This window comes from Nostoc sp., assembly GCF_036917975.1.
Lineage (GTDB): Bacteria > Cyanobacteriota > Cyanobacteriia > Cyanobacteriales > Nostocaceae > Nostoc.
Genome location: NZ_JBALEJ010000066.1, coordinates 1 through 57671, shown reverse-complemented (window position 1 = coordinate 57671; position 57671 = coordinate 1). Strand labels below are relative to the sequence as shown.

The 57671-nt window shown below is 42.6% G+C and carries 54 protein-coding genes, 2 pseudogenes and 1 riboswitch (1 of these 57 running past the window's edge); of the genes and pseudogenes, 30 read left to right on the top strand and 26 right to left on the bottom strand.

The window, feature by feature from the left end; all coding sequences use genetic code 11:
• Together V7K76_RS25070 and V7K76_RS25065 are read left to right on the top strand one after the other, a co-directional pair.
• Positions 1 to 12 carry the 3' portion of an ROK family protein gene (locus tag V7K76_RS25070; protein ID WP_334780458.1) on the top strand. Its footprint begins 882 nt before the window's first position, so 12 of the gene's 894 nt are visible here — the last part of the coding sequence; its start codon lies off the left edge, out of view; it ends in the stop codon at positions 10 to 12.
• A gap of 3 nt (positions 13 to 15) precedes the next feature.
• Positions 16 to 552, top strand: a complete 537-nt coding sequence (locus tag V7K76_RS25065) for a type I restriction endonuclease subunit R (RefSeq protein ID WP_334953566.1) — start codon at positions 16 to 18, stop codon at positions 550 to 552.
• Positions 553 to 972: 420 nt separating this feature from the next.
• Here V7K76_RS25065 and V7K76_RS25060 read toward each other — a convergent pair whose 3' ends face one another.
• The 3 genes from V7K76_RS25060 to V7K76_RS25050 all read right to left on the bottom strand — a co-directional run bounded on the left by V7K76_RS25060 (position 973) and on the right by V7K76_RS25050 (position 4000).
• The gene (locus tag V7K76_RS25060; protein WP_334953564.1) at positions 973 to 1536 is read right to left on the bottom strand and encodes a Uma2 family endonuclease; all 564 of its coding nucleotides are present in this window, start codon (positions 1534 to 1536) and stop codon (positions 973 to 975) included.
• A gap of 205 nt (positions 1537 to 1741) precedes the next feature.
• Positions 1742 to 2164, bottom strand: coding sequence for a hypothetical protein (locus V7K76_RS25055; protein WP_094347562.1), 423 nt, complete (start codon positions 2162 to 2164; stop codon positions 1742 to 1744).
• A 198-nt stretch (positions 2165 to 2362) separates the two neighbouring features.
• A complete protein-coding gene (locus V7K76_RS25050) occupies positions 2363 to 4000 on the bottom strand; it encodes a CTP synthase (protein ID WP_334953562.1) in 1638 nt (545 codons plus the stop codon).
• Between the two features lie 84 nt (positions 4001 to 4084).
• Here V7K76_RS25050 and V7K76_RS25045 point away from each other — a divergent pair, with 84 nt between their 5' ends.
• The 3 genes from V7K76_RS25045 to V7K76_RS25035 all read left to right on the top strand — a co-directional run bounded on the left by V7K76_RS25045 (position 4085) and on the right by V7K76_RS25035 (position 6695).
• Positions 4085 to 5839, top strand: a complete 1755-nt coding sequence (locus V7K76_RS25045; RefSeq protein WP_334780464.1) for an N-acetylmuramoyl-L-alanine amidase — start codon at positions 4085 to 4087, stop codon at positions 5837 to 5839.
• Positions 5840 to 5939: 100 nt separating this feature from the next.
• Positions 5940 to 6131, top strand: a complete 192-nt coding sequence (locus V7K76_RS25040; protein ID WP_334780465.1) for a hypothetical protein — start codon at positions 5940 to 5942, stop codon at positions 6129 to 6131.
• A gap of 42 nt (positions 6132 to 6173) precedes the next feature.
• Positions 6174 to 6695 (top strand): DUF2283 domain-containing protein, encoded by a 522-nt coding sequence (locus V7K76_RS25035; protein ID WP_334780466.1) that lies wholly within the window; start codon positions 6174 to 6176, stop codon positions 6693 to 6695.
• 6 nt (positions 6696 to 6701) lie between these two features.
• Here V7K76_RS25035 and V7K76_RS25030 read toward each other — a convergent pair whose 3' ends face one another.
• From V7K76_RS25030 to V7K76_RS25020, 3 genes are all read right to left on the bottom strand, one after another.
• Complete coding sequence (locus V7K76_RS25030) at positions 6702 to 7910, bottom strand: hypothetical protein (RefSeq protein WP_334780467.1); 1209 nt, start codon at positions 7908 to 7910, stop codon at positions 6702 to 6704.
• 93 nt (positions 7911 to 8003) lie between these two features.
• Complete coding sequence (locus V7K76_RS25025; RefSeq protein WP_334780468.1) at positions 8004 to 9419, bottom strand: dynamin family protein; 1416 nt, start codon at positions 9417 to 9419, stop codon at positions 8004 to 8006.
• A 31-nt stretch (positions 9420 to 9450) separates the two neighbouring features.
• Positions 9451 to 10461 (bottom strand): hypothetical protein, encoded by a 1011-nt coding sequence (locus V7K76_RS25020; protein WP_334780469.1) that lies wholly within the window; start codon positions 10459 to 10461, stop codon positions 9451 to 9453.
• A 73-nt stretch (positions 10462 to 10534) separates the two neighbouring features.
• Between V7K76_RS25020 and V7K76_RS25015 the strand changes: the two genes are divergently transcribed.
• Positions 10535 to 10660: a hypothetical protein gene (locus tag V7K76_RS25015; protein WP_334780470.1), complete on the top strand. Its 126-nt coding sequence runs from the start codon at positions 10535 to 10537 to the stop codon at positions 10658 to 10660.
• Between the two features lie 190 nt (positions 10661 to 10850).
• Here V7K76_RS25015 and V7K76_RS25010 read toward each other — a convergent pair whose 3' ends face one another.
• Positions 10851 to 11630, bottom strand: a complete 780-nt coding sequence (locus tag V7K76_RS25010) for a Uma2 family endonuclease (protein WP_334953557.1) — start codon at positions 11628 to 11630, stop codon at positions 10851 to 10853.
• Between the two features lie 163 nt (positions 11631 to 11793).
• On the opposite strand from V7K76_RS25010, the gene V7K76_RS25005 reads away from it, so the two are divergent.
• Positions 11794 to 12171, top strand: coding sequence for a hypothetical protein (locus V7K76_RS25005; RefSeq protein WP_334780472.1), 378 nt, complete (start codon positions 11794 to 11796; stop codon positions 12169 to 12171).
• Between the two features lie 140 nt (positions 12172 to 12311).
• On the opposite strand, the gene V7K76_RS25000 is transcribed toward V7K76_RS25005, so the two are convergent.
• A complete protein-coding gene (locus V7K76_RS25000) occupies positions 12312 to 12821 on the bottom strand; it encodes a pentapeptide repeat-containing protein (RefSeq protein WP_334780473.1) in 510 nt (169 codons plus the stop codon).
• Positions 12822 to 12908: 87 nt separating this feature from the next.
• Between V7K76_RS25000 and V7K76_RS24995 the strand changes: the two genes are divergently transcribed.
• On the top strand, positions 12909 to 13424 hold the full coding sequence (locus V7K76_RS24995) for a hypothetical protein (RefSeq protein WP_334780474.1): 516 nt from the start codon (positions 12909 to 12911) through the stop codon (positions 13422 to 13424).
• 86 nt (positions 13425 to 13510) lie between these two features.
• On the top strand, positions 13511 to 13999 hold the full coding sequence (locus tag V7K76_RS24990; RefSeq protein ID WP_334780475.1) for a YraN family protein: 489 nt from the start codon (positions 13511 to 13513) through the stop codon (positions 13997 to 13999).
• A gap of 69 nt (positions 14000 to 14068) precedes the next feature.
• On the opposite strand, the gene V7K76_RS24985 is transcribed toward V7K76_RS24990, so the two are convergent.
• A complete protein-coding gene (locus V7K76_RS24985; RefSeq protein ID WP_012412259.1) occupies positions 14069 to 14458 on the bottom strand; it encodes a hypothetical protein in 390 nt (129 codons plus the stop codon).
• Between the two features lie 245 nt (positions 14459 to 14703).
• Here V7K76_RS24985 and queA point away from each other — a divergent pair, with 245 nt between their 5' ends.
• The 3 genes from queA to V7K76_RS24970 all read left to right on the top strand — a co-directional run bounded on the left by queA (position 14704) and on the right by V7K76_RS24970 (position 18395).
• Complete coding sequence (gene queA / locus V7K76_RS24980) at positions 14704 to 15936, top strand: tRNA preQ1(34) S-adenosylmethionine ribosyltransferase-isomerase QueA (RefSeq protein ID WP_334780572.1); 1233 nt, start codon at positions 14704 to 14706, stop codon at positions 15934 to 15936.
• A gap of 140 nt (positions 15937 to 16076) precedes the next feature.
• On the top strand, positions 16077 to 17180 hold the full coding sequence (locus tag V7K76_RS24975) for a tetratricopeptide repeat protein (RefSeq protein ID WP_334780476.1): 1104 nt from the start codon (positions 16077 to 16079) through the stop codon (positions 17178 to 17180).
• Between the two features lie 372 nt (positions 17181 to 17552).
• The gene (locus V7K76_RS24970; protein WP_334780477.1) at positions 17553 to 18395 is read left to right on the top strand and encodes a methyltransferase domain-containing protein; all 843 of its coding nucleotides are present in this window, start codon (positions 17553 to 17555) and stop codon (positions 18393 to 18395) included.
• Between the two features lie 370 nt (positions 18396 to 18765).
• On the opposite strand, the gene V7K76_RS24965 is transcribed toward V7K76_RS24970, so the two are convergent.
• The 4 genes and pseudogenes from V7K76_RS24965 to V7K76_RS24950 form a co-directional block, all read right to left on the bottom strand.
• Positions 18766 to 20289, bottom strand: a complete 1524-nt coding sequence (locus tag V7K76_RS24965) for a trehalase family glycosidase (RefSeq protein ID WP_334780478.1) — start codon at positions 20287 to 20289, stop codon at positions 18766 to 18768.
• 55 nt (positions 20290 to 20344) lie between these two features.
• On the bottom strand, positions 20345 to 23143 hold the full coding sequence (gene treY / locus V7K76_RS24960; protein ID WP_334780479.1) for a malto-oligosyltrehalose synthase: 2799 nt from the start codon (positions 23141 to 23143) through the stop codon (positions 20345 to 20347).
• A 473-nt stretch (positions 23144 to 23616) separates the two neighbouring features.
• A complete protein-coding gene (gene treZ, locus V7K76_RS24955; protein WP_334780480.1) occupies positions 23617 to 25464 on the bottom strand; it encodes a malto-oligosyltrehalose trehalohydrolase in 1848 nt (615 codons plus the stop codon).
• A 426-nt stretch (positions 25465 to 25890) separates the two neighbouring features.
• Positions 25891 to 26238: pseudogene (locus V7K76_RS24950) on the bottom strand (thiol-disulfide oxidoreductase DCC family protein); the annotation flags it as partial.
• A 73-nt stretch (positions 26239 to 26311) separates the two neighbouring features.
• Here V7K76_RS24950 and V7K76_RS24945 point away from each other — a divergent pair.
• Positions 26312 to 28132, top strand: coding sequence for a tetratricopeptide repeat protein (locus tag V7K76_RS24945; protein ID WP_334780481.1), 1821 nt, complete (start codon positions 26312 to 26314; stop codon positions 28130 to 28132).
• 277 nt (positions 28133 to 28409) lie between these two features.
• Here the strand turns inward: V7K76_RS24945 and V7K76_RS24940 are convergent, their stop codons facing one another.
• The 3 genes from V7K76_RS24940 to V7K76_RS24930 form a co-directional block, all read right to left on the bottom strand.
• The gene (locus tag V7K76_RS24940) at positions 28410 to 28961 is read right to left on the bottom strand and encodes a GNAT family N-acetyltransferase (protein ID WP_334780482.1); all 552 of its coding nucleotides are present in this window, start codon (positions 28959 to 28961) and stop codon (positions 28410 to 28412) included.
• A 38-nt stretch (positions 28962 to 28999) separates the two neighbouring features.
• Positions 29000 to 29084: riboswitch (ZMP/ZTP riboswitch) on the bottom strand.
• A gap of 95 nt (positions 29085 to 29179) precedes the next feature.
• Positions 29180 to 29380 carry a hypothetical protein gene (locus V7K76_RS24935; RefSeq protein WP_334953546.1) on the bottom strand — a complete coding sequence of 67 codons (201 nt, stop codon included), beginning with the start codon at positions 29378 to 29380 and terminating at the stop codon, positions 29180 to 29182.
• Between the two features lie 250 nt (positions 29381 to 29630).
• Complete coding sequence (locus tag V7K76_RS24930; protein ID WP_334780573.1) at positions 29631 to 30842, bottom strand: FAD-dependent oxidoreductase; 1212 nt, start codon at positions 30840 to 30842, stop codon at positions 29631 to 29633.
• Between the two features lie 271 nt (positions 30843 to 31113).
• Between V7K76_RS24930 and V7K76_RS24925 the strand changes: the two genes are divergently transcribed.
• Both V7K76_RS24925 and V7K76_RS24920 read left to right on the top strand, forming a co-directional pair.
• Positions 31114 to 31764, top strand: a complete 651-nt coding sequence (locus tag V7K76_RS24925; protein WP_335030151.1) for a pentapeptide repeat-containing protein — start codon at positions 31114 to 31116, stop codon at positions 31762 to 31764.
• Between the two features lie 273 nt (positions 31765 to 32037).
• Positions 32038 to 33513 (top strand): pentapeptide repeat-containing protein, encoded by a 1476-nt coding sequence (locus V7K76_RS24920; RefSeq protein WP_334780485.1) that lies wholly within the window; start codon positions 32038 to 32040, stop codon positions 33511 to 33513.
• A 1051-nt stretch (positions 33514 to 34564) separates the two neighbouring features.
• Here the strand turns inward: V7K76_RS24920 and V7K76_RS24915 are convergent.
• Positions 34565 to 36685 (bottom strand): hypothetical protein, encoded by a 2121-nt coding sequence (locus tag V7K76_RS24915; protein ID WP_334780486.1) that lies wholly within the window; start codon positions 36683 to 36685, stop codon positions 34565 to 34567.
• An 818-nt stretch (positions 36686 to 37503) separates the two neighbouring features.
• On the opposite strand from V7K76_RS24915, the gene V7K76_RS24910 reads away from it, so the two are divergent.
• The 3 genes and pseudogenes from V7K76_RS24910 (at position 37504) to xisF (ending at position 41263) form a co-directional block, all read left to right on the top strand.
• A complete protein-coding gene (locus V7K76_RS24910; RefSeq protein ID WP_334780487.1) occupies positions 37504 to 38730 on the top strand; it encodes a pentapeptide repeat-containing protein in 1227 nt (408 codons plus the stop codon).
• A 108-nt stretch (positions 38731 to 38838) separates the two neighbouring features.
• Positions 38839 to 39765, top strand: a pseudogene (locus tag V7K76_RS24905) (YifB family Mg chelatase-like AAA ATPase); the annotation flags it as partial.
• 16 nt (positions 39766 to 39781) lie between these two features.
• Positions 39782 to 41263: a fdxN element excision recombinase XisF gene (gene xisF, locus V7K76_RS24900; protein WP_335030150.1), complete on the top strand. Its 1482-nt coding sequence runs from the start codon at positions 39782 to 39784 to the stop codon at positions 41261 to 41263.
• 311 nt (positions 41264 to 41574) lie between these two features.
• On the opposite strand, the gene V7K76_RS24895 is transcribed toward xisF, so the two are convergent.
• The 4 genes from V7K76_RS24895 to V7K76_RS24880 form a co-directional block, all read right to left on the bottom strand.
• Entirely contained in the window at positions 41575 to 42405 is an 831-nt protein-coding gene (locus tag V7K76_RS24895) for a DUF3800 domain-containing protein (RefSeq protein ID WP_335030148.1), read from the bottom strand.
• 108 nt (positions 42406 to 42513) lie between these two features.
• Entirely contained in the window at positions 42514 to 42777 is a 264-nt protein-coding gene (locus V7K76_RS24890) for a hypothetical protein (RefSeq protein ID WP_335030147.1), read from the bottom strand.
• A gap of 108 nt (positions 42778 to 42885) precedes the next feature.
• Positions 42886 to 44331 carry a pentapeptide repeat-containing protein gene (locus tag V7K76_RS24885; RefSeq protein WP_335030146.1) on the bottom strand — a complete coding sequence of 482 codons (1446 nt, stop codon included), beginning with the start codon at positions 44329 to 44331 and terminating at the stop codon, positions 42886 to 42888.
• 108 nt (positions 44332 to 44439) lie between these two features.
• Entirely contained in the window at positions 44440 to 44769 is a 330-nt protein-coding gene (locus V7K76_RS24880) for a hypothetical protein (RefSeq protein WP_335030145.1), read from the bottom strand.
• Positions 44770 to 44938: 169 nt separating this feature from the next.
• Here V7K76_RS24880 and V7K76_RS24875 point away from each other — a divergent pair, with 169 nt between their 5' ends.
• Positions 44939 to 47326, top strand: a complete 2388-nt coding sequence (locus V7K76_RS24875) for an NACHT domain-containing NTPase (RefSeq protein WP_335030144.1) — start codon at positions 44939 to 44941, stop codon at positions 47324 to 47326.
• Here V7K76_RS24875 and V7K76_RS24870 read toward each other — a convergent pair.
• On the bottom strand, positions 47323 to 47499 hold the full coding sequence (locus tag V7K76_RS24870) for a hypothetical protein (RefSeq protein WP_335030142.1): 177 nt from the start codon (positions 47497 to 47499) through the stop codon (positions 47323 to 47325). The genes V7K76_RS24875 and V7K76_RS24870 overlap by 4 nt on opposite strands.
• Before the next feature lie 255 nt (positions 47500 to 47754).
• On the opposite strand from V7K76_RS24870, the gene V7K76_RS24865 reads away from it, so the two are divergent.
• From V7K76_RS24865 to V7K76_RS24855, 3 genes are all read left to right on the top strand, one after another.
• Entirely contained in the window at positions 47755 to 48240 is a 486-nt protein-coding gene (locus V7K76_RS24865; RefSeq protein ID WP_335030140.1) for a hypothetical protein, read from the top strand.
• Positions 48241 to 48425: 185 nt separating this feature from the next.
• On the top strand, positions 48426 to 49127 hold the full coding sequence (locus V7K76_RS24860) for a DUF433 domain-containing protein (RefSeq protein WP_335030139.1): 702 nt from the start codon (positions 48426 to 48428) through the stop codon (positions 49125 to 49127).
• The gene (locus tag V7K76_RS24855; protein WP_335030138.1) at positions 49124 to 49558 is read left to right on the top strand and encodes a hypothetical protein; all 435 of its coding nucleotides are present in this window, start codon (positions 49124 to 49126) and stop codon (positions 49556 to 49558) included. Before V7K76_RS24860 ends, V7K76_RS24855 begins: the two co-directional genes overlap by 4 nt.
• A gap of 2 nt (positions 49559 to 49560) precedes the next feature.
• Here the strand turns inward: V7K76_RS24855 and V7K76_RS24850 are convergent, their stop codons facing one another.
• Positions 49561 to 49689, bottom strand: a complete 129-nt coding sequence (locus V7K76_RS24850; RefSeq protein WP_335030137.1) for a hypothetical protein — start codon at positions 49687 to 49689, stop codon at positions 49561 to 49563.
• Between the two features lie 349 nt (positions 49690 to 50038).
• On the opposite strand from V7K76_RS24850, the gene V7K76_RS24845 reads away from it, so the two are divergent.
• The 5 genes from V7K76_RS24845 to V7K76_RS24825 all read left to right on the top strand — a co-directional run bounded on the left by V7K76_RS24845 (position 50039) and on the right by V7K76_RS24825 (position 53259).
• Entirely contained in the window at positions 50039 to 50665 is a 627-nt protein-coding gene (locus tag V7K76_RS24845) for a hypothetical protein (RefSeq protein ID WP_335030135.1), read from the top strand.
• Complete coding sequence (locus tag V7K76_RS24840) at positions 50652 to 51047, top strand: type II toxin-antitoxin system death-on-curing family toxin (RefSeq protein WP_335030134.1); 396 nt, start codon at positions 50652 to 50654, stop codon at positions 51045 to 51047. Before V7K76_RS24845 ends, V7K76_RS24840 begins: the two co-directional genes overlap by 14 nt.
• A gap of 360 nt (positions 51048 to 51407) precedes the next feature.
• Positions 51408 to 52169, top strand: a complete 762-nt coding sequence (locus tag V7K76_RS24835; RefSeq protein ID WP_335030133.1) for a TIGR04255 family protein — start codon at positions 51408 to 51410, stop codon at positions 52167 to 52169.
• Positions 52159 to 52791 carry a hypothetical protein gene (locus V7K76_RS24830; protein WP_335030132.1) on the top strand — a complete coding sequence of 211 codons (633 nt, stop codon included), beginning with the start codon at positions 52159 to 52161 and terminating at the stop codon, positions 52789 to 52791. The genes V7K76_RS24835 and V7K76_RS24830 overlap by 11 nt, the downstream gene beginning before the upstream one ends.
• Positions 52792 to 52800: 9 nt before the next feature.
• Positions 52801 to 53259 carry a hypothetical protein gene (locus V7K76_RS24825; protein WP_335030130.1) on the top strand — a complete coding sequence of 153 codons (459 nt, stop codon included), beginning with the start codon at positions 52801 to 52803 and terminating at the stop codon, positions 53257 to 53259.
• A 98-nt stretch (positions 53260 to 53357) separates the two neighbouring features.
• Here V7K76_RS24825 and V7K76_RS24820 read toward each other — a convergent pair whose 3' ends face one another.
• Complete coding sequence (locus V7K76_RS24820; RefSeq protein WP_335030129.1) at positions 53358 to 53558, bottom strand: hypothetical protein; 201 nt, start codon at positions 53556 to 53558, stop codon at positions 53358 to 53360.
• 5 nt (positions 53559 to 53563) lie between these two features.
• The gene (locus V7K76_RS24815) at positions 53564 to 53737 is read right to left on the bottom strand and encodes a hypothetical protein (protein WP_335030127.1); all 174 of its coding nucleotides are present in this window, start codon (positions 53735 to 53737) and stop codon (positions 53564 to 53566) included.
• A 98-nt stretch (positions 53738 to 53835) separates the two neighbouring features.
• On the opposite strand from V7K76_RS24815, the gene V7K76_RS24810 reads away from it, so the two are divergent.
• From V7K76_RS24810 to V7K76_RS24800, 3 genes are read left to right on the top strand one after another with little or no spacing between them, the layout of a single operon-like run.
• Positions 53836 to 54060: a DNA-binding domain-containing protein gene (locus V7K76_RS24810; protein WP_335030126.1), complete on the top strand. Its 225-nt coding sequence runs from the start codon at positions 53836 to 53838 to the stop codon at positions 54058 to 54060.
• Positions 54061 to 54115: 55 nt separating this feature from the next.
• Positions 54116 to 54613 carry a hypothetical protein gene (locus tag V7K76_RS24805; RefSeq protein WP_335030125.1) on the top strand — a complete coding sequence of 166 codons (498 nt, stop codon included), beginning with the start codon at positions 54116 to 54118 and terminating at the stop codon, positions 54611 to 54613.
• A 19-nt stretch (positions 54614 to 54632) separates the two neighbouring features.
• A complete protein-coding gene (locus tag V7K76_RS24800; protein ID WP_335030124.1) occupies positions 54633 to 55604 on the top strand; it encodes a GUN4 domain-containing protein in 972 nt (323 codons plus the stop codon).
• 389 nt (positions 55605 to 55993) lie between these two features.
• Here V7K76_RS24800 and V7K76_RS24795 read toward each other — a convergent pair.
• Positions 55994 to 57671: pentapeptide repeat-containing protein (locus V7K76_RS24795; protein ID WP_335030123.1), on the bottom strand; the 1678-nt coding region annotated here is incomplete at its 5' end.

The window sequence follows — 57671 nt, the reverse complement described above, 5'->3', positions numbered from 1 at the left end:
TCGGAATGTTAGATTATGGTTCAAACAATCCCAGCGAGAGATATAAGTCTTTACGAATTAGAAGAAAAATTTGGTTTGCAACTTGCCACAGACAGCAACTTTTTTGCAGAATGGACAGAAATACCAACTCTGGCAGATGGTGAAAAGCAAGCGACGGCGCGAGTGAAAAGCAACTATTTAAACTTGAATAAGCACCGTCTGATGTCAGAAGAGGCGGTAAAGATGGTAGTGCTGTATCCTTTACTCGATTTAGCTGGGTTTTATCAACCTCCTTTTGAGATTGAAACCGAGACTTCTGTGGAGATTTCTGCCGAAGACGAAAGCTTTCTCGTTAAAGGAAACATTGATGTTCTTGTCATCCAAAAACATTTTTGGGTATTTGTCATCGAATCTAAAAGCAGTAAATTTGATGTGATGACAGCCCTACCTCAAGCACTCGCTTATATGCTTGATCGTCCAAATCCTGCACAACCGACTTTTGGTTTACTAATCAACGGGAGAGAATTTGTTTTTGTCAAATTGATTCAACAAGAACATCCTTGGTATGCCTGATCTGATGCGCTATCAATTGAACGTGATTCAGAACTACACCAAGTACTCACTATATTGAAGCGCCTTGGACAATTAATTGTGCTTTTACCACCTGAGAACTAGTACCACAAGGCGGAATTCAAAATTCAAAATTAATATAGGAATCTGATTTGATTACTGAGCTTACTTGCGTAGGGAGGGAACAGGGAACGGGGAACAAGGAAGAAGGGAATAGACGTGTACTGAGTTTTTCAAAAATCAAATACGAGTCCTATACAGTGTAAGCATTTCATTGATTTTGAATGGGTGAACTCATTCTTAACTTTTCTTCCTTTGCGCTCTTTGCGTCCTTCTCTAACGAGACGCTGCGCGAATGCGGTTCGTTCTTTTATGCCTCAAATTTAATGGGACAGACCACTGGAATTGAGGCTTATGATCTACCTATACTTGCAACTCAAATCCAGGTAATATATCTTCTCCAGAAAGAATCGCCGGCATTTGCATAACTTCTACAGCTTTTTCGAGTCGGTAAATTTCCACTTGCTTATCTTGAGGATTAATTAGCCAACCCAAACGCAAACCATTTTCTATGTATTCCCGCATTTTCGCTTGGATAGGTGCAAGACGGTCTGTCTCAGAACGCAGTTCAATTGCAAAATCGGGTACAAGTGGCGGAAATTTTTTTCGCTGTTCTAGTGTTAAAGCTTCCCACCGTTCCAACTTTACCCAAGCTGCATCAGGGGAACGTTTTGCACCATTTGGAAGTATAAAGATAGTTGAAGAACTAAAAACTTTCCCTAACTTAGCTTGACGATTCCAGATTTCTAAATCGGTAATTAGTCCAGCCTCTTGATTTCCGCTTTCTCCTCCTACTGGTGGCATAATAATTAATTCTCCGGCTGCATTCATTTCCAGGCTTAAATCGCTATTGGCAACACACAATTGATAAAACTGCTCATCGGTTAAATGAGCAATCGGTTCTAGATTAAGCACAACAGTATTCATTGAATCTTTCCTCGTGCCTTTATTGCTAAGGGAACTCCAAGAAATAAATTATCCAATATTGTGGGGTGGGCATCCTGCCCGCCCAGTCTATAGGGCGGGCGAGACGCCCACCCCACAAGAGTTAATTGGATATTTTTTTATTTGGAAGTCCCTAACTTCGTTATCTTTAGTTAAAAGTTTAGCAAGAGTAAGTTCTTCGTTCACACTAAGATAAAGAATATCCAGTTGCTTTTTTAACGTATTTCACAACTTTTTCATAAGATTCAGGATTACTCACAGGGTTGATGATGATGGGAATAGTGCCATCTGGCAACCAAAAAGTTATCCTACCGTTCGGTTCATGACAAAATGAACTGATACAGTTGAGATTAATTACATATTCATTTTTTTCGTAATTTATTCTTACCCAGTGGGCGTGATCTAATTCTAATCCTGTCACACATTCTAAATAATCAAAAATCTTTTGATAATCTTCCAAATTACTTTGGGGGTTAATCACTATGGGAATGGCACTATCGGGTAGCCAAAAAGTTACCCTGCCATTCAGTTCATAACAAAAAGCATGGACACGCTCAAAATTCACCACATATTCTTTCCTCTCGTAAAGGATTTTCACCCAGTACGCCACAACATCTCCTCAAGTCCGAAATTTACGAATGATGCACCCTGGATGTCCAAATCGACTAAAGCTCTAAGTTAATGTTGCAATTTTGAATTTTGTTAGCGCAGCGTTAGCGAGTCTTCTCCCAAAGGGAGACGCTAAGAGCGATAGCGCAGCGTTAGCGAGTCATCGAGCGTCACGAGCGTCATTTTGAATTTTGAATTTTTATGACACCTCCAATGGTGTTGGTGTACCAGATGTAGAAAGAGAAAGAGCGATCGCTGTTTGAATAAACCCTTTAAATAAAGGATGAGGGGTACTGGGGCGCGATTGAAATTCTGGATGAAATTGACAAGCAAGAAAGAATGGGTGTTTGGGTAATTCCACAATTTCAACTAAGCGTCCATCAGGAGAAGTACCACTAATCACATAACCAGACTTTAACAACAAATCGCGGTAATCGTTGTTGAACTCATAGCGATGTCGATGTCGTTCATAAATTACATCTTCTTGATAGAGCTTGAAAGCTAAAGTATCATGGAGAACACGACAAGGGTATAGTCCTAAGCGCATTGTACCCCCTAAATCCACTACTTCTTGCTGTCCTGGCAATAAATTAATTACGGGATCAATTGTATAGGGGTCAAATTCAGCACTGTTTGCACCTGTTAATTCCCCTACGTTTCTGGCCCATTCAATCACAGAACATTGCATACCCAGGCATAAACCCAAAAAGGGGATTTGGCGATCGCGCGCGTATTTAATGGCGGCAATTTTGCCATCCACTCCCCGAACCCCGAAACCTCCTGGTACAACGATGCCATCGACACCCTGAAGATGAGTTTCAGCTGATTCAGTTTCCAAATCTTCTGAGTTTATCCAACGCAGACGCAGTTTGCCATAAGTGGAGATTGCAGCATGGTTTAGCGCTTCCACTACCGATAGGTAGGCATCACTTAACTGTACATATTTCCCAACAATGGCAATTTCTACCTCATGCTTGGGACTATGTAAGCGTTGTACCAGGGTTTTCCACTGTGTCAAATTTGGTTTACGTTGTTCCATTTGCAGCAAGTTCAGCACTTGTTCTGCCATTCCTTCCCGTTCCAGATTTAGGGGTACTTCATAGATACTTTTGGCATCTTGGGAAGTGATGACGCATTCTTCCGGGACATCGCAAGATCCCGACAATTTCTGTTTTAATCCCTTGGGTAAAGGGCGATCGCTCCGACAAACTAAAATATCTGGTTGAATACCAATGGATCTCAGTTCCTTAACTGAATGTTGTGTCGGCTTAGTTTTCATTTCACCCGCCGAGGCAATCCACGGCACCAGCGTTACGTGCATATACAGCACATTCTGCCGTCCCACCTCTTTACGGAACTGGCGAATTGCTTCCAAAAACGGCAGTGATTCAATATCCCCTACCGTACCGCCGATTTCTGTAATTACTACAGAGGGATTTGTACTTTTAGCAACTCGCAGAATCCGATCTTTAATTTCATTGGTAATATGAGGAATTACCTGGACAGTACCGCCATTGTAGTCTCCGCGCCGCTCTTTATTGATGACTGCCTGGTAAATCGAGCCAGTAGTCACACAATTTAAGCGCGACATCGAAGTATCGGTAAAGCGTTCATAATGCCCCAAGTCCAAATCTGTCTCCGCCCCATCTTGGGTAACGAATACTTCCCCATGCTGAAAGGGACTCATCGTGCCAGGATCGATATTAATATAAGGGTCGAGTTTGAGAATCGACACCGAATATTCGCGCGACTTGAGCAAACGCCCTAGACTTGCTGCTACAATGCCCTTACCAATACTGGAAACTACGCCTCCAGTAACAAAGATAAACTTAGTCATAGTAGTTTGAATTTCTAACAACTTCTAAAAATACATCCCGTCATTGTGCCACAGTTATTGTGGTGTAATCTTCTGTGATTTGCTGTGAAAAACCTTCTAGGATTAGTAATATTAGGCTTTATTCTCTCCTCCTCAATAGCATTGGCACAGCCATCTCTTATAGTTATTTTTCCCCAGACAAACTACCAGACAAGTGCCCAAAAAATCTTCTTTCTGGGCACTGCACCACCAGATGGTCAGGTTTTGATCAATAGTAAGCCAATTACCCGCAGCAAAGCTGGTCATTTTTCCCCTAGTTTCCCCTTACAGTTGGGGGAGAATCTTTTTACTGTGCGTCGCCAGAATCAAGAACTTAAGATTAAGGTGATCAGGCTTAACGCTAGCCCGGAACTACCACAGGGGGTAGCCTTTGCGAAAGATTCCCTGACTCCCGCAGTTGACATTGCCAGATTACCAGGAGAAGTAATTTGTTTTAGCGCCATCGCACCCCCTAACGCTAATGTCTCTGTAACCCTGGTCAATCAAACTATTACCCTTTCACCCCAACCCGAACAGGCACAACTACCAAGTAATTTGGCAGCTTTGACAGGGCAAAATCAGCCTCATGCCCAGTCTAGCGTAGGCAACTATCAAGGTTGCACCACAGTGGCAACAGCCGCCGATCTGGGAAAACCTCAATTTCAACTGATCCTTGATGGCAAGACGATAACTCAACCCGGATCTGGTAAGATTGAAATCCTCTCAAGATCGCAGTTGCCAATTTCTGAAGTTACAGTAGAGTCAGGCGTTGCTCGTACTGGCCCTAGCACAGATTATTCTCGACTTACACCACTGCCCAAAGGCACACGCGCAACGGTTACAGGTAGGGAAGGCGAATGGTTGCGCCTAGATTATGGCGCTTGGATTAATAGTAAAGAAACCCGCATTTTACCTGGTGCAGTTCCGCCACAAACAATAATTCGCAGTGTCGGATACCGTCAACTCCCTAGTGCGACAGAGATAGTTTTCCCTTTGCAAGTTCCCGTACCCGTGAGCGTACAACAAAGTGAGCAAACTCTCGCTCTCACTCTCTACAATACCACTGCCCAAACAGACATAATTCGCCTGGATGACAACCCCCTAATTTATCGCCTAGACTGGCAACAGGAAGCTCCAGGACAAGTAAAATACACCTTTAACCTCAAAAAAGCTCAACAGTGGGGATATAAGCTGAGATACGACGGTACAACCCTGGTTTTGGCTTTGCGTCATCCACCTAAAATTGGGAATACAAGACGCAAGCCTTTAGCTAATTTCAAGATTGTACTAGATCCAGGGCATGGAGGTAAAGAAACTGGTGCCAGTGGCCCAACTGGATATTTAGAAAAAGATGTGAATTTGGTGGTATCTAAGTTGCTGCGCGACGATTTGGTGAAGCGAGGAGCAACAGTAGTGATGACGCGAGAAGACGATCGCGAAGTTTCTTTAGTAGAACGTCAGGCAATTATCAGTCGAGAAGAACCTGCGATCGCACTTTCCATACATCACAATTCTCTACCCGATGATGGCGATGCCGAAAAAACCAAGGGATTCGCCGCTTTTTGGTATCAACCCCAAGCCCATAACCTCGCAATGTTTTTACATAACTATGTAGTCAAGAAACTCGGTAGACCTTCCTATGGTGTGTTTTGGGATAACCTAGCGCTGACACGTCCAACAGCTGCGCCATCGGTGTTACTGGAATTGGGTTTTATGAGCAATCCCGATGAATTTGAGCAGGTGGTGAACCCCGAGGAACAGAAGAAGATAGCCGATGCGATCGCTCAGGGGATTACTGAGTGGTTTCGGAGTGTGCAGTAAATTTGGAGGTACTTTACCCTCATTGTATTTGGTGGAGTGCGATCGCTAGAGGATCTCGAAAAAGCCAAGCTGGAATATGAATTGATGGAGGTAATTTGCAATGGCGAAGAAGAAATCAGCGATTCTTGAAGCCGTTCACGAAACGGCTACGGGGCTGCACAAGGCTGGACTGATGGATCAAACTACATTGCGAGAATTCGACAGTCTGTGTTTGTCTGAGATTGAACCGCTAGAACCTAAGCAAATTAAGGAAATACGCCAATCATTGCCGAAAGCGAGACAGAGATTGTAGTGATTACTGTGTATACATTTTATTTTTGAGGAAAGTGACGCGATGAAAATTAGCTATGACCAAGAAACTGACTCTCTTTATATTCGCCTAGTCGATGGATATCATGAATGTCGTACTTTGCAATTAAATGATGAAATAGCACTAAATATTGGTGCGGGTGAAGTTTTAGTTGGTGTAGAAATTCTTGATGCAAAAAAGGTTATTGGATCGGGTCAGTTGCCACAAGTTGTTCTAGAGAATATCCCATTTCAGATTGTATCAACGGCATCTTTAGAGCAAGCACACACTCCGCCCGATTCTCCTGTGGAGGATGAGACGCTAGCAGAACTACCTGAAGATTTTGCTGCTAAGATCGCTGAAATAAAACAACGTGGCGATCGCTTTCAATCTGTAATCCGACGAGGTTCTACAGGTCAAGATTTGCTCAAATTTGCTGGTACTTGGCATGGAGACGACCTAGAGGAGTGTCTAGCATTTCTTGATGCAACCCGCTCACAAGCGAAAGCCAAGGCTATGTACTTCTGTTACTCAGCATTGGCTTCAGGTGATTCTTTAGGCTTTTAATTGATTCTATCGATTCCTTGGTTTCCAACTATCAAGAATTTCTCGAATAGAGACTAATTCGTTAAGATATTCATTCACTTCGATTCTTTTACTTTCGAGAATAGCAATAACCTCAGAAGCTTCTACTTCCCTTGTTGCCCGTTGCTTGAGTAAAGAGTCAAATTCAGCTTGAAACATATTGATGTAGTCATTGATTTGCTTTTCGCCTTTACGAAAATCATCTGATACTTGTTTTTCAATAACACGCTGAAGCAACTGTAGGTTTCTCTGCACTTGTAAGTCAATATTTTGCTGAATTCCTTGAGAAGTCAGTTGTAAATCAATTTCATAGTAAGATACTGTTTCCTGATACGAAACATCTACTTCATAGACTTTATCTGATTTACAGCATCGGCTATTCTTCCTTGATTCTTTCTTACTTCTAGCAAATACTTTTTGCTGATGTTGAATTTGAGCATCAATACCAGAAAATTCAAAGTCAGGAAATTGGATTGTATTATTACCTATTTCTACTTGCAAATTCTTTTTAATAAGCTCAGATAGTTCATCAGAAATAGCCTGTATTTCTCGTTGGATTTTTTTAACTAAACCTTCACGAATTATTGTTCCCTCTCTAACTAGTCTATCCTGAGTATCCAACCAAAAAGTTTGTATTACAGGAGTGCAGTACTCATTAATAGTTTTAGCAATTTTCTCAGCATCTTTTTTGTTTTTGACCTTGATTTTATAGGGATCAGAACTGGAAGAGTCTTCAAGTAAAGAACTGAACTTATCCAATATATATGTGGGAAGATTTGGAGTCTTTTCGTCCTTTGAAACCTTTTTGGATTGATTTTTAGCTACTCTATCAATTTCTGAGGCTATGCGTTTTTTGGCACTTTCGGCAAATTTATTAATCCCTTGGCTGAACGTATTAATTAATATTTGCTTTTGTGCTTCTACGGACTTTTTTACAGTCGCCACCTGATTTTTCGCTAAATCAGAATGTTTTTTGTACTTTTCTACTTTTTGTAGCAGTTCCTCAAATTTTAACTGCCAGCATCCGATATCTGTAATAAATATCTTATCAATAGCTTTGCCTGCTTCGTTCAATTCATTTAAAACATCACTCAATAAATTCCATCCTGAATTTTGAGTAATAGTTTGAATTACTGTCTCTTGAATTTTCGGAATACCACTATCATTTAAAGCTTGTGGTGCAATTTCTTCCGGCAAGGGAATGATACGCCTTCCTTCTTCATCTCTTTGGGCATATCTAGCACTAAAAAAATCTTCAAAGTCTTTAATATGACTATCAGTTGCCTTACCTTATTGAATAAGCTTGGATAACAACCCTTGCCATCCACTAACTGAATCAATTCTTGGTTCTGGTATACCAAATTCAACTAAATTTATTCTTAAAGACTCTATAACCTCTGCAATAGGTCTATCTCTGTCTGCTTTTCTATCTACTTTATTAAGAACAAAGTAAAGCTTACCTGTATTCTCTGCTAAAAATTCCTTACGCTGCTCAATTAAGTCTTTAAGCAATTCTAAGTTTATTTTGTCCCTAAATGCTGTGTAATCCAGAATGAATAATATGGCATCACAGGTTCGGAGAGCTTCTAAAGCAGTCTGCTTTAAAGAAGTGGTGTCAAACGAGACAGACTCCCACTCATTGGGTCCAGGAGTATCAACTAATGTGAAACCTTTCAGTGATGGCATTGTACTAATCGCTTCAATGGGATGTTCTAATTCAAAGCGTGTAGTATTATTTTGATTATTTTCATGTCTAATCTCACGGGTACGTTCTAAAAATCTTTGCCGAATTTTGCTTGCTTCACCTTCTATTAAAACTATAGGTTTTTGTTTACCTGCTTGATATTCTAAAAGTCTGGGTGTTTTTCCGGCATCAATTGGACGGATATCTGTTCGACAAACTGTGCAAGCTTCTGATTCACTTGCTAACACATCTGCACCAATTATGGCATTCAAGAAGGTACTCTTACCTGCTTTCATTGCTGCAATCACAGCAACCTGATATTTTTGTTCTGCTAAGGCTTTTAAAGCTTTGGTAATATTATCTTCAACGCTTTGTAATCCTTTGGTACTATCTCCTTCTTTGAACCTTGCAGCCCGAAGTTCTTTCAAGTACTTTAAGAGTTGATTACCAGTATCACGAACTCTGTTATAGGTTTCTTGAAATTCTTGTTCAGACATATTTTTAGCTTCTAATTTCATTGTAATTCCCTCCTCGTTTATATTTGACTGATTTGAAACATCTACTGGCTCCCAAATTATTTTGCGTTGTTCAGCAGCTATAAAATTACGTGCATAATAGTCACTGGGTACACAAATTAACTCTTCATTTATTTTGCAGAGAACATTATTTGTAAGTTCTACTCCGTTGACAAATGCCTTCAAAGCATCTTCTGTTGGCTCTCTATCAATATCCCACATCAGAGAAATCAGACTATGCTGTAATCTAACTGCTAAACGCAAACAATCTTTTTCAACTTCATCTAAAGCGTGCTGGTGAGTTAAATCACGAATCTGCTTTTTGCTTTTACCAGCTAGTTCATTGTATTTTTTCTCCAAGTTGGTATATTTACCAGCTAGTTCATTTGCAACAGTCCTATGATGTTTAGCAGCTTGTCTATCACTTTCCCCAACAGCATGAGTAGTAAAAGCACCAACAACTGCTCCAACAGCTAATCCAAGAGCGCCGAAAATAAAAGGAAGCATAAAAACTATGTAATCCTCTAAAATTTAATTCCTATTGTTCTGTGAAAAGATGAGGCAGTTGAGAACTACCAAGCAACTTACTATCTGCTGATGTTAATCCTAGAGATTTAGCAATAGCGACTGATTCATGTAACCGTTGCATAGCCCCTTCTATCCCCGGTGCAATTGGACGATTTGTAATTTCTTGATTAATTGCTTCCGCTTCAGATAAAAACTCTAGATTTTTATGGTGTTCATAAATCAGTTCGTTCTCAATTGCTTGTAATCTTTCTAATTCTTGCTGAGTTAAAGATTCATAATAGATTTTCACCGTTTTTTTATGGTCATCGAGGATTTTGAAAAACTCGTAAACCATACCCGCAGTTCCAACAACGGCTAAAACTGGTGCTGCTGCGGTTAAAGCGATCGCAATTGGTGGACAAGCTGCTGCTACTGTTGTGGTTACAAACGCTGTCACACCCCCAACTGTGCCGCCTTTTACGGTATCTTTCAATGTTTCTATAGCGGCTTCTTGTGCAGAAATTTCACCCCGAACTACCCGTAAGGCGTTGGTTAGTAACGAAAATGGTGCTGTCGTCGCTACACCAATTGCTGCTCCCAGGGGCGCGACTTTAACACCTGCTTTAACTGCACCTGTTAGATTATCAAAATGCCATTTAGCATCTAGTCTCATTTGCTCCTGCGAAGTCATGGGTTTATCGCCACGGGCTAAATTATCTTTGGCGTTTTCCCACTTGATATTTTTGGGATCATTTGAGCCGCCTTTGCTATGCGGTTTGATATGACTAGCGTGCTTATCTGATAGGTATTTTTGGGTATTAACATCAGTGGATTTGCTATCAATCCCTGCTCTTTGAGATGGAGGGATTTTATCTAACATTTCTTGGGCTTGCATTCTGGTTCTTATTCGATCACCAGGTCGAATCCCACCTTTATATAATCTACGGGCTGCACTTAAGGATAAATCTTGTAATTGGGCATGTTGAACGTTAATGTTAGCAGCAGCGTTAAAAGCGGAATTACGCTCTTGTTCGTCAGACATGGGTAAACCAATTTAGTGTAATGTATTACGTTTCTTTGCTTTATACCAAAGCATGGTATGAACTTATTTTCTTATGGTTCCCATTTTGGCATCAGATGCGATCGCCCTACTGCCAAACCCAAAAGATGGAGCAATAGACATCTCCGAAAAAGAATGTAGAGACGTAGCACTGCTACGTCTCTACAAGGGTTCTGGGTAACACATCTTTAATTTCTGGAGATGTCTAATGCAGAAGATAGCAAAAACAGCCTCAAGTTATTGAAAGGTGCGTTGGCGTAGCCCGTCGTAGACATCGCTGATTTACCTACTACGGTGAAGCTAGTTGAAGTCTGTAGTAAGCTTTTGCCCGTGCTTACTAAGTTTTTCGGCTGACCATAACTTAGTAAATATTACTCTACATCTGGGTCGATACCCATTGCCCTGAGCCGTTCTGCTAATTGTGCAGCTTTTCGTTCTGCTTTTTCGGCTCTTTGCCTTTGCAACTCGGCTTCTTCTTGACCAATCAGTAACAGATTCCCTTCTAAATCCCACCAGCGCAACCACAATTGTTCAGGATTATTCAAGTAGCTTCCTTGCCATAACCCTAGTTCCACCCCTAAAGGAGGAATTGAGTAGTGACCTCGCTCATTAGGCTGCATTTTGTGGTAAGAAAAATCTACCAGGTGATAAACTTCCAGTTTGTCATTACTGATTTCATAAATCGCATAGTAGGGAATTCGGATTACTCTTTCATATACCCAGAATTTACCCGGTTTTGCGCCTTCCCGACTACCAGCTAGAGGTAAAGGGGTGACATCTCGTTCTTCATCGCCATTACCACTAGCTAGTTCTATAGCAATCAATGGCGGTATGTATTCCCGCCACAAAACATAGGAGCGACGGTTTTTGCCATCTAGCCTTGGTGGTACACCAGGGACATAAAACCAATCGGGTGCTGCTGCTCCTTTTTCTGGTGGTTCAGTCTCTCGCCAGTAAATACCACAATCTTGACCAATGCAATACTGTCCATCTGGATGTAGGCGTTGCAAAACTTGAGCAATTGAGTCTGTCAAAATGACGGTTTGGGGATGCTCTTGAAAATTTTTTACAAACGTACCATCCGACTCTGGTAGTTGAGTGTGATCGGGAAACTGGGGCGGTATGCCAATATCGGCAAGTGTTTCACTCATACTTTGAAAAGTATTGCAGCTATCTATTTAATGTTTGACGCTTCCCATAAAGTGTTACGAGCTAGTATAACACCTTGCTCTGTCTTGATTTCAGTGCTTTTACCCTGCCAGAACCCCTTTGATTGCGGATAGAAATATATGAAATCTTATATTTTGAAACTGTATGTATTTTAAGATCGACGGTATGGTAGGAGCGATCGCTATTTTATTGAGTAATGGTAGTGCAATCGCCCAAGATACACAAAGATATATCACTGTAGGGCACGATCAATTAGGAAACAGTGTAGCTCTGGATACAAAAACTATTAAGGGCACTACATATAAGCTTTATGGAATCTATGGAGATGGCATCTTTGAAACTACCTTTGATGCTTCGTGCAAAGAATCGCGGCTTTTTCGGAATCGCATTGCCATTTATAGCTCAGATGGACAGCTACTTCAAGACGATCAGCAGAAAGGAGAAATAGCTTTTGTAGCCGATTCTTCACCAGGCAAAGGAATGCAAATTGTTTGTCAAAAGATTGGTGCGCGTGGTTGGTAGATTGTGGGGGATAAGGGAGCAGGGGAAGCAAGGGAAGCAGGGGAAGCAGGGGAAGCAGGGGGAGAAGATATTAATAACTAATGCCCAATGCCCAATGCCCCATGCCCAATGCCCCATGCCCAATACTCAGATAGAAAATACTAAGGACAAAACAACGTGTCACGCGTATCTCGTCCTGTAACGGGATTAGTCCCTTTGGCAAGTTTGCACAATTTTTTTTGCTCATCGGGACGTAGCAGCGTATCAGTAAAATCTGCCCCGTCAATGATTGCACCATCAAATCTAGCGTTAGCAGCAAAAGCACCCTCCAACAGTGCATTTGTCAGATTTGCTCTGACTAAACGAGCCGAGTCTAAAGTGGCATTTCTTAAATCAGAACCCTCCAAATTCGCAGACTCTAAATTTGCTGCAAAGAAGCTGACACCGTTCAAATTAGCGTGGCTAAAGTTGCTTTGGCGAAGATTAGCTTTAGTAAAGCTAGAGTCTGTTAAATCACGTCCAGAGAAATCAGCCTCAACCAAAATTTCCTTATTATATTCCAGTGCCAAAGCTGTTGGAGCAAAACCGACTATTGCGGTGATGCCAACTATTCCCCACAGGAATAAGCTGAGTATGCTTGCCCAAATTCGGGCGCTTAACTTAGAATTCATACTATTTTTAGCCAATGGCGAACCCTCCTCCATCTCATTATCCTTGAGTCAGAGATGTTAGCGCAAAAATCCTTTAAAAATATTTTTATGAATACTAATTCAAGTTCATACGATGATTTGAACATTGCCTTGGCACGACTTCAGGCTATTCAGTGGGATACGTTGGGAATGGGGGAGAAAGACGAAAAACTTACAGAACTGATGTTAGAATTTCTGTCGCGGGTCAGACAATGGGCAAAGTTTTTGCAGAGTAAACAGAAGCATATTTTTGAAAATCTTGCTCTCCAGATTCGCCCTGACATTGAACTCCCGTTTTCCCTAATGCAATGGCTGGAGGAGTTATACAACAGCGACCGGATACCAACTAGGCGTGGTAGTGTCTATGTTCTGCTAGGGGTACGTAACTACTTATTTTGGTGTCGTCTACGGGAATTTGGTGCAGTTCCGGCGAATGGTCTTCCTGATCCTTATGAGCCTTTCATCAACTTTCTGGAATGCGGTGGTGGCATATATGTCGAGCATCACCAATTTATGGATATTTACCCCAATTATGTTTACTTCAATTTGACTGTTGGGAATGCCACGCCAGCAAGTGAAGAATAAGCACATCATGGGAGTATGATTTCAGGGAACTACTAGAAACTCTTATTTTCCTGTTGAATTAAATAACCGAGAATACTAAAGTTTATATGCATTGTCCAAATAGTGGTCAATTAGGAGAAGACCTAGTAGCCCAATGGTTGCAATCTACAGGTTGGGTAATTCTCCATCGTCGCTTTTCTAGTCGGTGGGGGGAAATTGATATCATCGCTGAATATGCTAGAAAAGCAGAGGGAACATCAGGAGAACTCAGGACTCAGCACTCAATATTGATTTTTGTTGAAGTCAAAACCCGCAGTTCAGGTAGCTGGGATGCAGGGGGAAGAAGCGCAATTACTCTACAAAAGCAAGCAAAAATCTGTCATACAGCCGAAATATTCTTAGCCGAGTACCCTGAGAAGGCAGATTGTTCTTGTCGATTTGATGTTGCTATTGTCTACTGTCAAAGGATACCAAAAAATCTGATTGGAGTTACAGCAAACCAAGAAGCTCTAGCGACTTCATCAGTACACGGATATAAGTTGAAGCTGCAAGAATACATTCCGGCAGCTTTCGACTCTTTAATTGATAATGGTTAATCGGTAATGGATAAAATATCTTGATTACCAATGACCAACTATTTTGTAGTGGCGTTACGACCAAAAGTATCACGCCAAAGTTTCTGGACAGTAGCCTAAGCCACGGACAAACTGTTGTCGAAATGCTTCAATTTCGTCTCTCTCTGGGCTACCATGAGAAACGATCGCTACTTGATAACGACGCATCACATCCACAGGGCACTGTCCCGCTTCCAAACTCCAAAGTGCCATTTGCACCCTCATTGGCGGTTCGTAGCTAATTCCTAATTCATTTAGAAAAGCCCGAAAGTCGCCATCTTCTTGGGGCGAGACTTGACCTTTGAGTTTGATCCTAACCACCCAGCCATCAATTTGATGAATTACGGTGACGAACGAAACTGGTGTCTGGGGTCTAGCGTGGAGGTGTTGAACGACCCTCAGGGTTAGACTGGCATTTGCCAGATAGTACAAGTATTCCATGTTTGTTGGTGCTTGGGATCAAAGCCAATCCTACATATCTATATTCGTCAATCAGTGCCCCTTCCCGGTAGGGTAAAAGCCCCCGTTTTTAGATGGGGAGGTTTACCCAATTTTTATGTTAAGTTTTCCGTGTTACTTAATAGTAACAATCTTATAGCCTTGCGGCAAAACTGAGCCAAGATCCCTTAAAGTTCCTTTAGAAGGGAAAGCTTAAACTAGCTTTTTCGAGAGAGTATAAATACTAAATAAAGCAAAAACTAGTACAAGGTAATTTGAAAGATACATCTCGTCCACAAGCAAAAGATTTTGAATTAGATTGCTCGGTAGCTGGCTATGACTACGAACTACCTCCAGAACTCATTGCCCAAAACCCAGCAGTTCCTAGAGATAGTTCGCGGTTACTGGTAGTTGATTCTCCCACTACAGGCATCGAAGCAGCATCCCTACACCATATTTTCCATGATTTACCTGGACTGCTACGCTCTGGTGATTTGTTGATTATGAACAATACAAGAGTCATTCCAGCGCGGCTTTATGGTCATAAATCCACTGGTGCGAAAATCCAAGTGTTGCTGTTGGAAGAACGGCAGCATAATTGTTGGCTAGCTTTAGTTAAGCCAGGAAAAAGCTTCAAACTGGGAGCGAAGATTATTTTTGAACCAAGGCAATTAGGGACTGAGGATTATAAAGATTCTTCCCCAATCCCTAATCCCCAATCCCCAGTCCCCAGTCCCCAGTCCCCAATCCCCAGCCCCCAACTCACCGCTACGGTTCTAGAAACAGATGCAGCAACCGGAGGGCGTTTGTTGCAATTTGATGTGCCAGAGGGAAAAACTTTGGTGCAACTATTAGAGGTATTTGGTGAAGTACCGCTACCACCGTATATCACGACCTCTGAAGCTGCGGATGAGCAGTATCAAACAGTTTATGCTAAACAGCCAGGAGCGATCGCAGCTCCGACGGCAGGATTACACTTTACCCCAGAATTATTACAAAAGTTGCGCGATCGCCAAATCAATCAAGCTTTTGTAACGCTACATGTTGGTGTAGGTACATTTCGCCCTGTGGAAGTGGAGGACGTAACTACCCATAAAATGCATGAAGAATGGATTGAAGTTCCCGCCGCCACAGTAGAGCAAATTCGCGCTACTAAAGCTGCTGGCGGTCGGATTATTGCTGTAGGAACAACAGCAGTACGGGCTTTGGAAGGGGCAGCTAAATCTGGGAACTTACAAGCATATTGTGGTAAAACAGACTTGTTTATTTATCCCGGCTACCAATGGCGGGTAGTGGATGGTTTGATTACGAATTTTCACTTACCGCGTTCTAGTTTATTGATGCTGGTAAGTGCGCTAATTGGCAGACAACGGCTATTGAATATATACAACGAAGCGATCGCTTTTAGATATCGCTTTTATTCCTTCGGCGATGCCATGTTAATTTTGCCCTCAGCTGTGGGAGTAGGGAGTAGGGAGTAGGGAATTATGCAATTTGAGATTTTTCTTTCAATCCAAAATCTCAAATTTGCAGAGTTAAAAGTTGGGAATTTGGAATTTTTTCTTTCATGGTGGGTACTCTGACTTATGAGGAGTTAAAAATAAGTACAGGTCTGTTATTCATGTCTGAAAAATACCTATTTTCTCAGGGCTTAAATTTATTTTGCCAGGTGACACTTGTTGGGTGTTCTGCGTTTTTGGTCTTGGCTGCACCGGCAATTACTAATTTCCCAGTTAGCAAGTTGCTGGCAGAAACCGCAATTTCTCAGGATTTGGAAGCGGCGAGCTTTTTCCAGCAGGGAGTGACGCGCTATAACCGCAAAGACTTACAGGGTGCGGAATATGCCTTTCGCCAAGCGTTGCAACATGACCCCAACCTGGGGGCAGCGCGAAATTATCTAGGTAATATATTTTTGGAGCAAAATCGCCTGGATATAGCTTTACAAGAATATACAGAGGCGATTAGGATTAATCCCAATTTTAGCGAAGCTTATTACAACTTAGGGTTAGTCTTGCACCGACAAGGAGAAAAAGAAGCTGCGATTACGGCTTATCGCCAGAGCTTGGTGATAGATTCTACAAGGGTGGCAGCGCTGTATAATCTGGGTGTGGCACTGTATGAACAAGGACAGGTTGAGGATGCGATCGCAGCATACCAGCAGGCAATTACTTTAGATAGAACCAATGCCAATGCTTATTTTAACCTAGCGATCGCCTTGCAACAACAAGGAAAAATAGAAGCTGCGATCGCTTCTTATCGCCAAGCTTTGAAGCTAGATCCTAAAAATGCCACAGCCTACAGCAATATGGCAAATTTGCTAGCAATGCATGGTCAAGCTTCGGAGGCTATCTCTGTTTATCGGCAAGCTATTCGCCTAAATCCGAAAAATGCCTCAGCTTACTATAACTTGGGACTTACTTTATATAATCAGGGCGACATCAAGAAAGCCAGTGGAGTCTTGCAACGCGCTCATAATGAGTATCGTGAGCAAGGCAACATTGAACAAGCCCAGAAAATTGAGCAGCTAATGCAGCAAATTGCCCAGAAAAGTGGGCAACCTCAAGTCAGTCAAACAGCTACTCCTTCTCAGAGTTCAGATTCTACAAGTAATGTAGTACAAACACCTGAGTCACAGACGGCAAATCAATCAGAAACGCAGGCAAATCCTAGCAATGTGCCTGTATCAGCTGAACCACTGTCTAATTCCACGAATACCGGACAATAACAATTCAAAATTCAAAATTCAAAATTAAAGACATTTCAGACGAAGAGAAGTGCCTTGCGCGGGTTCCCCGCGTTGTGGCAACTTCGGGAGATTTAGCGAGAAACGCGGTCTTGGGCTTTGCCCAAGTGGAGCGATTTCTCAAGACAAACCCCTACTGTAGTTTGCTTCCCGTAGGGTAACTGATGCTACATATAGATGTAGGGGTCTTAAACCCTTGAATTTACAATAAAAAACGATAAATTTTTCCAAGGAGGATAAATCTTGGTTTACCGTCCCTGGAAGTAAAAATACCCTTAGTTAATTAAAAATATACATGGTAGCCTACCTGTATGTTTTTTTTGAATTCTACTTCGTCTCAACACTACTTTTTTCATGAGTGCAACACTTTATCAGCAAATTCAGCAGTTCTACGATGCTTCTTCTGGTCTGTGGGAACAGATTTGGGGAGAACACATGCACCACGGCTACTATGGGGCTGATGGCAGCCAGAAAAAAGACCGTCGTCAAGCTCAAATTGATTTAATCGAAGAACTGCTCAATTGGGCAGGGGTACAAGCAGTAGAAAATATCCTCGATGTGGGTTGCGGTATAGGTGGCAGTTCTTTATACCTGGCTGAAAAGTTTCATGCTAGGGCTACAGGAATCACTCTGAGTCCTGTGCAAGCTGCCAGAGCAACGGAACGTGCTGCGGAGGCGAATTTGAGTCTGAGAACTCAGTTTCAAGTAGCCAATGCTCAAGCAATGCCTTTTGCTGATAATTCTTTTGATTTGGTTTGGTCGCTGGAAAGTGGCGAACACATGCCAGATAAAACGAAGTTTCTCCAGGAGTGCTATCGAGTCTTGAAACCTGGTGGCAAGTTAATTATGGTGACTTGGTGTCATCGACCAACTGATAAGTTACCACTGACGGCGGATGAGGAAAAGCATTTGCAGGATATTTATCGGGTGTATTGTTTGCCTTATGTGATTTCTTTGCCAGAGTATGAAGACATAGCCCGTCAACTTCCATTAAACAATATTCGCACCGCCGATTGGTCAACCGCCGTCGCCCCCTTTTGGAATGTAGTCATTGATTCGGCATTTACTCCCCAAGCGCTTTGGGGCTTACTCAATGCCGGTTGGACTACCATTCAAGGGGCGTTATCACTAGGGTTGATGCGTCGTGGTTATGAGCGCGGGTTAGTTCAGTTTGGCTTATTGTGTGGGAATAAGTAGTTTAAGCCCTGGCGGTTAGAAACTGCGGCCAATACTGTTCGGTGAAGACAAGAGACGGGATGAATCGCCGTCTTTACAATCGTCAGCAATACACAATAGGGCACAGCATTGCTCATTGATGTCAACTTAAGCTGAAACTCCTTTAAAACCTCGTTTCCAGCCTCCGGCTGGAAATGCTGTTCCTGGTGGCTCTGCCGCCAGTAAAGAAAGGCGGAGCCTCAAAGACAAGCATTCCCAGTCTCCGACTGGGAACGAGGTAATCTAAAAGCTAGTTCTAGACTTGCTTTTACGTTAAGTTGACACCAATGAGCATTGCTGTGCCCCTACAAGGTCTGTATTATATGCAATTAAGAACCTTCTAACCGCCGATTTAAGTAGGAACTTTTTCCCCACCGGCTGCTAAAAGTTCCAGAATGACTCCATTTGTCCAGCCGAAACCGACTTCGTTGGAACTATATCCAAAGGAAATATCGTCGGAAACGTTGGCAGAACAGCGCTCAACATCATATTTTTCAACTAGGGTATTGTGACGCTCGAATTCTTTAACTACCATAGCTAGGAATTTGTTGGCAATGCGATCGCCTTCTGTATGATATCCATAGCGGTGAAGTCCCTGGACAGCAACTAATGTCAATGGTGCCCAGCCAAAGGGGGCATCCCACTGGTTACCGGTGACATGAGTACTGGTCAAAATTCCGCCTGGGGCTTCAAATAAAGAGAGATTTTTGACGACGCTTTGGGCTTGGGCTGGTGAAGCAATTCCCAGCCATAGGGGATAGAAGGTGGTCGCAAATTCGTAGCGGCGGCGTTCTCCACTCTGGAAGTGATAGTCTAAATATAATCCCTGTTCTTCATCCCAGAGAAATTGATCGATCCGATCGCGGCGGATATCTGCACGATCGCGCCATTGTTGTTCTAGTTCTTCGTTTCCGAAAATAGCGTTAATTTGCGCCAAGTCTTGTTCTACCTGATACAGGAAACTGTTGAGGCACACAGGAGCGTAGTGGAGGATATCAGCACTGAAGGGGCCAAATCGGTTGGTGATATCAAAACCGGACTCGCGCATGGTGCGATCGCCCTTATAAAATAAATTGGTCAGTTCGTCATTTTCGCGATCGTAATAAAGATTAACGTCGTAATCTTCAACCTCAAAGGTTTGGTAATATTCCTTGACGCGATCGTAGTGGCTTTTTCCCTCTTCATCCCGCTCAGAAAATAAAACTTCTGGCGCTGGGCCTTCCCCAAAGGCATAAAATCTGGATAAGCCGGTTGCAGCATTTAGGTGAGGCGGTACTACCCAGTAATAGTAAAATTGCTCTAAAAGTGGTGCGGCTGACCTCAACCACTCTTCATCTTTGGTGTGCTGGAATAGTGCCAAAACCATCATACTGAGGACTGGAGGCTGCGATCGCGACAGCATATAAGTCCGGTTGGCGTTGAGGATAGTACCGTAATGCTTTACCTGGTACAATAATTGGTCTACCTGGCTTTGCGCTAACTCCAATTCTTCATCTTGCAAAAGTCCCAGTAATATAAAGTAGCTGTCCCAGCCATACATTTCGTTAAATCGGCCACCTGGTACGACATAAGGGCCTGGTAGGTATAGTAAGCCATGCTCTTTAATCGCTTCCACTTCTGACGGCAAAGTGCGAATTTGTAGCTGTTGCATATCTTTGGGATATAGCGATCGCTCTAACACACGCTGAATGTTGGGATAATCTTCTAAGGGGGAAATGTAGACAATCCACGGAGTGTCGGTTTTGTGGTCTAGTTTGGTATCTTTGGCAGATTGTAATAGGTGTTCGTGCGATCGCGTTAAGGTTTTCCACGTTTTTTTGATATGGAAGCGCACTTTGTTTATCTGCGCGGTGGTAAGTGTTGGGGGAGTGGTCATTATTTTTTTAAACGCAATAGGAACGCAAAGGGAACCGCAGAGGTACGCAGAGGTTTTACTCGGCGCTGCTAACTAACAAAGCAACTGGGAAATGGGCGAGGGCTGATCCGATAGATAGGGTTTCTGTGGATTGTAAGGGTTCCTGAGTTATGACGTTTTTCCAGGTGTGGTGGGTTCCAGGGGGTAGTTGGAGGTGGGTATCTTGCCAAACTGGCTCGCCTAAGGGGTTATCGCCTGGTTGGATGAGGCTGGTTAAAAAGCGAGGTGCGATCGCGATCGCTGTTTGATTCCCCTCTCGCCGGGCGAAGGCGATAATATGATTAGCGTAGGTTCCTTGAAGTTCTAATGGTAAATAGTCGCCGTCCTGGAATAATGAAACATAGTTTGTTCTCGCTTGCAGTAATTGAGCCGTTAAAAACAGTTTGATTCTGCCGTCGTTTTTGTGGTTTAGTAACTCCTGAATTAGTCCGAGAATATCTGTTTTTACTTGTTCGCGGATGGTGCTTAAGTAATTTCGTCGCTGTTCAAAATCCACGGGACGGCGATTGTCTGGATCGACTAGGCTTAGTTCCCAAAGTTCGGTTCCCTGGTAAAAGTCGGGTACGCCAGGGGCGGAAATCTTCAGGAGAGTTTGAGAAAGGGAATTGAATATGCCATAGTCGGCAATTCGCTGTTGAAAGGGACGAAAGGCTTCTAGAAATTCCCCGGAGATGGCAGGATCGAGTACTTTCTCAATAAAGGAGGTACAAGCTTCTTCATACTCGCTATCAGGTCGTAACCAGGCTGTATGCACTTTCGCTTCTCTAATTGCCTTTATTATATAGTCCTTTACCCGTTCCACGAAGGATGTATGTTCCTGTTCGGTAAAGGGAAACGCCCCTACCAGGGTTTGATAGAGAAAATACTCGTCGTTGCGATCGGGTATGGCGAACCCTTGGCGATGGCTACGATGTCCTCGATTAATAGCACTCCAAGTATTTACCTGCTGATCCCACTCATCAGGAATTTCTGAGAGGACATTCAATCTGGCCCGCACATCTTCGCCGCGTTTGGTGTCGTGGGTGGCGGTGGTGTTCATTGTGTGGGGCCAGTTTGCTTGGTGCTGTTTGTTAAAACTGTGGAAGTCAGCTACAGAAATGCCAAAATGACCGGGATTACCTCCGACTTCATTCAACGACAGCAAGCGATTGTAAACATATAATGTGGTGTCTTCTACACCTTTTGCCATGAGCGGGCCGCTATATTGCTGCATTCGCAAGACAAAATATATCCACTGTTCGCGTTCTGTTTGAGTTAGAGAATTATCAAACTCTAGGAGCATTAACTTTTCAATAAAGGTTAACTCATGTTGTAACAGAGGCGTTTGTTCTTTGGCTTGGTGAATTACTTTCTCAATCGTAGCGCGATCGCTATCTCCAATTCCATCGGGCGTAATGTAGGTACGGTAAATCGGGAATAGTGTTAAAACTTCTGCGATCGCTCTTTTGAGTCCATTCAGCGTAAAATCATTACCATAGCGATATTTACTGGAAATGTTCTTTAGTAAAAGAGCCAAATTGTCAATATCACCAGCTAAATTCTTTTCCAGAATTAGGTGTTTTTTATCCTTCACTACCGAGGCATAATCTACCCGTGAGCCAATAAAGTTCTGGTAAACTTTATCTAGCTGTGATTGATTTTCTGTTTGACAAAATACGCCATTTACGTAGTTTAAAAAGTCATATCCCGATGTACCTTCAATTCCCCAATCTTCCGGCAAATCTTCGGTGAGTTCTAAAATCTTCTCAACGGTGATATAAACATCACCCATTTTTTCCCGCAGCCTTTCAAGATACTGAATCGGGTTATAAAGTCCATCAATGTGGTCAATGCGTAAACCTGTAAATTTGCCCTCCTCAACCAGCTTTTGAATTAAGCTGTGGGTATTATTAAAAACTCGCAGTTCTTCAACTTTCACAGAAATCAATTCATTGACAGTAAAGAAACGGCGGTAGTTCATTTCTTCCGCGCCAACCTTCCAGAAAGCAAGACGGTAAAACTGATCCTTCAGTAATTCATCTAGGAGGTTAAAGCTTTCGGAATTACCAGCTTCTCCGTTGAAAGTTTCGATATTTTCGTCAATAAACTCATGGATAGCATCGTTTGTGGTGTATAGTTCCCAAACCAAGCCTTTAATAAATGCAATCTGGTCTTGTCGCTGTTTCCCCGCCACCTCTGAAGGCACGTTTTTGAGAATGTAGAGAATCCCCAATAGCTTAATAAAATCGGGGTGATTGCGTCCCAGTGTACGGGTGAGTTTCCCTAAGTTATGGGTGATAAATTTTGTGTAAGATTCTAAACGGAGTGGCAGTTTTAAGCTGTAATAGTTGACAGTTAAACCGTTTTCTTCGTATTGCAGTTGAATGTGTCCGTTTTCCAAGGATGCACCATAGAAATCTCCCAGTAACGGCGCGAGAATTCGCTCTTGGCGATCGCCAAAGGGAGCATTCCAAGAAAGGTCGAAGTAGTCAGTATAGCTGGAATCTGGGCCGTGTTCCAATATATCCATTAAGTAAAGGTTTTCGCTGGTATAGGCCATGTGGTTAGGCACAATATCTTGTAACCAGCCCATACCAAGGGATTGAACTTCATCAACTAAGGCATCAAAGGATTCATTAGTTCCCAATTCTGGGTTAAGTTGAGTGGCATCGACTATATCATAGCCATGTGTACTCCCGGATCGGGCTTTAAAAATGGGGGAGGCGTATAAATCGGAAATACCTAAATCTGCTAAATAAGCTGCGATCGCTTTAGCGTTTTCAAAGCCGAACTGGGGTGTAAACTGAATTCGATAAGTGGCGGTAGGAATTCGCATATTTTTTTCGTGGGGAGTAGGGATGAGGGAGATGAGGCAATACAGCCCCTTGTAGAGACGGCGATTTATCGCGTCTTTTGCCTTAACCGAACCGTATCGGGAGATAAGGGAGATGAGGGAGATGGGGAGGTTGAACCTTTTTGCTCGAACGTTGAACCTTTTTGCTCGAACGTTGAACCTTTTTGCTCGAACGTTGAGCCTTTTAACTCGAACGTTGAACCTTTTTGCTCGAAACTTTAAGTTTTAACAAATCTTACTCCCCTTCCCTGCAAGGGAAGGGGCTGGGGGTTAGGTCTGTATTGCACTCAACTCAGAAACGTTATATCTTAATACGGTTTAGTTAAGGGCTAATTGTACAAAATTGTGGGTTCTTGAGACGCGATAAATCGCCGTCTCTACAAGTGTTTTGGTCTTATCTGAACTGTATTGCGCTATATCTCCTTATATTTATAAATTTTGAATTATTAACTCCCTCATCCACCTTCATACAAGACTAGACTAGTAGCTTTTACTGTCAATTCTTGTCCCGCAGACAGATGTTCCCCAGCTTCAGAACCAGGGCCAGACCATAAGGTATCTGCTGAGTCTAATATTTTATGAACATCGTGTTGACTCGGCAAAGTCAGCGTCACGGGGGACGAATTGAAATTCATCGCAAATATTAATTCACTCGATTCACACCAACGCCGCACAATCACCAACTGTTTATCTTCATCGCTGGTAGCTTCGATGAAATTGCGGTCTTGATTGAGAAGTGCTGGATGCGTCTTCCGTAAATTAATTAACTGGCGATACCAATCCCACAGAACTTTGTGCTTACCGTTATGGCGTAATTCCCAATTGAGTTTAGAACTGAGGAAAGTTTCTACCGATTCGGGATCTGGGGGATCATCTGCGTAGTGAAATGCTTCAAATTCTTCTTTGCGTCCGGCTCGAACTGCTTCAATTAAATCAGGATCGGAGTGACTGACAAAGTAAATAAAGGGTGATGTTTCGCCGTATTCCTCTCCCATGAATAACAGGGGTAAGTAGGGCGATAGTAACACAGCGCCAGCACCTAACTTTAATCCTTCAAAAGAGATCCTCTGACTGAGGCGTTCTCCTTTCATTTGATTGCCGATTTGATCGTGATTCTGAATGCAGACTGTAAACTGTGATAGGGAGCGATCGCGGCAAGATACACCGTGAAATCGTTTGCGATCGGGCGAATATTTCCAATCGTAGATAAAAGTATCGTTGTAAGCTTTTGCCAAATCAGCCAACTGCCCAAAATCTTGATAATATCCTTGGCGATCGCCTGTCAAGAGTGTGTGCAGTGCATGGTGAAAATCATCACTCCATTGGGCATCAATTCCATATCCACCCAATTCTGCTGGACGAATGATTTGTGGATTATTTAAATCACTTTCAGCAATTAAATGACGTTTCCATTTTTGCCCTTTTTGTGAAAAATGATGAATCGCTTCCGCCAATTCCCATAAAAAATGTTTGGCTCCCAAGTCGTAAATTGCTTGAATAGCATCCAGCCGCAATGCATCAATGTGGAACTCGCCCAACCAATACAGCGCATTTTGGATAAAATAATTTCGCACACCCTGACTATGGGCGTCATCAAAATTCAGCGCTTCCCCCCACGGCGTTTTATAGGTTTTAGTAAAGTAGGGCGCGAACTGACTCATATAGTTGCCTTCTGGCCCAAAGTGGTTATACACCACATCCAGCACAACGGCGATATTATTTTGGTGACAAGCATTTACCAGTTGCTTAAGTTCGGCTGGGCTACCGTAGGAATTTTGAACAGCAAAAGGATAAACGCCATCATAACCCCAGTTGCGATATGTCAGAGCAGCTTCAACATGAGTGTCTCCCGGAAATTGGGAAATAGGCATAATTTCAATCGCATTAATTCCCAGTTCTCTCAGTTCTGGTAAACGAGGAATGATAGCGGTGAAAGTTCCTTCAGGCGTGAATGTGCCAACATGAAGTTCATAAAAAATCATCGACTCCACAGGAATACCCGCCCATCCTTCATCAGTCCATTCAAAGTGATGATCGACAATTTGCGACGGCCCGTGTACCCCTTCCGGTTGATACTGCGATGCGGGATCGGCAAAAGTATCTTGACCATTCAAGACATAACGATAAAGCGCACCCGGATACACATCGTTGACCTTCGTGTGCCAGTACCCCTCAGACTGAGGCTTGAGGGGAATTAACTGCGGTTCTGGCGTCAAAACTTGTACCGTAACGCTATCTAATAGCGGAGACCAAACTGTAAATTCACACTCTCCGTTCCCCAAGTAGTTAGCACCAATTCTCACGCAGTATCCTCCCATCAGATTCTATGTTGTGCCGAATTGTGACGCGATGGCGTAGGCGATCGCAAATGTCATTGATTGGACAATGTTTATAAACACGCCAGATAGCATAATGGTTGTTCTAGCAGACTTTTTGCTAGCACCTGGAGGGGGATTTTTGATTAGAGAAAATTCTATCTAATGACAAATTCAGCCCTGGCGAATGGAATTCGCGCCTACACAAACAAAGTCCACCTCCGTGGACTAAGGTTTTTTGAAACCCACGGAGGTGGATAAAGCCTCGTATAGCTGTGGTTTATTTAACTTAGGGACTTCCAAATAAAAAAATATCCCAAAACTGACGCAAAAATCCTCTCTATTTCTCTCCTCTCTGTGTTCTCTGCGTCTCTGTGGTTCGTTTATTTGGATAATTTATTTTTTGGAAGTCCCTTAAGTTGGCTTGCAGTTCCCATCCACGCAATATGCCGATTCATAAGTACTGGAACGCTTGCCAAATATAGTGTAGCGGTTATCGCGGATTTGTTCGTAAAAGCGATCGCCTGTCCACTTCATCCCCGGTAATGCTCGATAAGTGTCTACAAATATACTTCCTGCTGGCAATAACCACCCAATTTCTTCTATTGCATTGCTACCTTGCCAACGTCTCTGAGGTTCATTGCCATCAATTAAAATCACCCCCTGTTCGCAATCTTGGGCTGTAATTCCCCATTCTAAAAGTGTCTGCTCATCTTGCATCGGAACGTAGCGAAACAGCTTTCCCTTGTCTAAGGTTTCTAGCGACGGCTACACAAACTATCGTTAACAATCCCGATGCTTTAGGCTAGAGAATGTCAAAAGCCAAAAAAGTTATATGAATGCTGAAGATTTTTTTAACCAAGGATTAAACCATAATCAGCAAGGGGACTATCAAGGCGCGATCGCAGCTTACACCCAAGCAATCAAGCTAAATCCTGACTATGCCGAAGCTTACCATAATCGCGGGCTAATTTTAACTGGTCAACTCAAAGATTATCGCAGTGCGATCGCTAACTTCAATCGCGCCATCGAAATCAATCCCAATTTTGCCATAGCCTATTACAACCGCGCTAATGCTCGTTACTTTTTAGCCGATTATCAAGGTGCGATTGCCGACCATAACCAAGCGCTACAATTAGATCCCAAACTGGCGCAATCTTACCACAGCCGGGGAAATGCCTACTTTGCTTTGGAAAACTACGACAAAGCGATCGCCGATTATATCCAAACAATCGAAATGAGTACCCAATTAGCTGATAACATCAATATTGATATTGCCAACGCTTATCATAATCGGGGCGTAACTCGTTTTGAGAAGGGTGATCATCAAGGAGCGATCGCAGATTTTCAGCAAGCTTTACAATGGCATCCCCATTTTGCCGCAGCTTACAGCAATCGCGGTAATATCCACCAGATTTTAGGAAATTATCAAGAAGCGATCGCTGACCATAACCAAGCATTACAATTAGATCCTAACTTGGCGGAGGCTTATCATAACCGAGGTAATGCCTACTACGCTTTAGCAGATTATCAAAGTGCGATCAAAGATTACAACCACGCTCTAAAAATCAATCCCAGCTTTGCCGGAGCGTACTATAATCGCGGTCTTGTGCTAGCTCACCTCAAAAACTATCAGGAAGCAATTGCAGACTTTAACCAAGCATTAAAGCTGAATCCTGATGATGTGCAAGCCTATTGTGAGCGCGGTCTAGTTCGTAGTACTCTTGAAGACTATCAAGGTGCGATCGCAGATTATGACCAAGCATTACAAGAAAATCCGACACTAGCTTTAGTATACGGATTTCGGGCTAATGCTCTTCGCCGATTGGGAGATTATCAAGGTGCAATTGAAGATAGCAATCGCCTATTACAACTCAATCCTAATTTAGCAGAAGGATATTGCGATCGCGCGGCGGCTCGTCGTTCTTTAGGAGATCATAAAGGCGCAATTAAAGATTATAATCGAGCATTAGAAATTAATGATAATTTAGCCGCAGCTTATTATGGTCGGAGTATTGCCCGTGAAGCTCTGCAAGATTTACAAGGAGCAATTGATGATAATACTCAAGCCATAGAGCTTATTCCTGACTTTTCTCAAGCCTATTGCAATCGGGGAAATGCTCGTCGTCTTTTAGGAGATGAACAAGGAGCGATCGCAGATTATAATCAAGCATTAAAAATTAATCCTAATTTAATTGAAGCATATTACAACCGAGGTTCTACCCATTATGCTTTAGAAGCTTATGAAAATGCGATCGCAGATTACACCCAAGCTTTGCAAATAAATCCCCAATCTGCTGCATTTTACAGCGATCGTGCCAATGCTCGCTATGCCCTAGAAGATTATCAAGGGGCAATAGAAGATTACAGTCGAGCGATCGCGATCGACCCCAGCTTTGCCGAAGACTGGTACAATCGCGGTCGTAGCCGTTCTCTGTTGGGAGATTTACAAGGGGCGCTTACAGACTTAAACCAAGCCTTACAGCGTCAGCCTAATTGGGCTTCAGCTTACATCCTTCGGGCAGATGTCTACAGAAATCTGGGAGACTCTCAAAGAGCAATTACCGATTTCCAGAAATCCGCAGATTTGTATTACCAAGAAGGGAATATCCAGTATTATCAGCAAATTATTGAGTTAATTGAACAGCTTCGATGAAGATAGAATGTATCGGTAAAATCGATAAGGTGAAAGATCATCCTTGCTGTAGTGGATCAACGGCAGCAGGTTGGAGATGACTTAAATAATTCGTAATTCGTAATTCGTAATTCGTAATTAAGTTTTGTGAAAGCGTTGCGGTAGCGAGTCTGCGAGCGTCCGGGGATTTAGACCCCGACCCAAAACTTGCCGGTTATTGAACCGGGGGATTTAAACCCACGGGACTCGCTTAAAACGACTGCAAATGCAGTAGGAACATAAATTGTAGAATTGATTGCTACAGAAATACTAAAACTTTCTCAAAAACAATTGCATCAACCCACACATCTGAGTTGTAAATTAGTTCTCCCACTTGTTGATATCCTTGGCTTTTATAGAAAGACAAGAGCTTTAGGTGTGTCTTCACTCCATCTAACCGTACAGCATAATAACCGCGCTCAATGGTAAGCTTCTCAATAGCTTGCATACACCACGTTCCTAGTCCTTTGCCTTGCCAAGATGGAAGTATCGCTAGTTTATGTACATACACTGCCGGAATCTCTGATATTTGCCAAAGAATGTTTCCATACTTGATGTAGCTCAATGGAACCGTTGTCATCATCTCAAGTGTGAAAGTGCCCACTAGGTTCTCGCCGACTGTTACGGCGTAGACCTCATGCTCCATAGCATCGTAGAGCATTTGCTCAAGCGGATAATTTGGCGGCATCCAATGACTCAAACCGAAGCGGTCTTTCATATCAAGACCGCAAGCCACCAAGATTTGGTGAAGGGATGGAACCTCAGCTATGCTGACGTGTTGAAGACAGAGTTGTTTGCTATCGCTAACCATAAGCAGTTCCTCTAAAGACACATATTGCCTTATATAAAAGTGGCTGCCCAGGCGTTCGGCATCAGATTTCCACATGCTCCCTAGTAGTTTTTTCTACTTAAATCGCCAGTCACATGAGGGGGTTGATGATTTTAGATAATTTTTTAGCCATCAACAATATTAAATATATTAATCGGAATCTGCACTAAATGTTCCTAATCTGTATAGAGAATTAGAACTTAGTACAGCATTTCATTAATTCGTAGCAAATTAAATTTGGCAATACCCTGCATTGTTAATGCATCGGCTTGCATTGTGAATGCGTTGACTTGCATTGTGAATGCATTGGCTTGCATTGTGAATGCATTGGCTTGCATTGTGAATGCATTGGCTTGCATTGTGAATGCGTCGGCTTGCATTGTGAATGCATCGGCTTGCATTGAAAACGCTACGCTTTTACGCAAAACTGTACTTAGTCTACTGAGATTGAAGTTTTACAGATGAATAATATTTGGGTTGGTGTTATTAACACATGCTTACGCTATTTTACCTGTGCCGTGCCGTGTCATGGTACTACCATTAGACATCTCCAGAAATTAAATATGCGTTACCCATAACCCTTGTAGAGACGTAGCATTGCTACGTCTCTACATTCTTTTTCGGAGATGTCTATTACATCTCTGTGTGTCTTCAGAAGTTGCGGAAGCCTTTCATAAAACGGCGGTCAATCCAATCTTTGTAACACCACAAGAGTTTGTGAGGTGGTAAAGTAAAATAGCCTCTGGTTGCGTAGGCGTAGCCCGTCGCAGATATCGCTCGTTTGTCTCCTGTACCAATTAAACTCAAATATTGTTTCTGTGGTTTATAAGGTTTGAGCGGCTTACCTAACAAAATTCGCTGCAAATTCTCAAATAAAGGTTTACCTTGCCTAACAGCAAATACCCCAGCTTTCGGACGCGGATGATTTACCATTGTGGCAATGTCACCAGATGCAAATACCTGCGGGTGCGTTTGAGATTGCAACGTATCTTCTACGAGAATAAAACCTTGCTCATTAGTTCCTAGCCCAGAAGTTTTTAACCATTCGGGTGCTGAAGCTTGTGTTACCCAAAAGATTTTATTGCACTCTACTTTCAACCCAGATTCACATTTAATTTCAAAGACTTCTTTAGTTTCCTTGGGTGTTATAGGTGCAATTTTACACACACTTTCCCCAAGATGGAGTTTAATACCTTGCTCAGTTAAAATTTGCTGAATTTGATGCCGCGCTGATTGATGGTAATTGGGCATCAGTTTTTGTCCACGCTGGAATAAATGAATTTCCAGGTTTTGAATAGGTTGTTGAGCTTGATGTAAAATCTGATGTAAACGCGATCGCATCGATAGGGCTAATTCTACACCGCCAGCGCCTCCACCTGCGATCGCAATACTAATTGGTTCATGAGGATTTTTACCTACAGCTTCAACTAATTCACGCCAATGCTCTAATAGCTGCGATACTGGTTTAGCTGCGATCGCATATTCTGCCGCACCTGATACAGATATTGTGGCGGGAGTGCTGCCAATATCAATAGACAGCACATCGAAATCTACCGCAAGTCCACTAGCACAAAGAACTTTGTTATTTTTCAAGTCTAGGGCAACTACCGTGTCAATACATAACTGTGCTTGAGCAAAGTTCGTCAAGGGTTGCAAGTCAATATGGCATTCATCGTGGCTATAAAATCCGGCAATGTGTCCTGGTAACATTCCAGAGTAAGCTGTCTTTGATGCTGCACTAATCAACGTTAAATGTACTCCTGGTAACGGTTTTGTTCCAAACATTTTCATAACAATAGCATGGCTATGACCGCCACCAATTAACACCAGCTTTTTAATTATTGGCTGTGTATTTTGCTGCATTTTAATACTCATTTTTAGTTAAGGGACTTCCAAATAAAAAAATATGCAATTAACTCTTGTGGGGTGGGCGTCTCGCCCGCCCAGTCGATATGGCGGGCAAGATGCCCACCCCCCAATATTTGGATAATTTATTGAATTAGCATATTCAAATTTTCAAAAAGGCTGTTAGCTCTTGCGGATATTTTCAGTAATTATTAATGCTTCTCATATCATGAAAAATATTTTACCAAAAAATCACATTCAAATATCAAAAATATTCCTGTGGATACCTATGTTCCAGGAACAAGTTAAAAAAACTCAGTATCAGTCGCTAAAACAACGTTTAAAAATAGCAAGCGAACAGCTAGGAAATAACACAATAGAAAACAGTCTGGCTGTAATTAATGATTTAGAGAAAATTGCCCATAATCATCCACAGTACCACTGGATAATCATAGACATTCTGAGTAATTTTGTCCGAAAAAATGCTCCTTATATACCCCAAGAGAAAGTAACAAGCAACTTATCAACAAAAGTTCGTGTAGATATTCAAGCAGCATTGACTGTTATTGCCAGAAGAGATGTAAACAAAGACCCAGAAAATGAGCAACTTGATTTGAGCTTCACAGACATGAGAGGAGCAAATTTGAATGGGGCGAATCTACAACAGACAAATCTCTATCAAGCAAATCTTGCTGGAGCCAATCTTAGAGAAGCTAATCTAGCGGGAGCAATACTTAGTGCTGCGAACTTAGAAGGAGCTAACTTATATCTAGCCAACTTAGAAGGAGCAATCCTCAGTGCAGCCAATCTAGAGAGAGCTAACTTTTCTGGAGCTAACCTGCATCGTGCCAGTTTATATCTAGCTAGATTGGATGGGGCAATTTTAAATGATGCCATACTTGATGGGGCGAACCTCAGAGAAACCAAATTCTCTAATTAAAATACTAATATCATATCCGCTTGATTAATTTTCCTAACTCCCTACTCTCAACTCCCCATTTCTTATTTTCAGTGTAGTCCGTAATTCTTGTACTGCAAGGGTTTCGTTGATTTGGAACGGGTGGTTTATTTATGCCGTAATCTACAAGTATATTCGATATTATTCCGTAGTTCAATGAGTGTCTTGACACCTATTATAATTTTCTGCTAGATGCTATACTATTTTTCCCCAACATCTAAGTAATAATTCTAGGTTGTAAGGAAAATTTTTACCATGTCTTCTAAAAAGACAGACCCTCTGTTGAATTGGTTGATCGCCATAACACTTATATTTGGTTTCTCATTAACTGTAATTTTCTTTGTCTTGTCAAGTATTAAAGAATTGTCAATTCAAGAAAAAATCCAGTATAGAAACCAAGCTTTAACAACTACTGCAATAGTTTTTCTCTCATCGGCAGCAATGTTTAATACCTATTATGCAGCAAGGCGTGCCCAAGCGATGCAAAAGAGTGCGATCGCATCTGAGAAAAACTTAGAAATTGGCCTGCAAAATGCCAAACTCAATCAAGACAGATTGATTGCAGAGCGTTTTATGGGCGCAATTGCCCAGCTTGGCCATGAAAAGGTTGAAACCCGCACAGGTGCAATTTATGCCCTAGAAAGAGTTGCTCAGGATTTTCCTCAAGAACACTGGACAATTATGGAAATTCTCACTGCCTTTGTGCGAGAGAATGCACCTATTCAGGATGTAAAAGGTGAGCAACAAAACCCCGAATATCAAGGAGCAGTTTATTCAAGTAGGCGTAGAGGTGGGTCGCGTCCGACAGCGCAGGTAGATCAAAATCTTCATGAAGAATTGCCAAAAATACGCACTGATATTCAAGCAGCCCTAAGTGTTATCGGCAGGCGTAATTTACTCGAAGACCCAAAAGATCAGAAACTTGATTTACGCAACACCGACATTAGGCAAGCAGACCTACTAAAAACTAATCTGCAACAAGCAGACCTGCGTGGGGCTGACTTGAGTGGGGCTGACCTGCGTGGAGCTGACTTAAGTGGATGTGACCTTAGTGGCGCTAAACTCATTAGGTCTATTCTTTATGAAACCAAATTACTAAAAGCTAGCTTATGTGGAGCTAACCTTTGTTGGGCTAACCTCAATCGTACCAACCTCTCTGGAGCAAATCTACGTTCAGCCAATCTCTCTGGAGCAAGTTTGCGTGCAGCGAATTTACAGGGAGCGAACCTTTATAAAGCTAACTTACAACAAGCAACCTTAAAAGTCGCTAATCTCTCTGGAGCAAAGTTGTTTTTAGCTAACTTGCAAGGAGCAAAATTAGGTAAAGCCAACCTACAGCAAACGGGTTTGATTGGTGCTAACCTCTGTGGGGCGAACTTAAATGGAGCTAATCTTTGTGGGGCTAATTTGAATGCAGCTAAACTCCACCAAACAGAAGTCTATTTTGCCAACCTCTCAGAAGCCAGCTTAACGGAAGCTGACTTGTATCAGGCTAACCTGATTGGAGCAAACTTATATAGGGCAACCTTTTATCAAGCTAATCTAACTCAAGCAAACTTGATGGGAGCTAACTTTTCACAGACTAACCTAAGTGATGTCAAACTGGAAGGGACAATTTTGACAGGAGCGAAAAACTTAGAGTTGCAGCAGATTAGAGATGCACTTGGCGATCGCACCACTCGCTTACCTGATTATATCGAAGCACCGACACATTGGCGGCAGTCTGGTTAAGTTATCACTGCATCATTCGTTATTTGGGCGTATTCTACCAGTTTTACTTAATGCTATAGTTTTTACCAAAAGTCTCCGTAACAATTCTGGGGATGAGGAAGATGAAATCTATGTCTGATCACAACACAGACATACTGAGAAATTTATTTATTGGATTATTTATTCATTTATCGAAAAACAAGAAATAGATGAGAGTACTGCTGCCATCTATGGCTTGTAGGAGAATATAGAAGAGAACAATCTTGCCTACAGTATTTAATAAAATTTGAGGGAGAAACCATGCAATCAGCTTTACGTATTACAACCAAAGTTTTACCAGGAACAAAATAGAAATTGAAATTCCAGAAGCCGAAATAGGCGATAGCGTTGATGTATTTGTGATTTTACCAGAAAAATCTGAACCAAAATATCGTTCTGTACTCGACATTATAGAAGAAAGCCGTAGGAGACACCCTTCTCGCACTGCGGAAGATATAGACAGACAACTAGACATCTCCAGAAATTAAATATGCGTTATCCAGAATCCTTGTAGAGACGTAGCAGTGCTACGTCTCTACATTCATTTTCACCAGATGTCTACTACAAGAAGAACGCTTATCATGGGACAGCTAATACTGTCAATAAGTGGCTTTATTCAGTTAAGGGCTACTGGCAACAATTTTGGTTTTTCAAGACGCGATAAATCGCCGTCTCTACAAATGTTTTGTTGCTCTATCTGAACTATATTGCGATATAATTCACAACCGCAATCAAAAATTCATGAGAATGATGCAAAAATCCTTTAAAATTCTCTTCTCTTTGCGTCCTTTGCGGTAGCCTGCGGCAAGCCGCTCCGCGTCTACGTAAAAAAATAAATCGTTTAGCTGCTAAAGCTGCTTTAAGAAATGTAGAAGCAGCACAAAATAAGCAAATCACAGACCTCTTTGCAAAGGCGATCGCACAACCATCCTACCGAAAAATCTTCAACTACCTGAACATTGGAAAGCTCAAGTTTCACCCTTAGATACTGAAACTTGAACCTCTGAGCATCATCTCGCATTTTTACTTGAACTTATGGAGCATCAATGCCGCAGCCGTAAGCCATTTTGACATAACGAGGTTTTGTCGGGCGACACCAAGTCCTATCGTTACCAGCAACAGGATGAGTTGCCAGAGATTTAGTATTGAGTGCTGTATCAGGCAATTTATTTTGGGGGTCTGTTTCTGGCAATAGCAGGTAATTATCTTTCCCGCCTCCATCAACAAATAAACCTAATGTCAGCATCAACTCTCGTAAACCAGTAACACCCTCTAACCGCGATTGTCCGTAAGCTGGTTCTAATAAAGATAGATAAGTGTCATCGCCGTGCTTATCCCAGAAAACTCCGATACCGTTAATATCTCCCGTACCGAAGGTCATTAAGCTGCCGTTATACCAATCGTTGCCGGCACTATCTTCAAACCAGCCAATACTCCAGTCACGACCATTGCCTAAACTTTGCATAATAATACCTGTATAGCGATCGCTTCCCCCATCATCTTGATAAACTCCCACGCCAAAATGCGGCGAACTTCCCAGGCTGTACCAACCGGCATCGTGGTAGTCATCACCTGCCTTATCTACCAAAAAGCCCAAGCTATACCAGTAAGCTGTACCTTGACCGTAAACCTCACATTCGTAGCGGTCATTTCCTGCGCCATCGACTAGCATCCCTACACCCCCAGCCCAACTGTGACCCTCTGTATAGTCTGCACGTCTTCCCAAACCTGCACCTTGGATAAAATGGACGTGCCTTTTGGCTCCAAATGGGCCGCCGTTTGGATACTTGTCTTCTAGTCCAATGTATTTATCGTCACCTACACTATCTAATAGCAGCCCCACTCCTTTAGTAAAGCCATAGCCTTGACCGTATCTATAGAGAGAATAGCGATCGCTACCTTGATTATCAATCAGCAGTCCTGAACCAAAAGTACCGCTACCTTGGAGATTGCTAATGCCTTGATAAGTGTCTTGACCTTGGGCATCGTAGAGTATGCCAGTACCAAAAATACCTATGCCTTGACTGGCGTATTCTGCTTCATAACTATCATCACCTTGTAAATCTACCAGCAATCCATAGCCGAAGATACCAGCCCCAAAGCTGGGAATTTTCCCCGGTGGGCTAGAGTAGCGGTCTTTGCCAGCTAAATCTAAGGTGACGCTGACACCATGAGCAATATTTTTAGTCGCAGCACCGCCAGAGTAAGTATCATTACCGTCAACATCTACGATCAATAGGTAATCGTCAGGGGAATAGACTCGATCGCCTTTACCACTGAGAATAATTCGACCTTGGGGTGTATTTATGCTGTAGTTATAATTTCCTTGCAACAAATTAACTGGGATTTGGCTGATTTGACTTTGCATTTCACCAACAGCAGCAGCTATTAAAATTGCTCCTGTGTTGAGCATTTTAAAATCAACGTTGTCTAAAAGAGATTCAATTAACAGTACCTTTTCTGGACTAGCATCTTCTCCTTCTGCGGCTTCTTCCTCCACAGTTTTAACTGCGTAGTTAAATACTTCGGTGTAGGTGCGATCAGCATCTAGTTGTAATTTAGCTAGCGATCGCAACAATCCCACCTGTCTATAATGCAGTGCATCTGGTACTGTGAATAAAAACTGCGCTACCGCCGAACGTAGTTTTGGTGGCAAAGCTTTGTATTCGCTAGTGTTAAAACTATCAGCAGGCTGAGTGCTTAGTTTACCAAGGGCAACAGCTAAGGCATCATCACCCAGCTTTTGTACTTGCTGTTTGTATTTTGTCAGCAAATCTCTGTTTAATTGGGGACTCACGCCCCCATCGATTCTTTTGTAGGCGCTGGTGGCGAGTTGTGCTATGTCTGATTTAGCTGCAAGTAAATCTTGAGTAATGGTGCGGGTGTAAGGACTGATTTTCCAAGGATTATCGAAAAACACATCTAGCAACTTAACTCGATATTTATCACCGCCCCAGAGATCCATATCTTTCATATCGAAGCGGACATCTTCTGGAGTTAACTTAGCAGCAGCTAGGGCTTGGCGAAATAGTTCTCCTTGTTCGCTTAAGTATCCGATAGTTGTAGCGTTAACTGGGGATAGGTAGAATACAAGTAAACAAGTCGCAATTGCTAGAAAAGACTTTGGTAGCGATCGCACAATTTTTGGTATCACGAAAATTGCCCTATATTGCGTAAATACCAAATTTTAAACGCAGAGGGACGCAGAGGTTTGCCAAATTTATTCGCTACGAATTAATGAAATGGTGTATTTAGTCCAATCTACTTGGGGTTTGTTATCAATCTGAGTAATTAGATAAATCTGGTTAATGTTACAGATTTTAAACTATTTTTCACAAGTAATATCCTGTTTCTAATTGCCTGGAATACTCCAGTTGATGGAGAAAAATGTTGTGTCCCAACTGCGAATCATTCGTGAATAATGCGACCCCTGACTTCTCTAGAAAGTCGAGGATCTTGTCGAGCGCGAATGATTCAGGGTGACTATATAGGACTCATATTTGATCTTTGAACAAAACTCAGTACACCTTTATCGTAAATTAAAGGGTTTAAGACCCCTACATCTACATGTAGCACACATTTCAGTCGGGGTTTGTCTTGAGAAATCGCTCCACTTGGGCAAAGCCCAAGACCGCGTTTCTCGCTAAATCCCCGTCTGAAATTTCTTTAATTTTGAATTTTGTTAGCGCAGCGTTAGCGAGTCCGCGTTCGCGTAGCGTCTCGTAGAGAGCGTCATTTTGAATTTTGAATTGTTAATCCTTCTTCCCAGTCCCCAGTCCCCAGTCCCCAGTCCCTTACCTCTACGAGTGATTCAGAAATCAAATCGGATTGCTATATATAGATAATTTTTATGTCGTAGATTTAATAACTGATCAATTTTATCCGTGTTTTCACTCTATCATAACTTTACGGATACTCTTAGAATCAACCTAAATTTATTTGCGTAAGGAGTCGGATATGAAGACTTATGACATGTCTTTCATAAAGACCAAAGGACACACGACTTTGTTGGCATTTATCTCAGTTATATTTATTTTATCATTAACTCTAATTTTCTCATTTTTTGAAAACATTCAAGAATTTTCAACTCAAGAAAAAATCGAATACATTACTCAAGCATTAACAACTATTGCCATAATTATTGGGGGATTGGCATTAATTATTAATGCTTACTATACCTCCAGACTGTCTCTAGATGAGAATCACAGTCTTTTAACCCAACTCCTGGCTGGAACACTAGCTTGGGATCACAATATCGGAAATAGTATCAATCATACCAAACTAACTCCACAAGAAATTGTTCCCGAACGCTTTTCTAAAGCAATTGAACAATTGGGAAATGAAAAGATTGAAACGCGATTTGCGGCAATTTATGCTTTAGAACGAATTGCCAAAGATTCTCCAAAAGACCATTGGACAATCATGGAAATTCTTGCTGCTTTTATCCGCGAGAATGCCTCGGCGAATCAGGAATATGAAGACGAGTCAAGGCAATCATCCAAACTTCCTACAGATATTCAAACAGCCTTAACTGTCATTGGACGACGCGATTCATCCAAAGATCCAATCAATCAGAAACTCGATTTACGCAATACAGACTTGAGTAATGCAGACTTAACGGAAGCTAACCTCTCAAGAGCGATACTTGTCGGAGCTAACTTGCAATGGGTCAATTTTACACGAGTCAATCTCTCGGAAGCAGACTTATCAGTAACCTATCTTTGTGGTTCAGTCCTCTATGAAGCCAACCTACAAAAAGCCATCCTCCCAGAAGCCAATCTTCAAGGCGTAGTCCTCAGAAAAGCGAACCTTTCTCAAGCAATCCTTTATGATGCCAATTTGGAAGGTGCAGTTCTTTGTGATGCTAACTTGGCAGGAGCAATGCTTTGTGATGCCAATTTAGAAGGAGCAATTCTTTGTGATGCTAACTTACAAGAAGTCAACTTCGAGGGTAGCAATCTCCAAGATGCAAACTTGATTGGCAGTAACTTGCAAAGGGCAAAACTGGCTGGGGCTAATTTAGACAGTGCATTACTGAGTACAGCTAACCTCCAAGAAGCTAATTTTCAAGAAGCTAACCTCTGTGGAGCAAATTTGAGCGGTTCGGAAAATGTAGAATCACGGCAGATTGAAAAAGCAATTGGCGATCGCACAACCATCCTACCGGAAAATCTGAAAATACCCCAGCACTGGCGATAATGCGATGGGCAATTCATCAATTGCCCAAAATCATCTATGTGCTTTCACTAATGCCAACCAACTAACTCATCTGCTAGAGATATCTATTGGTTTACTGTTATATAAGAAATGCTTGCTAGAGTCTGGAGTGCATCAATTGTGGGCATCGATGCCGTCAAAGTCGGCGTAGAAGTCGATGTGTCAGGGGGATTACCGGGAATTGTTGTCTTGGGACTACCAGATTCAGCAATTCAAGAATCGAGAGAAAGAGTCAAAGCAACTTTGAAAAATACTGGCTTTGCCTTTCCGATGCGAAAAATAGTCATTAATTTAACTCCGGCAGATTTACGCAAAGAAGGCCCTTGTTTCGACTTACCCATTAGTGTAGGAATTTTAGCGGCTTCTGAGCAAGTTAGCGCTGATTTATTGGGGGATTATCTATTTTTGGGTGAAGTCTCTCTAGATGGCAGTTTGCGCCCGGTGGCTGGTGTCTTACCCATCGCCGCCGCAGCCCAAAAAATGGGAATCGCAGGTTTAGTTCTCCCTGCTGATAATGCCCAAGAAGCGGTAGTGGTTGAAGGCTTGGCTGTTTATGGCTACAAACATCTATCTGAGGTGGTGGATTTTTTAAATAATCCGGGGCGTTACAAACCTGTGCAGCTTGATAGTACAGTAGACATAGCAAAAGCATCCTACCCTGGCGCAGATTTGCATGATGTAAAAGGACAAGCTCATGGGCGTCGTGCTTTAGAAATTGCTGCGGCTGGTGGGCATAATTTAATTTTTGTCGGGCCGCCTGGTAGTGGGAAAACTATGCTGGCAAGACGCTTACCAGGAATTTTACCGCCCTTAACCTTTGCCGAATCTTTAGAAGTGACTCGCATTCATTCGGTAGCTGGTTTATTGAAAAATCGTGGTTCATTGGTACGCGATCGCCCTTTTCGCAGTCCCCACCACTCAGCATCCGGGCCTTCTCTGGTGGGTGGTGGTAGCTTCCCACGTCCTGGAGAAATTTCACTGTCTCATAGAGGTGTACTTTTTCTGGACGAATTAACAATGATAAATTTAAAAAATGCTTAAATCAGGATACATTTGCTTTGAGAAAACAGGGGCTAGGCGGACTGGGTACGCCCGACTATCCAGGCGCGAACAAACTTTAGGAACTCATACCCTGGAGCAACACATCGCGCGACTGCGATCGGCTGGAGCAACCGAGGTTTTTTGGGATATCGCCTCTCGCTCTAAAGATAACCGCGTGGGGTTGAACAAGATATTGAAAATGGTGTCGAATGGCGAAACGTCAGAAGTGATCATGATTCGGATTGACCGAATGACTGACTCCCACGCCCTAATGGAAAAGGCTATCAATATATTTTTAGATGCAAACATACCTTGTCGAGGCTTGGACGACAACATTGATTTCTCCACAGTCGGGGGGAGAATGCACGCACGCATACTTGTAACGATCGCACGTGGCGAAGTCGAAAGACTTCAAGAACGAGTGTTAAACGGCTGGGAGTTCGTCAGAGAAAGGAGTGCAGCTGTCAACCCACCTTTCGGATACAAAATAGTCAGCGAGAAACATCAACTAGACACTTCTCCATTTCTCTGCTTGCGGGAAACCAGGCAAGAGATATCAAAGGCGACTATCGGGAGAGAAATAGTCGAAGCTTTTTTACAACAGAAAACTTTACGGCAAGGGCTGCGATTGATTAACGAGCGCTACGGAATCACGACTTATTCCCACGGCAAAGGAAGATACGCTCAAGGCTTATTTCGATTTAGCCCTTCAGGGTTGCGTGATTGGCTTTTGAACCCTGTAATTAGAGGGCATATTTGCTATCTTCGTAAACGCGATGGGCAGAGGTTACAGCCGGAAGATTGGGACATTAGATATGACACTCATCCAGAAGAAAAACTAATAACTGATGAGGAATTTGGGCAAATTCAAGCCATCCTCAAGCACAATAAACAAGTCCGAGGTTATGGAAGTACTGCCCTCAAATATCCGCTTTCTGGATTGATATTTTGTGGCGAATGCCGCAGTGCTTGTTACTCCGTTACAGGAAGTCGCGGACGCAATTTGCCTGGGCTTAACTATTACTTTCAATGCAAGAATTGGCGCTTGCGGGCCTGCTCCCAAAAGCAAATGGTGCGGATGGAATTAGCAGAGGAAGCAGTGGTTAACAGCTTGAGCGCCGCAGCAGAGCAAATTGCTGCACAGCACGCGAATGGATGTGGTGAACAGCTTGAACCACCGGAAATTAAAGAGTTGCGATCGCGGCTAGAAGCTCTCAATCAAATTGCCGGTTATGACCCGGATATTGAAGCAGCAAAAGAAAAGCTCCGCTCCAGAATTAAAGACAAGCAGTATAGTTTGTCACTTCAAAATCAGCAGCAAAATACTAGCCTTGAAAAACTGCTATCAACTTTTTTGGATAAAGACTATTGGCGCACTCTCCTGGATCAGGAAAAACAAATAATTTACAGAACATTGGTGGAGAAGGTTGTTGTAAAATTTGGAGATGTACAAGAGGTAATATTGAAAGTCTGAGTGAACTACCCAACACCCATCTGAGTACAGATAGGGGAGAAGTACACAAGAACGTAAAATAGCTCCAGGAAAATTTCCCTGGAGTTAGATTATAAAGTATCAGATGATACGAAAAAAAATATTTGCTACTGAAGTTGCAATGCCATTGCACTAGAGATATAACGACAAGACAGTAGCACTACTGTAGAGATATAACGACAAGAGAGTGGCACTACTGTAGAGATATATCAGTACTATAGATATAATAGATTTGTGCTAGGGACAAAATTCGGCTTCATGCCGTGTGATTGTAGGGCTGCGGCTTAACGATCCTATATCCCTGGCATTTTAAATATGGTTAAAGGGTTTTTCTGGGTATAGTAAACTCCATATCTTTCATGCCTAGTATGGTCAGTATCATGCACTACTTTAAACGCTGGCCAAAGATACTCAAGATATCTATCTTCACGACGTTCATATAGCCGTTGCAGTGCCCACAAAAAATAATCAACAGCTTGCAGACAAGGAGAATGAGGCAGTGTGGTGGCAGTAATATTCATAGGGGCAATACTAACTATTCCGCATTGCTGATAAAAGTTAGCTCTAGCCCCTTCTAAAGCCCTTCCCAAAGCGGCAGTTCGGTCAGAAAAACCTCTTGATGCAAAACAGATATTATACTCATCGTCTTTATGCAAGCGCTGCTTAAATAATCTTCGTGTTAAATAATCGTATGATTCATTGTGTTGATAGCGATAATGAGGATCAGTCTGATTGCGCGCCTTCACATATTCCAGCAATTTTTGCTTATCTCTAACTACCGCAAAAAACCTTAAATCGTACTTCTTCAATAAATTAAACACTTCCCGTCTAACTTCAGGGATATCGTCTTTAGCATGAAATCCTATGGCTGTTTTTCGTTGTTCTGGTTGCATTGATGGAACATTTTTGAAATATGGATCTGCCAGCAAATTAGACCTAAGTTCCTCTAGATTTCTTGCTAAAGACTCCGGTTCAGTCACATCTAGCAATCCAAGCATAAAAAAACGAGAACAACCTTCAGTGCCAACAATAACTTTGCCCTTGCCATTAAACAGTGTTAGGTCTCCAGCCTCATCAACAAAGTAATGACGAATAGAAGGTGCTTTTTCTTTTAAGTCACTCATTCACTTCCACACAAAATTCCAGCAATCGTCTGGACTTAATTTCTGGCAACTGCCACCAAATATGTGACGTTGAACACGTAGAGATTTGATGGAAAATTCATTCATTTATCAGGTGATCCTAGCATAAGCATTGCAGACACCGCTTGAATACAATAGTATTTTGATTGAGAAATCAAGCTTTTGGCGATCGCATCGCACAGGGATATCCGAGATGAAAGCGATGATTTTGAATCTGAGAAAACCATCTCCTAAAATTCCCGAATCACGAATTTCCTCAAAGAGCGAAGCGATCGCCATAGTTCGCTTGAAAATTTTCCTGGTCAAGCCGCAAACTTCTCTGTCTCCTGAAAAGAACAAAGAGCGATCGCTCACTCTTCAAACCCCCAACCCTGTAGATGATGCTGCCAAGATCATGAATAATTTTTCACTCTTGTCAGGTTGTGGCGGCGGGAATATGAAAAATTTTTCAGGTATGCTTTCTTATTTTGGATTGAGAACTGGGGGGCGATCGCCAAAAATTGCCCCTCGACTCTCTAGATCACGCTTCGTGTCCTCTGTAAAACCTTTGCTCTCTCCAAAAAAGGCATTCACAACATTAGCACCGCTCAGGTCGGCACCGCTCAGGTCGGCACCGCTCAGGTCGGCACCGCTCAGGTCAGCACCTTCCAGGTAGGCACCTTCCAGGTAGGCACCTTCCAGGTAGGCGTGGCTCAGATTGGCACCGCTCAGATTGGCATTAATAAGGTAGGCATGGCTCAGATTGGCACCGCTCAGGTAGGCATTAATAAGGTAGGCATTAATAAGGTAGGCATTAATAAGGTAGGCACTTTCCAGGTTGGCACGGCTCAGGTTGGCACTTTCCAGGTTGGCACCGCTCAGGTTGGCACCTTCCAGGTTGGCACCGCTCAGGTTGGCACCTTCCAGGTTGGCACCGCTCAGGTTGGCTTCCAGGTTGGCACGGCTCAGGGCGGCACCCAGGTAGGCAAAGCTCAGGTTGGCACGGCTCAGGTCGGCACCCGCACCCAGGTCAGCACCGCTCAGGTTGGCACCGCTCAGGTCGGCATGGCTCAGGTCGGCACCGCTCAGGTCGGCATGGCTCAGGTCGGCACCGCTCAGGTCGGCATGGCTCAGGTCGGCACGAATCAAGTTTTTAAGAATCCGAAAGGCACCACCAAAATTGCCACGAATTAGGTTTTTAAGAATTAAATTAACGCGAAGTGGATTATCACGAGAAGCCAGTCTTTGACTTTCAAATTGCTGAACTGCATCATCTGAAGTTTCAGTAAGTGCAGCTTTTAATATTGCGATTTCACTTTCAGCAACATCACCAGCAATAATAAATGCCAATCGTTTCTTACTGGGATTGGAATTTGGAAGCGTTACAAACTCAACATCTTCTACAGAAACGCCTAATACATCTTCTAGCTGTCCCGATCTGAATAAATTTTCTAGTCGCTCAAGTCCTTCTTGAGAGCCTTCCAAAATCAGTTTGATGCTACCACGCTCAACATCAACAATTTGGATGGAAGTATCTTGAGCTAAATCTTTTAGAAGGGCAGCGATCGCTTTGAATTTTGCTATATCCTCTGGAGAGACAGTACCAGCAATAGCAAATGCATAGCTTTTTACCTGTGTGTTACCGCTCGGCTCTTGAACGAGTTCACTGTTTTTGTGTTGTGTTGCGTTCATACTAGTGCTGAGTTGTTCTGATTCCAAGTCGGCAACATCTCCCCATTCCAAGCCTAATTCATGGCAGATCGTTTGGAATTTATTCTGATCAACAGGTCGTCTGGCAAAGAAGTTAATGACAACTGGACGAGAACATTTTGCAAATCCTGCTAAATATTCCTGTGTCCAACCTTTAATTTTTAATGCTTGTTTAGCTTTTTCCAGCCCATCTATCGATGCTCGGCATGACCTACCCATTGTAAACCTGCCACAACTATTACATTAGTTTTACACGAGTCCATCACAGTTAATACAAGCGATCGCCAAAGCAAAAAACTTTTCACTCTTGTGGCGATCGCACTTCGATTAAGACCCTGGCTCTAAAGCAGGATCTATTCGTTGGTTTTGCTCTTGATGAGTTGTCACTGTGGTAGTTGGGTGAACTTGCACGTTAATCGCTGGCGCATTAGCTGCGGGTGTTGCAGGTTTTAGCGCCATCACAGCAAAGGCGAAGAACATTGCTGCCATCGCCACGATCGCAACATTATTGCTGCTATCTTTGCTCACAGCAGTCACCAGATTTTTGAGCAGTCCATGAAATTGCTGTTCGGTTGTGGCATTTACTGCCCTCAAAAATGCTTCAGGAGCATTTGACTTATGATTGGAATTGCGGGGTCTACGGCGATTGGATTCCATTGTTGTAACCTCGTACTTTCGATATTTACCTGGAGAAATCCAGGTTTTTCCTTGAAGCGAAGAATTGAACTTGCGCTTGTTCTTTTACGATACAAATTTCAAAACCAAGCTTGGTCAGACTAGGCTGTTCGACTTGTGTAATACTTATGTCAAAGTTCTAGTCACAGCTATGACGCGATCCGTTAGAGCATCGAAAACAGGTTTAGAAAAAGCTGAACAAGCATTAAAACTAAAGGGTTGTGCAAAGCAATATTTAGCAGGGGCGGCAGGTTGTTCTCGACAGACCATCCACAAATTTTTGAAGGGACAAAGTGTTGATAAGAGCCTGTTCCAAGCCATCTGCACAGAACTGGGTTTAGAGTGGGGTGAGATTGCAGAACTAGAAGCGGAGGAAAAGCAAGCAGTCAAAACCTCTAATATTGACGAACTGGTGCAAGAGGTACGTGAAAAAGTGAGCGTATCCATCCAAAAACAATGTGGATTCATGCGTGTTCTGGACATGACTCACCCCATTGGGTTAAACGACATTTACACCGATGTCAACATACTGGAGAAAATTACAGGACGCAGATCCTTAGAGATCGCACAACTTTTGGAAAACTGCAACCCAGAAGACTTTGATCGCTTTGGGCTATATCAAGTTGTAGAAAAGCGAGTGCCCGGTTTAGCGGCTGTTGAGCAAAACTCGAAGCTGATGATTTTAGGAAAGCCAGGGGCAGGCAAGACAACCTTTTTAAAGCGAATAGCAATTCAATGTAACTTGGGGCAATTTTTAGCAGATCGTGTCCCGATTTTCATCACACTCAAAGCTTTTGCTGAAGAACCTCAGCAGCCAAGTTTATTGAAATATATCAATGACCAATTTGCTCTTAACGAGATTTCAGACCAACAGATAACTAAAACGCTGTTGCGTCAGGGTCGGGCAATTGTGTTGCTTGATGGATTAGATGAAGTTAGGCAAGCAGACAACGATAGGGTCATAAGAGAAATTAAAAAAGTTTCTACTCAGTATGATGGCAACTATTTTGTGATTACTTGTCGGATTGCCGCTAATGAATATAAGTTTGAACACTTTACTGAGGTTGAAGTTGCCGACTTTGATGAAAAACAGATTACTGAGTTTGCCAACAAATGGTTCCAGGCTAAAGACCCGATAAAAGCTCAACAGTTTGTTGAAAAGCTTCAAAAAAATCCACGGATTAAAGAACTGGCTACTAATCCCTTACTCTTGACACTACTGTGTTTGCTGTTTGGGGAATCGACAGATTTTCCTTCTAACCGTTCTGAGCTTTACCAAGAAGGCATAGATGTATTGCTGAAAAAATGGGATGGTACGCGCAGGATTGAGCGCGATTTGGTGTATCACAAACTTTCTCTCAAACGCAAACAAGACCTGTTGAGCAAAATAGCCTTAGAAACTTTTAAGGAAGGAAATTACTTCTTTAAAGAAAGGCTTTTAGAAGAATACATTAGTGATTACATTCAAAACCTACCTGATGCCCAAACCGACCAAGAGGCACTGTTATTAGACAGCAGGGCAGTACTGAAATCCATTGAGGCACAGCATGGCTTATTGGTAGAACGGGCAAGGAAAATTTATTCATTTTCTCATCTAACATTTCATGAGTTCTTCACTGCCAGAAACATTGCCTTAAGCCGTAATCCTCAGGAGTCGTTTCCAAAGCTAGCTAGTCATATCACTGACAAGCGTTGGCAAGAAGTCTTCTTTCTAACTTTAGGAATATTGCCCGATGCTGATGACCTGTTGCAGTTGATGAAACACCAGATTGATGGACTTGTAGCGACTGATGAAAAATTACAGCATTTTCTCACTTGGGTTGAAGAAAAATCTCGTTCTGTAGAAACTCGTTATAAACCTGTTGCTGTCCGAGCCTTGTACCTCTCCCTCTCCCTTGACCTCGACCTCGACCGATACCTCTCCCGATTCCTCTCCCGATCCCTCTCCCTCGACCTCTCCCGAACCCTCGACCTCTCCCTCGACCGATCCCGAACCCTCGACCTCGACCTCGACCTCTCCCTCGACCTCGACCTCTCCCGAACCCTCTCCCTCTCCCGATCCCTCTCCCTCTCCCTCTCCCGAACCCTCTCCCTCTCCCGAACCCTCGACCTCTCCCTCTCCCGAACCCTCTCCCTCTCCCGAACCCTCTCTCTCTCCCTCTCCCTCTCCCTCGACCTCGACCTCGACCTCGACCTCGACCTCAAATTCAAGCGATCGCTCGAACAACTAAAAGACCAACTTCCTGATTACAACAAATCGAACGAGGAAACATTGAAAAACTGGTGGCAGGAAAACGGTCGAACTTGGACTGAAAAACTTAGAGCTGTAATGATTGAGCATCGCAATATTGGTCATGACTGGCAGTTCAGCGATGGACAAAACCAACTATTGCAGCAGTACTATGATGCAAACCAGCTACTAGTTGATTGCCTCAACAGCGAGTGCTACGTAAGCCGAGAAGTGCGACAGCAGATTGAAGATACATTGCTGTTGCCAGTTAAAACTAGCCCAGGAGTGAATAATTTTTCACAAACCTAAAGAATCACGACTCGCATTAGCTGTCCTCCGCAATCAGCATGGGCGATTATCTGCTTGGCTTCAGTCACCGAGCCAGACAGGAGTTCATAAATAGCTTGATGTAGACCAGTGTGAGCATTAATGGCTGCTGCAATCGCTGTCTCTAATACCTGTGGATCTGGTTTGTTTGACATGAGGCTGAGGGAGCGCTGAAAATTGCCATATCCAAAAAAGATCCTGTTGCCATTCAAACAGCGACCACCAATCTAGAGATTGCCAACAAGCAAGTTGACCTCAGCAATCAGCGTGTAGACAGCGCTCAGGCTAATCTCAATGATCAGCCTGAAATTGCTGCCAATGCGACCCAAGAGCAGAAAGTAACCCAAGGGACAGAGAATCAAAACTTTCAAGCTGGTGAATCAAGGCGTAGACGCGGTGCTGCAATAGATTTGTTTGAGACTAGTGAAAGAGCAGGTAAACCGATAGACTTGTCGGAAGCTGAGAAAAACCGATCTAGTCCACAGTTTGCACTTCCGCAAAGAATTGAACTTAACCCGATGCCCAAACTTGACCTCAAGCCGGGAGAAAGCATATTTGAGGCTTACCAGAGGCAGAGGGAGGGGATGAAGTTACCAACACGAGGGGCAGAATTACCCAGCACCAAAGCCGATATTCCGCCAGTAGATACAACGGCAATGCACGCGTTACAGGCAAATATTCAGCCACGAGAAACAACAGGCGGCAATCAGTTTGTAGAGGCGTTAAAGATGGCTAACCAGGGTATTGAGCAAAGGTTAGATGCTCTCAACAGTGCGATTATGACATTGGCTAATACACCAAGAAGCTTGACTGTCCAAACTCCTAATGCAGTTGATGATGCCGCCAAGATCATGAATAATTTTTCAAGAGGTCAGGTAATGTCGGCGGGAATGTAAAAAATTTTTCAGGAGTAAATCAAAGAGTCGCTTTTTAACTAGCGATACTTTCACAGCTAACAAGCACATAGGACATTGGGTATCGCAAGACAGCGATGACGCAAAATTTTTATTAAATGGTCATATATTGAATCTCAGTTAAATTTACTCAATAATAGAAATAAACATTTCTAGTAGGCACGCTTATGACCGAGCTTTACGGAGGAATCGACCCTAGAGACATTCCCACCTACTCCATTAGCGATGCCGCTCGTTATTTACGTATTCCAGCAGGCACTATTCGCTCTTGGACAGTTGGGCGACACTATCCAATCTCAAACGGCTCTAATTTTTTTAGACCCCTAATTCCAATCCGCGATCTCAAGCCAAAACTCCTCTCATTCACTAACCTAATTGAAGTTCATGTTCTAAGAGCAATTCGCAAACATCACCAAATTGACTTGAGATCGGTGCGAGATGCTCTTGACTTTATTGATGAGCAGTTTCAAGCATCTCATCCCCTAGCACGTGAGCGTTTTCTTACAGATGGCGTTGATCTGTTCATTGAGCGATATGGCTCTCTCGTTAATGCTTCTAAAAGCGTGCAAACAGAAATGAAAGACGCTTTGAATACCCACCTTGAGCGAATTGAGCCTGATGACACTGGGCTTGCAATTAAACTTTATCCCTTTACTCGCTCGTCAGAAGAAAACAACCCTCGCATTGTAGTCATTGATCCCCGAATTGCCTTTGGTCGCCTTGTCATCGCTGGGACAGGAATTGCCACCAGCGTGTTAGCAGAACGCTATCAAGCAGGTGATTCAATTGATGATCTCGCTTATGATTATGAGTGCGATCGTCTCAAGATAGAAGAGGCTATCCGGTGTGAACTACCTCTTGTTGCATGATTCAACCCCAGTCCATTACCTTTTTCGTAGATCGATGTCTAGGTAGCAGATGCATTGTAGAAACGCTTCAATCGGCTGGCATTAACATCGAAATTCATGACGAACACTTTGATAAAGGCGCGGCTGATGTAGACTGGCTACCAGAAGTCGGCAAAAGGGGCTGGGTTGTTCTGACTAAAGATGCCAACATTGGTAAACATACCTTAGAAAGAATTGCCGTTGCCCGTGCCCAGATAAAAATGTTTGCACTCGCTTCTCAAAGCCTATCAGGAAGAGATATGGCTGCAATCTTTCTAAAAGCAATTGTTTCGATGCAAGAATTTGTCCGCGAACATCCCGCCCCCTTCATCGCCAAAATCTATCGGGATGGAAAAGTATCTATGTGGAAAGATGACCAGATGCTCAATGAAGAATTGAAGCGATTTTTATAAAATCATTGTTGCGATCGCTTTCCTTTGTAATCAGCCTTGCTTTCGGTGAATAGCGATCGCGCCCGATTCAGGAAATCTAGCTTGAAGCTCAACAGTGAAAAATTTTTCAGAACCAAAGCTGGAAAAGTCACTCTTTAAGACTTTATCGCCTGTATTGCTTGGATCTTTGGTGGATTATAAGCAAGCGGATATGCCATTATGATGGCACCGCAGTAGAAATATAACGACAATGCGATGACACCACACTAGAGATATAACGTCATTATGATGGCATTGCAGTGGACTTATAACGGCATTATGGTGACACCGCAGTTGAGATATAACAACAAAAGAGTGACACTACAGTTGAGATATAGAAGTATTATAGATATAGTGGATATCCACAGAAATACAACAATCCTGTATCCCTAGTAAGGTTAAAGGGTTTTTCTGGGCAGTAAAAGTGAATAAGCTAATTCTGGCTGTAGGGGTCGTAAGGCAATGACACAAGGCTTCATGCTCACACAAGAAACAATCTCAACACTTCAAGCACAAGTAGAGCTGTTTGAGCAATGCCTGCATTTTCCTAATGCGCGACATCAGGTTAGTGCTGAACTAGCCGAAATAGCCAACACTAGAGGTATCTCGCAGGATGAACTTAGACAAAAGATAGCTCAGTTGAAAGAAAAACTTGATAGACTTTTCAGGCTACTTGACAAAATTAGCGAAACAGCGAACGAAGGGGATCTGTCAGTACTGTACTTTGTCAAATCTATTTTCCTTTCAAAGGAAATTTTTGAACCAGACTGGGATTTCTTTCTAGGAAACGAAAAAAGAGAAGCAATCAAAAATTTAACATCAGGTTTCCTTGTTACGTATAACGCAATCAAAAACATAGCTAGTCCTGAAAGTCCCAAAAAAGACGGCAGCTATGTTGCCCTAGAAACCCTAAAACATGGACTAAACTCACTCATTGAAGTAGGGTTACGAGTCAATGCGTTCTCCCAAGAGGAGGTTAACGCATTCGATTTAGGAGACATAACCCCTCAAGAATCAGAAACTGTGTTAATCTTCCTATCAACAATGAAAAAATGGGGACCGGTTTACAAGAGACTTGCAGCATCCTAAATTTCTTGGGAAAGAAGACGTAATCCGTATACATGATGAACTCGTCAGTGAAACTGGCGAGTCATCAAACATAATTAATGAAGGCTTGCTGGACTCTGCTCTTTACTCGCCTCAAGCAACTTACTTCGGAGAGTATTTACATCCCACGATCTATGAACAGGCATCTGCATACCTATTTCACATAGCTTGCAATCACGCTTTTGAGCAGGGTAACAAACGCACTGCTTTTGCTGCTATGGTGACTTTTTTAAATGCGAATGATTACGATATCGAAATAACAGAAGAAGAAGCTGAGAAGTTAACGCTACAGGTAGTTACGCATGAAATAAGCAAGGAACAACTGCCTGCTATATTGAAAAATTACATAATAACCCTTATTTAACGTCCTTGCGATTATCTGCTTTCCTTCAGTCACCCAAGAGCGATCGCCCTCGCCAAATTGTTACCTGTGTCATGTGGATAATTTGAGCAACGACTGGATGCTTTAAGAAGTGCGATTATCACCCTGGCTAATACACCGCAAAGTCTTACTGTTTCTACAGCTAACCCTGTGGATGACGCGGCGAAATTGATAAATGATATGTCAAGGGGTCAGGTTGTCGGGGCGGGAATGTGAGCTTATGAAAAACTTTTCATAAGGACAGACTTAGATATCTTAAGATTAGTAAACAGGAATCGTTATTTTTTGTCTTAAATTTGTAACTTGCTAAAAACGTGAGGTTATGCCGCAGTTGGGTAATTTATGACACGCCGTCAGTATAGTAATCCACCAATAGAAGAGGCGGTCTGTGAGTTTCGCTTTGCTCCCGGACAAGCATGGAATTTTACAGTGCCAGGTTTGTTCTATGAAAAAGTAAGAGATTTATACACAGGTGAGCCAAGCGAAAAAAACTCAATAGCAACGGAATTTAAATTTTCGCGGATGCAGGCTGTAAACCCTGAAGTTACGGTAACACAAGACTTGCCCAAGTTTTTGTTTCCTTCCGCCGATGGCACAAAATTAGTAGGCGTTGGGCCCAATCTACTGAGCATCCATAGCCTTCGTCCTTATGAAGGCTGGGATGAATTTAGTAAGAGAATCAAGCAGGCACTTCAATTGTATTTAGAAGTTACTAAACCTGTTGGTATAACCCGTATTTCTCTTCGCTACATAAATCGAATAGTTATTTCATCTCCCGATCAGGCAATTGACCTTAGTGATTATGTCAATATATATCCTCAGTTACCGGATAGCGTTCCAAGTCACATATCAGAGTTTGTGACGCGAACTGAATTAATTTATGAAGATATTCCAGCTAGACTAGCAATAACTTTATCGGATTCCGAACCGCAACCTGGAGAAGTTGTATTTATACTTGATTTGGACATTTCTCAAGCCTGGGTAGAAAAGCCTCTATCTTTTGAGGAAGTGGCTTCCAATTTATATGAATTAAAAAGTAGACAAGGACAAGTCTTTGAGAGTTTGATTACTGATCGCACAAGGGAGTTATTCGATGTCAAGTAAAGCTGCCTATTACATAAAGGACGATCGTCACAATTCAGAGACAACAGCGCTATCTGAGATAGCCAGCAAATTAACCAAACTTCCGGTTTCTCAATCAGCAGAAGACTTACAAAGTCCATCGGTTGGGCAAAACGCCAATCTTGTTATTCTTGCGACAGACAGAACATCAACCGTAGGGAGTTGGAAATATCGGTCTAAGATAGCTGCTTCTTCAGTTCAAAGGATCAAGGCTATCTCTGAGCAATCTGATAATTATGCAGTCCTGGAACTTTCAAGCTGGAGCTATTCACAATCTCCCAAAGCTCCCAAAACTTACAGAAGAATTGCTGAACTAGGATCTGACAATGAAACTTATAAATACGCCATAGAATGGTTGAAACAACTACGCACGGTTGTTGCTGCTAACCAAATGTGGTGGGGTGAACCACTGGTAAATCTGAGCTTTGACTCAGAAATAGTTTTTGAGTGGTGGCACGGAACCAAAAAGTTAACTGTTTATATTCTGGGAAATACCGCAGAATACATCAAAGTTTGGGGGACTGACATTGACGATGAAATGGAAGACGGCACGGCTTCATCACCTGCTGAACTCACGGATCTCTGGAAATGGCTAGTTTCATAGAGGTTTGCAGTGAGCGATGTTGTTACAGATGATGAGCTATTGTATCGGTGCATTTTTTGTGGATTAGACAAATATTATCGCATTGGAGAATCTGGATTAGAACTTAGCTCACTAGCATTTACAGATAGAAATCAAGCTCCTTCTGTTGACAGAGCAAAGCTTCGTGATTATGACCCACAATGCACGCAGAAAAACCCAGATGATGGTGTCGTGAGTTTAATTACTGGCAAAGTTCGGAGAATAAATGTTTCTCAAAACGATCCAAAAGGCAAGCCAGTTTTTGATTACAAAATTGATGTTTGCCCAAGGCCAACAGATGACAATCCATCTCACGCACAAATTGAGCCATCTCCAAGTTACACGAACAAAGGAACTTTTAAAAAAGTTGCAGAAAAGCTGGCACGGATTGCAACCGAGAGAATCCAGAAAGAGGACTGGGAGATTAAGCCACAAGATTTACCACCTTAGTCGATCCCAATATGCTCATCATCTGTTCATATTCGCTTCAAACACCACTCGACACAGTGGTGTTTTTGTTTGAGAAAGAGCAATCGCCCTGTTCAGGTTCATGAAAAATTTTTCAGCAAGCTGTTGGCAGTTGATGTGAGGTGATCAATCTGCTGCTGAGTATAAGCTTGTCTAACAGCCAAGTCATCAATCTGCTGCTGAGTGCTGGACTGTCTTTGAGCTAGATCATCAAGTCTGGTGGCAACACGATCTAATGTCGCTTCTATCCGGTCTAATCTGTCTGGTCTGTCTTGAGTCATTGTTTTTAGTCATTGGTCACTATTGAGTGCGATCGCATCTTACAACTCGCTAATACACCGCGATCGCTTACTGTGCCAACTCCAAATCCTGTTGATGATGCTGCCAAGATCATGAATAATTTTTCACTCTTGTCAAGTTGTGGTGTCGGGAATGTAAGGCGCAAGTATTGGGTTATCACTACCCTCAGCAGAATTCTGCTTAGGGTTCATCGCATTCTCAAGAGTAAGTATCACCTTCAGTGTTACACTGTTAAACAGTTTATAACTTTATCTAGTTGTGTCTAGTAATTCTACTGGTATTCGGATTCCAATAAACCTTCACAAAAGGTTGGAAAGTTATATTGCCGAGACTCACTCAACCAAAACTGAAGTGATTCTAAATGCTTTGGCTCAATATCTGGGTGCAGCCGAAGAAGTTCCGTTGAGCCAGAGAATGGCAGCATTAGAAGCTCAGGTATTAGAACTAAAAGTTTTGGTCAAAAACCCTCAAATAAAAGCATGACACACTTCGTTTAGAAATAGGTCGTGATTATAACCAAGTTAATGACTATAAATTTATGCCCAAGTTTGACCCTGCAAGATTGAAAAAAGTATCTGTAAGCCTTCCCTTTGGCATTGGTAGCGCCGAATGGGATGCTGACCCCACAGAACGTAGGGCTGCATGGTCACTTTATATTGAACTTGTTACACGTATTGCTGTTCAACCTTTGGAAACTGACCAAGGACTACTGCGTGAGGCTTTGAATTCTTTATATAGCTTATTTGGCACAACAAGAGAAATTCTCAAACAAGCTGGCCCTGATGTCGGTGCATCTCACGATTCAGTTGGGGGAATTGCGATCGCAGTTTTGAATCATGGTTTACGTCCTGTCTTGGCTAAATGGCATCCCAGATTACAGACATGGGAAGCCCAGCGTCCAGCACACCTTAGCCTTAAAGACCATGAGCACAACTGGACTGAGCAAAAGAATTTGCGGGCTGAGTTGGAATCCTTGAGGCTGGATTTGGAGCAGTATGCTCATGCGTTGGCAGTTATTGCAGGTGTGAAGGACTAACAAAAGAAATCTTTGAAGAATGAATCAACCGCAATTTGATGTATTCCTTGCTCACAATAGTCAGGATAAGCCACAAGTAAGAGCTATTGCTAGCTATCTGAAACAGCGTAGTCTACGGGTATGGCTAGATGAAGAGCAAATATACGGAGGAGATACGCCGTATAGAGAAATTGAAAAGGCGCTTTGCAAGTCTAAATCTGTAGTCTTCGTTATTGGTTCATCTGGGCCAGGAAGATGGCAGGGAAATTTAGAATTACCAATAATCGTGGACTTAGTTATAAACTCGAATCTTAGATTGATCCCTGTCTTGCTACCAGGCATTAAAGAAATACCAGCAGAAGCGAATTACCGTTTTCTTAGAACAAAATCATGGATAGATTTTAAAACAATTGATGATAATAATGCACTAATAATGCTATACAAGAGCATTTGTAGAAGCGTACAAATTGAAAGAGAGGCAGTGAAAACTGATGACCTCAGTTCAGAAAAAGGCATAAACTACACCAGACTACGCGATCTACTAGCAGTAGGTAACTGGAAAAACGCTGATTATGAAACTTATCTAGTAATGCTTCAAGCAGTAGGGCGTGAGGAAAATGATTTCATTAGGAATAAAGAACTATTAAACTTTCCCTGTACTGACCTCCGCACAATTGACAGCCTATGGGTAAAATATAGCAATGGACGCTTTGGCTTCAGCGTTCAAAAGAAAATTTACTTAAGCGTTGGCGGTAAGCCAGATGGTAAGTATTACCGAGAAGCCTGGCCGAAATTTGGCGATCACATTGGATGGAGAGTGAGCAACAGTTGGATTAGTTACAAAAAAGTCACTTTTAATACCTCTGCCCCTGTGGGACACCTCCCTATCCTTTCTTTGGTTTTTGGGTTTGCGGAATTGGAGGGTACCTCTACCTCATTGGGTGGTACCTTATTTCCTGTGTACTCTTTTCTCGCGCAGAGACTTGTGAAGTGTAATATAAAAGGCTTTTAGAACTTTGTAAACCTTTATCACAACCTTCTTTACCACGCAATAATCAACATTTCATAAATCCGATACCTGGCTGTATCCCAATACCTGGCACTGGTGGCTGATAAGGGTAACAAAATCCAGATTGCAGGTTGCGTGGACGATGAGACATTGCAAATACGTAAACTACAATGTGAATAGTTTATAGGCTGTTGTGTAAACCCACTACTGGTTCCAATCAACCAACACCCCATCTACAACAATCCCCCAACTCCCAAATCTACCCAACAGTTTCAGAATTTCTCTCTCTTGTCAAATTGTGGGGGCTGGGTTAAAAGATGCAAGTATTAGGTTATCAACCCTATGGAAAATTTTCCCGCTTGGTTATGTTTTAGAGAACGATTTTGCTAATCCTACAACCCCAATAAGTGAGAACCAGCCGCCGCACCTAACCAGGTTGCAACTTTCACAATAATTGGCTTGGCTATTGTCCAGATTTTCTGACCCCCTTCTATACCCTTGCTCGTTTTATCCAGTGTTTCTGCCACAGTTACCAAACGGTCTAATGCACGTTGTTTATTCGGTTCTTCTTTATCCGTTGCTTTTTTGGCAGCACTCAAATCTTCAATTACTTCTTCTTTAGTGTTGGCTGGGAGTTCTGCACCTTGAATCAAAGTTTCAAGTTCTGCCAACAACTTTACAACGTCATCTTTAGTTAATGGTGTTCCGGTATCTGCACCCACTTGATTTTTTTGAGTTACTTGATTATTGTCACCAAGCACAGCCTGATTATTATCTCCAAGAACAGCGCGGTTGCCGTCCCCTTGAACGTTGTTGAGATTGCCGCCAACTGAACCACCAACTGACAAGCCGCCTTGATTGTTAGTCATAGTACCTAACTGTCCTACTTGAGTGTTTGAATAAAAGCTAGGGCGCTCTAACGCCGTTACTACCATTGTTTCTAAACTACGAATTCTGCTATCTTTTTCTTCTAGTAATAATTTAATTTCCCACTCTGGCAAACCTTTTATCTCATTGTAAGTGTCAAAATATTCTGCACTCAGTTCAGATTTATCAGCCACCGCTGCGGTTTTTGCACGAAGCAAAAACTTATCCTCTCCCCGTTTCTCCATTGCCACAATTTCTAATTCGGCATCGGGGTGATTCTCTGCTAATTGCTTAAAGGAAATTGCGATCGCTCTTGGGTCAACACCTTGACTGTGGTAAAGGTCGAGTGTGTCAAAAGTTGCTTTAATGAAATGCCCAAACTCCCCCGAAGCAAATATCTCTTGCTTATTATCGGGTTTGCGCAGAGGGTCGGGGTCATATGCAGTAGGTAAGCGCATGAAGACATATTTACATCTCACTCCATGCAATTTAGTTGTATTTGTAATGCCCCAATCTTCAATGTAAGCTCCGGTGAGTGTTGCACCTGTTAAATCTGTGCCATCTAGTTGCGTTTGCTTCAGCTTTGCTCTCGACAAATCGGCATCTTGCAAATTGGCTTCACTGAGATCAGCACCAATAAAGCTGGCATCTGCTAGGTTAGCTTTTTTTAAGTTGATACCCCGTAGGTCAAGACCTGCAAAGTTTTTGTCCTGTCCCTGTCCTGTAACCAGTAGTTGACGTACTTGTGAGTTTTGAAGGTAAGTTAAACCAGGACGAACACGGTCAAGTTTCTTAGTTTTATGGAAGCTTGTACGAGTTAGAATCGCTTTTCTAAAATCTGTACTTTTAAGTGTGGTATCTGTGAAATTAGCATCAGTTAAATCAGCGCTGCCAAAACTAGTACCACCAAAGGCTGCAAAAGCAACAGAGGTGTTCCGAATCATGACGTATTTTTCATCTCCTTTCATTGCTTGCCAAGCAATGTAAGCACTAAGTAGAACTTCGGCGACGATAACGACAACGGCTCCGGCGAAGGCGAAAGCTCCGGCTCTGGCGACGGTTCCGACGAAGGTGAAGGCGACGGCTCCGGCGACGGCGACGGCTCCGGCGAAGGCGAAAGCTCCGGCTAAGGCGAAGGCGAAGGCTCCGACGAAGGTGAAAGCTCCGACGAAGGCGAAGACGAAGACGAAGGCGAAGGCTCCG

Coding starts and splice junctions, on each gene's coding strand:
- V7K76_RS25065 (WP_334953566.1), top strand. CDS start 16: ATGGTTCAAACAATCCCAGCGAGAGATATAAGTCTTTACGAATTAGAA.
- V7K76_RS25060 (WP_334953564.1), bottom strand. CDS start 1,536: ATGAATACTGTTGTGCTTAATCTAGAACCGATTGCTCATTTAACCGAT.
- V7K76_RS25050 (WP_334953562.1), bottom strand. CDS start 4,000: ATGACTAAGTTTATCTTTGTTACTGGAGGCGTAGTTTCCAGTATTGGT.
- V7K76_RS25040 (WP_334780465.1), top strand. CDS start 5,940: ATGGCGAAGAAGAAATCAGCGATTCTTGAAGCCGTTCACGAAACGGCT.
- V7K76_RS25035 (WP_334780466.1), top strand. CDS start 6,174: ATGAAAATTAGCTATGACCAAGAAACTGACTCTCTTTATATTCGCCTA.
- V7K76_RS25025 (WP_334780468.1), bottom strand. CDS start 9,419: ATGCTTCCTTTTATTTTCGGCGCTCTTGGATTAGCTGTTGGAGCAGTT.
- V7K76_RS25020 (WP_334780469.1), bottom strand. CDS start 10,461: ATGTCTGACGAACAAGAGCGTAATTCCGCTTTTAACGCTGCTGCTAAC.
- V7K76_RS25015 (WP_334780470.1), top strand. CDS start 10,535: ATGGTTCCCATTTTGGCATCAGATGCGATCGCCCTACTGCCAAACCCA.
- V7K76_RS25010 (WP_334953557.1), bottom strand. CDS start 11,630: ATGAGTGAAACACTTGCCGATATTGGCATACCGCCCCAGTTTCCCGAT.
- V7K76_RS25005 (WP_334780472.1), top strand. CDS start 11,794: ATGTATTTTAAGATCGACGGTATGGTAGGAGCGATCGCTATTTTATTG.
- V7K76_RS25000 (WP_334780473.1), bottom strand. CDS start 12,821: ATGAATTCTAAGTTAAGCGCCCGAATTTGGGCAAGCATACTCAGCTTA.
- V7K76_RS24995 (WP_334780474.1), top strand. CDS start 12,909: ATGAATACTAATTCAAGTTCATACGATGATTTGAACATTGCCTTGGCA.
- V7K76_RS24990 (WP_334780475.1), top strand. CDS start 13,511: ATGCATTGTCCAAATAGTGGTCAATTAGGAGAAGACCTAGTAGCCCAA.
- V7K76_RS24985 (WP_012412259.1), bottom strand. CDS start 14,458: ATGGAATACTTGTACTATCTGGCAAATGCCAGTCTAACCCTGAGGGTC.
- V7K76_RS24975 (WP_334780476.1), top strand. CDS start 16,077: ATGTCTGAAAAATACCTATTTTCTCAGGGCTTAAATTTATTTTGCCAG.
- V7K76_RS24970 (WP_334780477.1), top strand. CDS start 17,553: ATGAGTGCAACACTTTATCAGCAAATTCAGCAGTTCTACGATGCTTCT.
- V7K76_RS24965 (WP_334780478.1), bottom strand. CDS start 20,289: ATGACCACTCCCCCAACACTTACCACCGCGCAGATAAACAAAGTGCGC.
- treY (WP_334780479.1), bottom strand. CDS start 23,143: ATGCGAATTCCTACCGCCACTTATCGAATTCAGTTTACACCCCAGTTC.
- V7K76_RS24945 (WP_334780481.1), top strand. CDS start 26,312: ATGAATGCTGAAGATTTTTTTAACCAAGGATTAAACCATAATCAGCAA.
- V7K76_RS24940 (WP_334780482.1), bottom strand. CDS start 28,961: ATGGTTAGCGATAGCAAACAACTCTGTCTTCAACACGTCAGCATAGCT.
- V7K76_RS24935 (WP_334953546.1), bottom strand. CDS start 29,380: ATGCAAGCCGATGCATTCACAATGCAAGCCGACGCATTCACAATGCAA.
- V7K76_RS24930 (WP_334780573.1), bottom strand. CDS start 30,842: ATGCAGCAAAATACACAGCCAATAATTAAAAAGCTGGTGTTAATTGGT.
- V7K76_RS24925 (WP_335030151.1), top strand. CDS start 31,114: ATGTTCCAGGAACAAGTTAAAAAAACTCAGTATCAGTCGCTAAAACAA.
- V7K76_RS24920 (WP_334780485.1), top strand. CDS start 32,038: ATGTCTTCTAAAAAGACAGACCCTCTGTTGAATTGGTTGATCGCCATA.
- V7K76_RS24910 (WP_334780487.1), top strand. CDS start 37,504: ATGTCTTTCATAAAGACCAAAGGACACACGACTTTGTTGGCATTTATC.
- xisF (WP_335030150.1), top strand. CDS start 39,782: ATGCTTAAATCAGGATACATTTGCTTTGAGAAAACAGGGGCTAGGCGG.
- V7K76_RS24895 (WP_335030148.1), bottom strand. CDS start 42,405: ATGAGTGACTTAAAAGAAAAAGCACCTTCTATTCGTCATTACTTTGTT.
- V7K76_RS24885 (WP_335030146.1), bottom strand. CDS start 44,331: ATGGGTAGGTCATGCCGAGCATCGATAGATGGGCTGGAAAAAGCTAAA.
- V7K76_RS24880 (WP_335030145.1), bottom strand. CDS start 44,769: ATGGAATCCAATCGCCGTAGACCCCGCAATTCCAATCATAAGTCAAAT.
- V7K76_RS24875 (WP_335030144.1), top strand. CDS start 44,939: ATGACGCGATCCGTTAGAGCATCGAAAACAGGTTTAGAAAAAGCTGAA.
- V7K76_RS24870 (WP_335030142.1), bottom strand. CDS start 47,499: ATGTCAAACAAACCAGATCCACAGGTATTAGAGACAGCGATTGCAGCA.
- V7K76_RS24860 (WP_335030139.1), top strand. CDS start 48,426: ATGACCGAGCTTTACGGAGGAATCGACCCTAGAGACATTCCCACCTAC.
- V7K76_RS24855 (WP_335030138.1), top strand. CDS start 49,124: ATGATTCAACCCCAGTCCATTACCTTTTTCGTAGATCGATGTCTAGGT.
- V7K76_RS24845 (WP_335030135.1), top strand. CDS start 50,039: ATGACACAAGGCTTCATGCTCACACAAGAAACAATCTCAACACTTCAA.
- V7K76_RS24835 (WP_335030133.1), top strand. CDS start 51,408: ATGACACGCCGTCAGTATAGTAATCCACCAATAGAAGAGGCGGTCTGT.
- V7K76_RS24830 (WP_335030132.1), top strand. CDS start 52,159: ATGTCAAGTAAAGCTGCCTATTACATAAAGGACGATCGTCACAATTCA.
- V7K76_RS24820 (WP_335030129.1), bottom strand. CDS start 53,558: ATGACTCAAGACAGACCAGACAGATTAGACCGGATAGAAGCGACATTA.
- V7K76_RS24805 (WP_335030125.1), top strand. CDS start 54,116: ATGCCCAAGTTTGACCCTGCAAGATTGAAAAAAGTATCTGTAAGCCTT.
- V7K76_RS24800 (WP_335030124.1), top strand. CDS start 54,633: ATGAATCAACCGCAATTTGATGTATTCCTTGCTCACAATAGTCAGGAT.